This window comes from Streptomyces sp. NPDC001270, assembly GCF_042896695.1.
In the GTDB taxonomy this organism is placed as follows: Bacteria; Actinomycetota; Actinomycetes; order Streptomycetales; family Streptomycetaceae; genus Streptomyces.
The window spans coordinates 108374-164871 of sequence record NZ_JBIAXM010000008.1 but is presented as its reverse complement, the minus strand read 5'-3'; the positions used below and the strand labels follow the sequence as shown (position 1 = coordinate 164871).

Genomic DNA, 56498 nt, shown 5'->3' with positions numbered 1-56498 from the left:
AGCCGGGGCGGCCGACGTGCCCGCTCCGGCTGATGCGACGGTGCCGGCCCGGCCCGCGGCCGGTGCGCCCGAGACCTTGTCGCCCTCCCGGGCCGGCGACTTCATGCAGTGCCCGCTGCTGTACCGGTTCCGGGTGATCGACCGGCTGCCGGAGAAGCCGAGCGAGGCGGCGACCCGGGGCACCTTGGTGCACGCGGTGCTGGAGCGGCTCTTCGACGCGCCCGCCGTGGAGCGGACGGCGCCCCGCGCCAAGTCGCTGATCCCCGGCCAGTGGGACCGGCTGCGGGAGACGAGGCCCGAGGTCGTGGAGTTGTTCGCGGACGATCCGGAGGGCGAGCGGCTCGCGCGCTGGCTCGGTGAGGCGGAGCGGCTGGTGGAGCGCTGGTTCACGCTGGAGGATCCGACCCGGTTGGAACCCGCCGAGCGGGAACTGTTCGTCGAGACCGAGCTGGAGTCGGGGCTGCGGCTGCGCGGGATCATCGACCGGGTCGACGTGGCGCCGACGGGTGAGGTGCGGATCGTCGACTACAAGACGGGCAAGGCGCCGAGACCGGAGTACGCCGAGGGCGCGCTGTTCCAGATGAAGTTCTACGCCCTGGTCGTCTGGCGGCTGAAGCAGGTGGTGCCGCGTCGGCTCCAGCTGGTCTATCTGGGCAGTGGCGACGTGCTGACGTACGACCCCGTGCCCGCCGACCTCGAACGGGTCGAGCGCAAGCTGCTGGCCCTGTGGGACGCGATCGGGCGGGCCACGGAGACCGGTGACTGGCGGCCGCGTCCGACCCGGCTGTGCGGCTGGTGCGACCACCAGGCGCACTGTCCGGAGTTCGGCGGCACTCCCCCGCCCTATCCGCTGCCGGTGAGGGCGGCCGAGTCCGGGGAGGTCCCGCAGGGCAGAATGGGGCCGGACTAGCGAAGGAGACTTACGTGGCCATCCGCGTCCTATTGGTCGACGACCAGCCGCTGCTGCGCACCGGATTCCGGATGATCCTGGAGGCGGAGCAGGACATCGCGGTCGTGGGTGAGGCCGGAGACGGCCTCCAGGCCCTCGACCAGGTGCGTGCCCTGCAGCCCGACGTGGTGCTGATGGACATTCGCATGCCGCGGATGGACGGGGTGGAGGCGACCCGGCAGATCTCCGGTCCGGGTCGTGACGGCCCGGCGAAGGTGCTCGTGCTGACCACGTTCGACCTGGACGAGTACGTGGTGGAGGCGTTGCGGGCCGGGGCGAGCGGTTTCCTGCTGAAGGACGCGCCCGCCAATGAGCTGGTGCAGGCGATCCGGGTGGTGGCGGCCGGTGAGGCCATGCTGGCGCCGAGCATCACGCGTCGGCTGCTGGACAAGTACGCGACGCATCTGCCGTCGGGCGAGGAGCCGGTGCCGGACACGCTGCACACGCTCACCGAGCGGGAGGTCGAGGTGCTGAAGCTGGTGGCGCGCGGCCTGTCGAACGCCGAGATCGCCGCCGACCTGTTCGTCAGCGAGACCACCGTGAAGACGCATGTCGGGCACGTGCTGACCAAGCTGGGCCTGCGGGACCGGGTGCAGGCGGCGGTGTACGCGTACGAGAGCGGGTTGGTGCGTCCCGGCGCCCAGTGACAGCCGACGGCCGCCGCGGGCCGGACGTCCGCGGCCGGGCCGGCCGCGGACAGACCCGAGGGCGCCCCCTTCTCGTCGAGGGGGCGCCCTCCTGTCTGTTCCCGGGCCGCGGTTCTCGCGGCTGCGGACCGCCGGGTGCGGGGTCAGCCGCTGACGCCGCGGCCCAGCTCCCACAGTTGCAGCGAGGAAGCGGAGTTGATGGCGTAGGCGGCGCCCGTGATGTTGTCGCGTGCGGCGACGTACTCCTTGCCCTGCCACAGCGGGAGGAGGGGGACTTCGTCGGCGACGATGTCCTGGATGCGGGTCAGGGTCTGGGCGGCACCGAGCCGGTCGGCCTCGCGGCGGGACTCCGGGATCAGGGTGCCGATGATCTCCTGGTTCGCGTACGGCGAGTTGAGGAAGTTGTTCTTGTCGAGGAAGGGCGCCAGGTAGCTGTCGGGGTCGGGGAAGTCGGGGAACCAGCCCATGCCGTAGACGTCGTACTTGCCCTTGCGTTCGTCGCTCTGGTAGACGGACCAGGGCCAGCCCTTGACGTTGACGTCGAAGAGACCGCTGTCGTTGAGCTGCTTCTGCAGGACCTCGAACTCCTGCTTGGTGGCCGCGCCGTAGTGGTCGGTCGTGTAGTGCAGGGTCAGCTTCACGGGGGTGGTGATGCCGGCCTGGCTGAGCAGCGTCTTGGCCTTGTTGACGTCGGGCTCGCCGTACTTGTTGAAGAACGAGTTGGAGTGTCCGGTGATGCCGGCGGGGACCAGGGAGTAGAGCGGTTCGGCCTGGTCGCCGTAGACCTTGGCGACGAGTTCGCCGCGGTTGACGATCTCGGCCATCGCCTGGCGGACGGCCTTGTTCTTCACGGTCGGCGCGTCGGTGTTGAAGCCGAGGTAGCGGATTCCCAGACCGGCCATCTCGACGAGGCTGATGTGTTCGTCGGTGCCGGCGTCCAGCTTGCGGATCTGATCCGGCGTCATGGTGCGGGTCATGACGTCGACGTCGCCCTTCTGGAGGGCCTTGCCCATCGCGTCAGCGTCGGTGAAGGAACGCAGCTCGACCTTCTCGTTGTTGACCTTCAGGCTCCCCTTGTAGTCGGGGTTCTTGGTGAAGGTGGTCGAGACGATCTCGTTGTTCTTGACCTCGGCGGTCATCGTGTAGGGACCGGAGCCGTCGACCTTGAAGCCGTCGCGCAGCTTGTCCTTGGCGTAGTCCTTGGGATTGACGATGCCCGCGACCGGGGTGGACAGCTTGAACGGGAAGGTCGCGTCCGCGGTCTTGAGGTGGAAGATCACCTCGCGGTCGCCCTGGGTCTCGATGGTGTCGATGGTGGAGAGCAGGGAGAACACCCCGCTGTCCGCCTTGATGCGCAGGGCCCGCTCGAAGGAGTACTTGACGTCCTCGGCGGTGAGGGCGTCACCGCCTGCGAACTTCAGGCCGTCGCGGAGCTTGCAGACGTAGCGTTCGTTGCCGCTGTCGGTGAAGGAGCAGCTCTCGGCGGCCTCGGGGACCGGGTCGCCGTCGCCCTTGGGCTGCGTCATCAGGGTCTGTACGGTCTGCCGCAGCACGCTCCAGGCCCCGACGTCGTACGCGTAGGCGGGATCGAGTGGCGCGGGAACGTCCTTGGTGGCGGTGAACCGGTCCGTGGTGCCGACGACGATCGCGTCGCCGCCGCTTCCGCTGCCGGATCCACCGCACGCGGCGAGCGCCGGCGCGAGCAGGCCCGCTATGGCCGGCAGCACCAAAGTCTTGCGGTTCATGCTCGAACGTCTCCAAGGCTGTTCGGGTCCGTGTACCCGGCATGCAGGGGTGTCGCGGCGGATCACGGGGGTAAGGGTGATGTTCTCGCGATGAGGTTAGACCGGACCCGCACCGGGCTTCACCGTCGGGGAGTTGAGGCGTCATCACGGAGTGAAGCCGGGTGTGAACACGCTGAAACCCGTCAGCGGCAGGATTAGTGCAGCGTTTCATGAATCGGGACACATGGTCATGCCGCCGCCGCACCGCCGGGGGTGTACCGCACAGGTCTTGCCGGATGTCGACCCCCGCGAAAGTGGGGAAACTCACACTCTCAACTCGGTTGGGTGATCCTGGAATTCGGCCGTGCGGCCCGCTTCGGATCGCGGTGACGGTGTACGGCGGCGGGTCCGCGCCGGGCGGGTTCCGCGTGCCGGGTGGACGGTCAGCGCATTTCGGTCATCATCCCGCGTAGAAACGCCAGATCGACCTCTTCGAGCGAGTTGACGACGGTGCGCCGGGCGGCCGGGGTGATGGGCGCGACGGACGGTACGGCTACCACGCGGCAGCCGGCGGCCTCGGCAGACGCGACACCGGTCACGGTGTCCTCGACGACCGCGCATCTGGCCGGATCCACGCCCAGCCCGGAGGCGGCGAGCAGGTACGGCTCCGGGTCCGGTTTGGTGCGGGAGACCTCGTCGCCCGCGACGGACAGGCCGAAGTGCTGGGGGCCGAGGAAGGTCAGTACGCGGTCGATGATGCGCCGGTGGGAGGCGGAGACGAGGGCGGTGGGGATCTCCTGCTCGTACAGTTCGGCGAGCAGTCGGGCGGCGCCGGGCATGAGCGGCAGGGCGCGTCCGATGCGGTCCTCGAACCCCTCGTTGAGCAGCACCGACAGTTCGGCGAGGGTGATGTCGGCGCCGGTCGCCTCGATGAGGAAGCCGGCACTGCGGGTCATCGGGCCGCCGACCACGACATGGCGCCAGGATTCGTCGAGGATGTGGCCGAGCCCTTTGAAGACCTCGACCTCGACGTCCCACCAGAAGCCTTCGGTGTCCACCAGGGTGCCGTCCATGTCCAGGAGGACGGCCTGCAGGGCCGAGCCTTCCGCCGAACGGGTTCCGAGTGCGGGGACCGTAGCGGTCATCCGGCGTACCTCCTTGAGGGACGATCAGGCCGGTTCCCATGCGGGAACCGGCCTGCGGTGGACCGACCAGTGTACGTCTCCGGCCCGTGAACCGCCTCATGTACCGACCGCACCTGGGGGTACCGCGGGTAACACCCCGGGCGGGCGCAGGTACGACGCGGCCATGCCGCCCGTGCGGTACGGCGGCACAGCATCTGCACAGGTGGCGCACACAAGGTGCACAGTCCCCGTCGAGGCACCCGCAGAGGCCCGTGGGTGCCTCGCTCAGGCCCGACGGCGCCGGCGTGCGACTCGGCCAGTCCGGGCGGTCCGGCAGGGGCCGCACGGGCCGCACGAGGCCGCGCGACGCCCGCCGGCGAGCGCGTGGCCTCAGCTCGCGCGACCATAGAAGAGGAATGCGACCTTCGCCGCCAAAGGGGACGAAGGGAACAACGGGCCCCGGAGGCTCACCGGGCGTTGAAGTACTTGGCCTCCGGGTGGTGGATGACGATCGCGTCCGTGGACTGCTCGGGGTGGAGCTGGAACTCCTCCGAGAGGCGGACGCCGATGCGTTCCGGCCGCAGCAGTTCAGTGATCTTGGCCCGGTCCTCCAGGTCGGGGCAGGCGCCGTAGCCGAGGGAGAAGCGGGCGCCCCGGTACTTCAGGGCGAACATGTCCTCCATGGCGGCCGGGTCCTCGCCGGCGAAGCCCAGTTCGGAGCGGACCCGGGCGTGCCAGTACTCGGCCAGCGCCTCCGCCAGCTGCACGGACAGGCCGTGCAGTTCGAGGTAGTCCCGGTAGGCGTCGGCCGCGAAGAGGCGTGCCGTCTCCTCGCCGATCCGTGAGCCGACCGTGACGACCTGGAAGCCGACCACGTCGGTCTCCCCCGACTCCTCCGGGCGGAAGAAGTCGGCCAGGCACAGCCGGCGGCCGCGGCGCTGGCGGGGGAAGGTGAACCGGGTGCGCTCGTTGCCCTGTTCGTCCAGGATGATCAGGTCGTCGTCCTTGGAGACGCAGGGGAAGTAGCCGTGGACGACGGCTGCTTCGAGGAGGTTGTCCGTCTGGAGGCGGTCCAGCAGTCCGCGCAGCCGCGGCCGGCCCTCGGTCTCGACCAGTTCCTCGTAGGTGGGCCCGTCGCCGGTGCGGGCCTGCTTCAGCCCCCACTGCCCCTTGAACAGCGCGCCCTCGTCCAGCCAGCCCGCGTACTCCTTGAGCTGGATGCCCTTGATGACGCGGGTGTCCCAGAACGGCGGGGTGGGCACCGGGTTGTCGGTGGCGACGTCCGAACGGACATGGCCCTCCTCGGGCCGCTCCTCGGTCGCGACGGCCGCCGCCGCGCGCACCCGGCGCTGCTTCAGCTCCGGCAGTTTCGCGCCGGGCACACCCCGCTTGACGCCGATCAGGGCGTCCATCAGGCGCAGTCCCTCGAACGCGTCGCGGGCGTAGCGGACCTCGCCCCCGTACAGCTCGTACAGGTCCTGTTCGACGTAGGCCCGGGTCAGGGCCGCGCCGCCGAGGATCACCGGGTAGTCCGCCGCCAGGCCGCGCTGGTTCAGCTCCTCCAGGTTCTCCTTCATGATCACCGTGGATTTGACCAGCAGCCCGGACATGCCGATGACGTCCGCGCGGTGTTCCTCGGCCGCTTCCAGGATCGCGGAGACCGGCTGTTTGATGCCGAGGTTGACGACGTTGTAGCCGTTGTTGGACAGGATGATGTCGACGAGGTTCTTGCCGATGTCGTGCACGTCGCCGCGGACCGTGGCCAGCACGATGGTGCCCTTGCCCGCCCCGTGGCCGTCGTCGACCTTCTCCATGTGCGGTTCGAGGTGGGCCACCGCGGCCTTCATCACTTCCGCGGACTGGAGGACGAACGGCAGTTGCATCTGGCCGGAGCCGAACAGCTCGCCGACCACCTTCATGCCGTCGAGGAGGGTCTCGTTGACGATGTCCAGGGCGGGGCGGTCCTGGAGGGCGTCGTCCAGGTCCTGCTCCAGGCCGTTGCGTTCGCCGTCGATGATGCGGCGCTTGAGGCGTTCCTCCAGCGGCAGGGCGGCCAGTTCCTCCGCCTTGCCTGCCTTGAGGGACTTGGCGGTGGCGCCCTCGAACAGGGCCATCAGCTTCTGCAGCGGGTCGTAGCCCTCGGCGCGGCGGTCGTGGATGAGGTCGAGGGCCGTGGTGACCTGTTCCTCGTCGAAGCGGGCGATCGGCAGGATCTTCGAGGCGTGCACGATGGCCGAGTCCAGGCCGGCCTTCACGCACTCGTCGAGGAAGACCGAGTTGAGCAGGATGCGGGCGGCCGGGTTGAGGCCGAAGGAGATGTTCGACAGGCCCAGTGTGGTCTGCACGTCCGGGTGGCGGCGCTTGAGTTCGCGGATGGCCTCGATGGTGGCGATGCCGTCCCGCCGGGACTCCTCCTGACCGGTGCAGATGGTGAAGGTCAGGGTGTCGATGAGGATGTCGCTCTCGTGGATGCCCCAGTTCCCGGTCAGGTCGTCGATCAGCCGTTCGGCGATCTCGACCTTCTTCTCCGGGGTGCGGGCCTGGCCCTCCTCGTCGATGGTCAGCGCGATGAGTGCGGCGCCATGCTCCCGGGCCAGCTTCGTGACCTTCGCGAACCGGGACTCCGGTCCGTCGCCGTCCTCGTAGTTCACGGAGTTGATGACGGCCCGGCCGCCCAGCTTCTCCAGGCCGGCCCGGATGACGTCCACCTCGGTGGAGTCGAGCACGATCGGCAGGGTGGACGCGGTGGCGAAGCGGCCGGCCAGTTCGTCCATGTCGGCGACGCCGTCCCGGCCGACGTAGTCCACGCACAGGTCGAGCATGTGCGCGCCCTCGCGGATCTGATCGCGCGCCATCTCCACGCAGTCGTCCCAGCGGCCCGCCAGCATGGCCTCGCGGAACTTCTTGGAACCGTTGGCGTTGGTGCGCTCGCCGATGGCCAGGTACGCGGTGTCCTGACGGAAGGGGACGCTCTGGTAGAGGGAGGCGGCGCCGGGCTCGGGGCGCGGTTCGCGGGTCGCCGGCGCCATGTCCCGCACCCGCTCGACCACCTGGCGCAGGTGCTCCGGCGTCGTACCGCAGCAGCCGCCCACGAGCGAGAGGCCGTACTCGCGGACGAACGTCTCCTGCGCGTCGGCGAGTTCCGGGGCGCTGAGCGGGTAGTGGGCACCGTCCTTGCCGAGCACCGGCAGGCCCGCGTTCGGCATGCAGGACAGCGGGATGCGGGAGTGCCGGGCGAGGTAGCGCAGGTGCTCGCTCATCTCGGTGGGGCCGGTGGCGCAGTTGAGGCCGATCATGTCGATGCCGAGCGGCTCCAGCGCGGTGAGCGCGGCGCCGATCTCGGAGCCGAGCAGCATCGTGCCGGTGGTCTCCACCGTCACCGAGACGATCACCGGCACGTCCAGGCCGAGGGCCTCGATGGCGCTGCGGGCGCCGAGCACGGCGGCCTTGGTCTGCAGCAGGTCCTGGGTCGTCTCCACCAGCAGCGCGTCCGCGCCGCCCGTGACCAGGCCCTCGGCGTTGCGCTGGTAGGCGTCGCGGAGCGTGGTGTACGGGGCGTGTCCCAGGGTGGGCAGCTTGGTGCCGGGGCCCATCGAACCCAGCACCCAGCGCCGGCGGCCGTCCCGGGCGGTGTACTCGTCGGCCACCTCGCGGGCCACCCGGGCACCGGCCTCGGACAGCTCGTGGACGCGCTCGGGGATGTCGTACTCGCCGAGCGCCGAGTGGTTGGCGCCGAACGTGTTGGTCTCGACGCAGTCGACGCCCACCGCGAAGTAGGCGTCGTGGACCGAACGCACGATGTCGGGCCGGGTCAGGTTCAGGATCTCGTTGCAGCCTTCGAGATTCTGGAAGTCGTCGAGCGTGGGCTCCTGGGCCTGGAGCATCGTGCCCATCGCTCCGTCGGCGACCACCACCCGGGTGGCGAGCGCCTCGCGGAGCGCGGACACACGGGTCCGGCTGTCGGCGGAAGGGGTCGTTGGCGACGAGGCCATGTAGGGGCTCCCTGGAGTGCGACGGCTGTCGGCTATGCGGCTGCCCCGGCCCGGCCGGAGAAGGCGCACGGCGCCAGGGTAACCGGGAGTGGGCTCGGATGGGCAGGACGTCCACGGGACGGACACGTGTGGCGGCCCGGCCCGCACGGGTCGTCCGTGACGGCCGGACCATGTCCCGGGGCGTGCGTGGTGGCCCTGGCGCCCGTTTCGGCCGGGCCGCCCGCGGGGCCCGTGGGGTGGCGGGGGCGCGCGGGGTCACACAGGGCGGCCCGGCCACGGGCGGGTCACACGTGGGTCACGGCGGACGTGGACAGATGCTGACGGATGCAGACGGATGTAACAGATGGCGACCGGCCATTAGCGGGAGGTCGACATGGGCCGGTAGTGTTCGACATTGCCGAACGGTGGATACGCTTACCGCCGGGATCGCAAGTCGGAGGGACGGAGGCAGAACGGCGATGGCACGGAACATCCAGTCGCTCGAACGGGCGGCCGCGATGCTGCGGCTGCTCTCGGGCGGCGAGCGACGGCTGGGTCTGTCGGACATCGCCTCCTCGCTGGGCCTCGCGAAGGGCACCGCCCACGGCATCCTGCGCACCCTCCAGCAGGAGGGGTTCGTGGAGCAGGACGAGGCGTCGGGGCGGTACCAGCTCGGCGCCGAGCTGCTGCGCCTGGGCACCACGTACCTCGACGTGCACGAGTTGCGGGCGCGGGCCCTGGTATGGACGGACGACCTGGCCCGCTCCAGCGGCGAGAGCGCCTACCTGGGCGTCCTGCACCAGCAGGGCGTGCTGATCGTGCACCACGTCTTCCGTCCCGACGACAGCCGGCAGGTGCTGGAGATCGGGGCCATGCAGCCGCTGCACTCCACCGCCATGGGCAAGGTGCTGTCGGCGTACGACCCGGTGGCGCACAGCGAGGCGCTGGACGCCGACCGCAAGGCGTTCACGGACCGCACGGTGTGCGATCTGGGGGACTTCGAGCACATCCTCGACCTCACGCGCGCGCGTGGGTACGCGGCCGACGTGGAGGAGACCTGGGAGGGCGTCGCCTCCGTGGCCGCGCCCATCCACGACCGGCGGCGGCTGCCGGTGGGCGCGGTCGGTGTCACCGGCGCGGTGGAGCGGCTGTGCCGAGACGGCGAGCTGCGTCCCGACCTGATCGCGGCGGTGCGTGACTGCGCCCGCGCGGTGTCGCGCGATCTGGGCGCCGGGCGGTTCTGACGCGATCTCGGCGCCGGGGCTCCGGCGCGATATCCGGACGCCGGACTGTTCGTAGATGCGTCCTGGCGCCCTGGTCCTGGCGCAGGACTGCTGGCACGCGATCTGAGCGCCGGACTGTTCTCACGCGATCCGGACACAGGGCGCGCCTCGCGCGCGATCCGGGCGCAAGGCGGTTCCGGCGCCAGGCGGTTGCGAGCCGGGGCGTCGGGCGGCCGGCCGGTGCTCGGCCACGTCCACGTCCGAGCAGCACCGCGCCACGTCCGGACAGCACCACGCCACGTCGGGGCGCCACCACGTCCGAGCAGCCCCCGCACCACGTCAGGACAGCCCCGTACCACACCGGGGCAGCCCCGCACCACACCCGGGCAGCCCCCGCCACGTCCGGACAGCGCAGCGCTCTCCCGCCCCACGCGCCGCGTCGCCGAGTCCCCGGCCCGAACCGAAGATCGGCAGCTCGCGGGGATCGGCGCCCCCGGACATCCCGGCCCGCGGCGATCGATAACGATCGGTGGTTTCGGCCACGAACCCCTTGACGCCCGCATGACGCCGGAGCGAGACTCCCGTCCATCGGTCGGCATTGTCGAACAGCTACCGGCAATACACGCTAGAGTGTGGCAACGCCAAGGGCCGGCAACGCCCTCACCCCGAGGGCACCAGAACCCCCGGTGGGACCCGGGGTTCGGCTTCCCTGGACGAAGGACAAAGGAGTCGCGGGTGTCCAGCTCCGACATCTTCATCGGCGAGACCATCGGTACCGCCATACTCATCCTGCTCGGCGGCGGCGTATGCGCCGCCGTCACGCTGAAGGCATCCAAGGCCCGCAACGCCGGCTGGCTCGCCATCTCCTTCGGGTGGGGCTTCGCGGTGCTCACGGCGGTCTACACCTCGGCGCCGCTGTCCGGCGCCCAACTCAACCCGGCCGTGTCGCTCGCTCTCGCGATCACGAACGACGACTTCGCCGACCTCCCCACGTACCTGGGCGGTCAGCTGCTCGGCGCCATGATCGGTGCCGCACTGGTCTGGGTGGCCTACTACGGCCAGTTCCACGCCCATCTGACCGACCGGGAGATCGTCGGCGGTCCCGGCGCCCAGGACACGGCCAGCGCGCCGGTCAAGTCAGTCGAGGCCGAGGAGCCCGCGGCCGGTCCGGTCCTGGGCATCTTCTCCACCGGTCCGGAGATCCGGAACGTGGTGCAGAACCTGGCCACGGAGATCATCGGCACGCTGGTGCTGGTCCTCGCCATCCTCACCCAGGGCCTGAACGACAAGGGCAACGGCCTCGGCACCGTCGGCGCCCTGATCACCGCGCTGGTGGTCGTCTCCATCGGTCTGTCCCTGGGCGGCCCGACCGGTTACGCCATCAACCCGGCCCGTGACCTCGGCCCGCGCATCGTGCACGCCCTCCTGCCCCTTCCCAACAAGGGCGGCTCCGACTGGGGCTACGCCTGGATCCCGGTGGCCGGTCCGCTGATCGGCGGCGCCATCGCTGCAGGCATATACAACGTCGCATTTGCTTAGAGGCACCGCGCTTCCCAGCAACCCCACGCCTCACAGCACGCGCCGTCCGCAGGCCCCCTCACCCACGGAACCTCCAGGAGCACACAGTGACCGACGCCCACACAGCCGGCCCCTTCATCGCCGCGATCGACCAGGGCACGACCTCCAGCCGCTGCATCGTCTTCGACCGGGACGGCCGTATCGTCTCGGTCGACCAGAAGGAGCACGAGCAGATCTTCCCGAAGCCGGGCTGGGTCGAGCACGACGCCAACGAGATCTGGACCAACGTCCAGGAGGTCGTCGCCGGAGCCATCGAGAAGGCCGGCATCACCCGCGACGACATCAAGGCCATCGGCATCACCAACCAGCGTGAGACCACCGTGCTGTGGGACAAGAACACCGGTGAGCCCGTCCACAACGCCATCGTCTGGCAGGACACCCGCACCGACGCCCTGTGCAAGGAACTGGGCCGCAACGTCGGCCAGGACCGTTTCCGCCGCGAGACCGGTCTGCCGCTCGCCTCCTACTTCGCCGGCCCCAAGGCCCGCTGGCTGCTCGACAACGTGGAGGGGCTGAAGGAGCGCGCCGCGGCGGGCGACATCCTCTTCGGCACCATGGACACCTGGGTCATCTGGAACCTGACCGGCGGTGTCGACGGCGGCAGGCACGTCACCGACGTCACCAACGCCTCCCGCACGCTGCTGATGAACCTGCACACGATGCAGTGGGACGAGAAGATCGCCGAGTCCATCGGCGTGCCGAAGCAGATCCTCCCCGAGATCCGCTCCTCCGCCGAGATCTACGGCGAGGTCACCGGCGGCCGGCTCGGCGAGCTGCTGGGCGGCATCCCGGTCGCCTCCGCGCTCGGCGACCAGCAGGCGGCGCTGTTCGGCCAGACCTGTTTCTCCGAGGGCGAGACCAAGTCCACCTACGGCACCGGCACCTTCATGGTGATGAACACCGGCGACAAGATCATCAACTCGTACGCCGGTCTGCTCACCACGGTCGGCTACAAGATCGGCGAGCAGCCGACGGTGTACGCCCTCGAGGGCTCGATCGCCGTCACCGGGTCGCTGGTGCAGTGGATGCGCGACCAGATGGGCCTGATCTCCACCGCCGCCGAGATCGAGACGCTGGCGCTCTCGGTCGAGGACAACGGCGGCGCCTACTTCGTACCGGCGTTCTCCGGTCTGTTCGCGCCGCACTGGCGCTCCGACGCGCGCGGCGTGATCGCCGGTCTGACCCGGTACGTCACCAAGGCGCACCTGGCCCGTGCCGTCCTGGAGGCCACCGCCTGGCAGACCCGGGAGATCGCGGACGCCATGACGAAGGACTCCGGGGTCGAGCTGTCCACCCTGAAGGTCGACGGCGGCATGACCGCGAACAACCTGCTCATGCAGACCCTCGCCGATGTGCTGGACGCGCCGGTGGTGCGCCCGATGGTCGCCGAGACGACCTGCCTGGGCGCCGCCTACGCCGCCGGTCTCGCCGTCGGCTTCTGGACCAACACCGAGGACCTGCGCGCCAACTGGCGCCGGGCCGCCGAGTGGACCCCCCGCATGGACGCGGAGACCCGCGACCGTGAATACAAGAACTGGCTCAAGGCCGTCGAGCGGACCATGGGCTGGATCGAGCACGAGGAGTAAGCACCCGACATGACCAGTCAGCCCGCCCTGCAGTCCGTGCCTGCCCTGGGAACGCGCCCGGCCTCGGGCGCCAGTCCCAGTCGCGCCGAGACCCGGGAACAGCTCGCCAAGGCGTCCTACGACCTTCTCGTGATCGGCGGCGGCATCCTGGGCATCTCCACCGCCTGGCACGCCGCGCAGTCCGGCCTGCGGGTGGCCCTGGTCGACGCCGGCGACTTCGCCGGTGCCACCTCGTCCGCCTCCTCCAAGCTGCTCCACGGCGGTCTGCGCTACCTGCAGACCGGCGCGGTGAAGCTGGTGGCGGAGAACCACTTCGAACGCCGTGCGGTCTCCCGCCAGGTGGCCCCTCATCTGGCGAACCCGCTGACCTTCTACCTCCCCGTGTACAAGGGCGGCCCGCACGGTGCCGCGAAGCTCGGGGCGGGTGTCTTCGCGTACTCGGCGCTGTCGGCGTTCGGGGACGGCGTGGGCCATCTGCTCTCCCCGGCGAAGGCCGCGCAGGACGTGCCGGAGCTGCGGACCGAGAACCTGCGGGCCGTGGCCGTGTACGGCGACGACCAGATGAACGACGCGCGCATGGCGCTGATGACGGTCCGCGCGGCCGTCGAGGCGGGTGCCGTGGTCCTCAACCACGCCGAGGTCACCGGGCTGCGCTTCACCAGGGGCCGGGTCACCGGCGCCGAGCTGACGGACCGGCTGTCCGGCGACGAATTCGGTGTGAGCGCCCGGCTGGTGCTGAACGCGACCGGCCCGTGGGTCGACCACCTGCGCGCGATGGAGGACCCGCACGCCGCGCCGTCGATCCGGCTGTCGAAGGGCGTGCACCTGGTGCTGCGGCGCACCGCGCCCTGGAAGGCCGCGCTCGCCACGCCGATCGACAAGTACCGCATCACCTTCGCCCTCCCCTGGGAGGACATGCTGCTGCTCGGCACGACCGACGAGGCGTACGAGGGCGATCCTGCGGACGTCGCGGTCACCGAGAAGGACACCGCCCAGATACTCGGGGAGGCCGCGATCTCCGTCCGTGACCAGCAGCTCGACCGGGATCTGATCACCTATGCCTTCGCCGGTCTGCGGGTGCTGCCGGGCGGTCCCGGCGACACCGCGAAGGCCAAGCGGGAGACGGTGGTGACCGAGGGCAAGGGCGGCATGCTGTCCGTCGCGGGTGGCAAGTGGACCACCTTCCGGCACATCGGCCGTACGGTCATGAAGAAGCTGGAGGCGCTGCCGGGCCATCCGCTGGGCGAGGACGTCGAGCCGGTCTCGGCGCTGCCGCGGAAGCTGCCGCTGCCCGGCGTCGCCAATCCCCGTGCGGTGGCGTACCGGCTGCTGGTCGACCGTCCGGCGCCGGGCTCGCGGATGGCCGCCGACACCGCGCGGCACCTGGCCACCCACTACGGTTCGCTGGCCTTCGACATCGCCCGTCTGGCCAACGACGACCCGGAGCTGGCCGAGCGCGTCCACCCCGACGCGCCGGAGATCTGGGCGCAGGTGGTGTGGGCCCGGGACCACGAGTGGGCCGAGACACCGGACGACGTGCTGCGCCGCCGTACGACGCTGACGATCCGCGGACTGGCCACCGACGAGGTGCGGGCCAAGGTCGGTGACCTGCTCGGCAAGAAGCCGGTGTAGGCGCGGTTCCGGCTGTCACGGCGGCGGCTCCGCTCCGGTGGAGCCGCCGCCGTTCGGGTGCCCCCATAATGTGGCTGAGACATCGGATGTCTGAGCGTTCAGGGAGGCCCGTCATGGCAGTCACCGATGAGGCGATCGAGAAGATCAAGGACATGATCGTCTCCGGTGCGCTGCGCCCCGGCGACCGGCTGCCGAAGGAGAGCGAACTCGCCGCCGAGCTGGGGCTGTCCCGCAACTCGCTGCGGGAGGCGGTGCGCGCGTTGTCGCTGATCCGGATCCTGGACGTGCGTCAGGGCGACGGCACCTACGTGACCAGTCTCGACCCCCAGTTGCTGCTGGAGGCGATGAGCTTCGTCGTGGACTTCCACCGCGACGACACGGTCCTGGAGTTCCTGGCGGTGCGCCGGATCCTGGAGCCGGCCGCGACGGCGATGGCCGCGTCGCGGATCAGCGAACAGCAACTGGACGCGTTGTCGGCCCAGTTGGACGCGCTGGGTGCCGCGCCCTCGGTGGAGGAACTGGTCGCCGGTGACCTGGAGTTCCACCGCGGGATCGTGCAGGGCTCCGGGAACTCGGTGCTGTGCTCGCTGCTCGACGGCCTGTCCGGGCCGACCACCCGGGCCCGGATCTGGCGGGGCCTCACCCAGGAGGACGCGGTGGGCCGCACCCTGCGCGAGCACCGTGCGATCCTGGCCGCGCTGCGCGACCGGGACGCGGAGGCGGCGCGGTCCTGGGCGACCGTGCACATCGCGAGCGTGGAGCAGTGGCTGCGGTCCTCTCTGTGACCCCGCGGGGGTGCCGCGGGCCGTCCGGTCGCCGCCGGGGCGTCGGCCGCCGGGGCGTATGACCGCTCGCGCGGTTCCCCGCGCCCCCGGGTCTGTCCGCCGGTCCCTCCGCTCGCTCGTGCGGCGGGGGCGGCCGGGTCTGCCGCCACCCGATGACGGCGGGGTGTTCCGGGGCGGCGAACCGGGCAGTGATCCGTTCACTCCCCCGTGCAAGGGGGCTGCGGGCGTCCTTGCCGGACGCCGTAAGGTTGGGACGTACGCGAGGGCACGTCGGAAGGAGGCGCTGGGTGATCGAGCTGGAGGGAGTTCCCGAGCTGATCGACCCAGTCATGGTGGCCGCGTTCGAAGGCTGGAACGATGCCGGCGACGCCGCCTCCACCGCGGTCGCTCACCTGGAGCGGGAGTGGAAGGGCGAGGTGTTCGCGGCGCTGGACGCCGAGGACTACTACGACTTCCAGGTGAACCGGCCCACGGTGTTCATGGAGGACGGCGTACGGAAGATCACGTGGCCGACGACCAGACTGTCGGTGGTCCGGGTGGGCGGCGACAAGCCGCGTGACCTGGTGCTGATCCGCGGTATCGAGCCGTCGATGCGCTGGCGCTCGTTCTGCAACGAGCTGCTGGGGTTCGCGCACGAACTGGGCGTGGAGATGGTGGTCATCCTGGGCGCGCTGCTCGGCGACACGCCGCACACGCGTCCGGTCCCGGTCAGCGGGGGCACGTCCGACCCGGATCTGGCCGGCCGCATGGATCTGGAGGAGACCAAGTACGAGGGTCCGACGGGCATCGTGGGCGTGCTCCAGGAGGCGTGCACGCACGCGGGTGTCCCGGCGGTCAGCCTGTGGGCGGCCGTGCCGCACTACGTGTCGCAGCCGCCCAACCCGAAGGCGACGCTGGCCCTGCTCAACCGCCTGGAGGACCTGCTCGACCTGCGCATTCCGCTGGGCGAGCTGCCGGAGGACGCACGTGCCTGGCAGGTGGGCGTGGACCAGCTGGCGGCCGAGGACAGTGAGGTCGCCGAGTACGTCCAGACGCTGGAGGAGGCGCGGGACACCGCCGAGCTGCCGGAGGCGTCGGGCGAGGCCATCGCCCGGGAGTTCGAGCGCTATCTGCGGCGCCGGGACGTCAACCCGCCCAGCGGGCACGCCACGGCGGACGGCGGGGAGGGCCCGCCGTCGCCTCCGTACCGGCGGCAGGACAATCCGCCGGGCCGGTCCCGGCCGCCCCGGCCGCCGAAGCCGGACGGCTCCGGGAGCCCGGACAACGACGACGAGGACACCTCGGAGGACTGAGCGGGGGCGGTGCGCGGCAGGCGTACCGCCCCCGCCGCGTCAGGCGTCGACGGCGGTCACGGAGTACGGCGTGTCCGGTGCCGGCGGCGTGGTGAACCGGGCGTTGGGCAGGTAGAGCCTGCCCCCGTGGGCGGCGACGGTGGTCGGTACGTCGAAGCCGGGTGCGGTGATGCGCCACCGGAAGGCGCCGCTGCGGCCGTCGGGTGCCAGCCGGAAGACGTCGATCGCGTTCTGCCGGTTCTGTACGACGTACAGGGTGCGGCCGGTGACCAGCAGGCCGTCGCCGTTGGTGAGCGGTGCCGCGTCCCCGAGGTCGACGGTCCCGGTGCGGCCGGTGGCCGTGTCGATCCGGTGCAGCAGGCCGACGCCGCTCTGCACCACGAGCAGCGCGGAGCCGTCCGGGGTGCGGGCGATGCCGTTGGCGTTGACGGCGCCGCCGGGCGTCTGGGCCCAGTCGCCGGCGAGCGGCAGCCGGACGACGCCGTCGGGCCCCGGCAGGGCGCCGTTCGGGCCCAGCGGCAGGGCGTACAGGACGGGCTGGTAGGAGTCGGTGAACCAGGCGGCCCGCTCGGTCAGCACCACGTCGTTGGCGAAGCTCGGGGTGGTGGCGGCGAGGGGGTACGAGGCGAGGGTGGCGCCGCTGCGCACGTCCACCACCCGGGCGCCGGCCTGCCGTCCCGCGATGAACAGCCGTCCGCGGCCGTCGAGTTCGAGGCCGACGGCGGGGGTGCCGGGCCCGGTGGCGATGATCCGGCCCGCGCCCGTGCGCAGGTCGGCGCGGTAGACGGAGCCGTCGGCGAGGGAGCCCAGGTAGGCGTAGGGGCCCGCGCCGATGGCGATGCCCTCCGGCTGCCAGCCGTTCGGCAGCGGGATCGTGGTGGGCCACGGGGCGGCGTCGGCGGGCGCCGCGAGGGCCGCCGCGGCGGCCGTGGCCGCGGCGACGGTGAGCAGCCGGCGGCGGGTCGGGTGTGGTGCGAAGGGGCGGTGTAAGGGTGGCACGGGGTCACCTTCCGCGAGAGGACCGGCAGTTGGCCGGTCCACGGTCAACTGTCGCGTCCACCTCATCACAGCTTCCGCCGCCGTCACAGCCCCGCCGTCACAGCCCCGCCGTCACAGCCCACGGCCGGTGATCGGCAAGGGGTCCACGGCTTCGGGCGGACGGCGGCACAGCCTGACGCGCCCTCACGACGCCGGGCACGGGCGTGCCCCACGCCGAGCCCGGCCGCCCGGCGTGCTCACGGCGCCGCGTGCGCTCGCCACGAGCCGCCGTGCCCGGCGCACCGGCGGTGCCGCACCGAGCGGGCCGGCAGCACGACGCCCGCCGCACCCGACGTCCTCACGCGGCCCGGCGGGCCCGGCGTGGCAGCACCACGCGGGCCGCGCCGGACCTGCTCACACCACCGCGCCCACCACGCCGTGCGTCCTCACAGCGCCACGCCCAGGAGGGCGTCCACGGCGCGTGAGGCGACGCCGGGGGCGCCCGGGTCCGTACCGCCGTGTTCCTGCTGGGCGGCGGCCCAGCGGTCGACGGCGGCCAGCGCGGCCGGGGCGTCGAGGTCGTCCGCGAGCGCGTCGCGGATCTCCTCGACGAGTGCCTCGGCGGCCGGCCCGTCCGGCCGGGACACGGCGGCGCGCCAGCGGCCGAGCCGGGCCACCGCGTCGGCCAGCACCTGGTCGGTCCACTCCCAGTCGGAGCGGTAGTGGTGGGCGAGGAGGGCGAGCCGGATCGCGGCGGGATCGACTCCGTCTCGGCGCAGTCGGGAGACGAAGACGAGGTTGCCCTTGGACTTCGACATCTTCTCGCCGTCGAGGGCGACCATGCCGGCGTGGACGTACGCCTTGGCCATGGGGAACTCGCCGGTCAGCACCTGGGCGTGCGAGGCGCCCATCTCGTGGTGCGGGAAGGCGAGGTCGGAGCCGCCGCCCTGGACGTCGAAGCCCATGCCGAGGTGGTCCAGGGCGATGGCGACGCACTCGATGTGCCAGCCGGGGCGTCCGTGGCCCAGCGAGCCGCCGTCCCAGCTGGGCTCGCCGTCGCGGGCGGCCAGCCACAGCATCGGGTCGAGTGGGTTCTTCTTGCCTGGGCGGTCCGGGTCGCCGCCGCGTTCGGCGGACAGCAGCCGCATGGCGGCGGCGTCGAGGCGGGAGACGCTGCCGAAGTGCGGGTCGGACTCCACGGAGAAGTAGATGTCGCCTTCGAGGTCGTAGGCGGCGCCCAGGTCCCGCAGGCGTTCGACGAGCGGCACGATGCCGGGTATGGCCTCGACGGCGCCGATGTAGTGCTTCGGGGGCAGCATCCGCAGGGCGGTCATGTCCTCGCGGAACAGGGTCGTCTCCTGCTCGGCGAGGGCGACCCAGTCGACACCGTCCCGCTGTGCGCGCTCCAGCAGCGGGTCGTCGACGTCGGTGACGTTCTGGACGTAGTGCACCTGCCGCTTCGTGTCGAGCCACACGCGTTGGACGAGGTCGAACGCGTTGTAGGTCGCCGCGTGCCCCATGTGGGTCGCGTCGTACGGGGTGATCCCGCAGACGTAGATACGGGCGACGGGACCGGGGACCAGGGTGACCGGACCGCCGGTCGCGGTGTCGTGGAGCCTCAGGTCGCGGCCCTGACCGGGCAGGGCGGGGACTTCGGAAGCGGGCCAGGCATGCATGTACATGAGACTAACCGGCGGCAGGTTCGGTGTACGAACCGGACCAGGCCGGATGGCCGGAAAGGCGATCTTGCGTCTGGTCGGCCGATGTGCTTCACCGTCGGCGACGTGTCGGCGCGGCGGGCCGCTACACGGGCGGCCAGGGGATGGCCGGCCACTCGCCGCTCGGCTCCGGGTGCTTTCCGGAGACCAGCAGCGCGTCGACACGCGCGCGTGTGGCCGCCAGTTCCGCCGTGGTGATCAGCCGGGTCAGCCGGCCGCCGAGCGCGCCGTCGTCGTCCAGGGCGTCCCGCAGACCCCCGAGGACCTCGACGGCCTCGGCGGTGAGCGGTTCGCCCGCCCACCCCCACAGGAGCGTCCGCAGCTTGTTCTCGGCGTTGAAGGTGACCCCGTGGTCGATGCCGTAGAGCCGGCCGTCGGTGGTCGGCAGCAGATGGCCGCCCTTGCGGTCGGCGTTGTTGATCACCGCGTCGAGGACGGCGAGGCGGCGCAGCCGTTCGTCGTCGGCGTGCACGAGCAGCGCCGTGCGGTCCTCGTCGACCTGGGCGAAGCCGATCGCCTTCCAGCCCGCCTCCGGCTCCTCGGTGTCCACCAGGGCGAGCAGTTCGGCGTCGGGGGTCGCCTCGATCCACAGCTGGCACATGCCCTCGCCGTAGGGCCCGTTCCGCAGGACGGTGGGCGGCACGAGGCCCCAGCCGGTCGCCTCGGAAACCTCGTAGGCGGCCACCTCGCGCGCGGCGAGGGTGCCGTCGGGGAAGTCCCACAGGGGGCGCTCACCGGCGACCGGCTTGTAGATGCAGGCGGCCTCCTGGCCGTCGTACGTGATCGTGCAGAACAGCGCGGCGTTGGACGCCTCGCGGATGCGGCCGCGCACCTTCAGCTCGCCGTCGGCGAGCAGTTCGGCGGAGCCGGCGGCGGGGGGCGTCACGCTCCGCGGCGGTATCCGTTCTGGCGCGGACATACGTGTCCTTCCGGATCGAGCGGCAGGCTGCACAGCGGGCACGGCGGCCTTCCGGCGTTGACGACGTCGAGGGCGCGTTTGGCAAAGGCCCTGGCCTGCGCGCCGGTGAGCCGGACCCGCAGCATCGGGGGTCCGTTCTCCTCGTCCTGGAGGAGTCGTTCCTCGGCCTCCGCGAGGTCCTCGTCGGAGTCGGCGTCCAGTTCGACCAGCGCCTGGGCCTCGACGATCATGCGCTGTTCGTCGCCGTCCCAGGCCAGGGCCATGGTGCCGACGCGGAACTCCTCCTCGACGGGGGTGTCCAGCGGGGCGGTGTCCGAGACCTCGGTGGGGGCCACCGCGGGTACCGGGGCGCTGCCGCCGCTACGGCGTACGACCTCGTCGAGCAGCTCGTCCATGCGCTCCGCGAGCGCGGCGACCTGGGTCTTCTCCAGGGCCACGCTGGTCACCCGGGGGCCGGCGGAAGCCTGGAGGAAGAACGTACGGCGCCCGGGCAGTCCGACCGTACCGGCCACGAAGCGGTCCGGGGGGTCGTAGAGGAACACCTGACGGGACACGTCCTGTCTCCATTGAATTCGAGTATGCGTGAAGGTCCATGTGCGCACGCGATGATGTCAACCGCTTCACCCTACTGCGCCCGACGATCACGGTGCGCCCGCACCGCCACCGACCGGAGCGTCTTCCCCCGGGGGTTCCTCGCGGGGTACAAGGGAGGCGAAATCCCCGGTTTCGCCCAGGCGAACGAGAAAGGGCCTGAGCTGTGTGTAGCGGATCACGGTGACGGAGCAGGGGTCGACGGAGATCCGCTGGAAGAGGTCGAGGTGCAGGCCGAGCGCGTCCGCGACGAGCGACTTGATGACGTCGCCGTGCGAGCACATCAGGTAGACGGCGTTCTCGCCGTGGTCGCGCTCCACGCGCGCGTTCCATTCGCGTACGGCTTCGGCGGCGCGGGTCTGCATGGCCCGCATGGACTCCCCGCCGGGGAAGGCGGCGGCCGACGGGTGTGCCTGGACGACGCGCATCAGCGGCTCGTCGTGCAGTTCGGCGAGTTTGCGGCCGGTCCAGTCGCCGTAGTGGCACTCCCCGATCCGCTCGTCGGTGTGCGCGCTCAGGCCGGGCCGGGCGTCCAGCAGCGGCTGGAGCGTCTCCTGGCAGCGTTGCAGGGGGCTGGTGACCACCTCGGCGAGGGGCAGCGCTGCGAGGCGGCCGGGCAGCGCGGCGGCCTGCGCGGCGCCGCGCTCGTCCAGGGCGACACCCGGCGTCCAGCCGGCGAGCACGCCCGCGGTGTTGGCGGTGGAACGTCCGTGCCTTACGAGGATCAGCGTGGGCATGCGGCCCAGGGTAGGCGCCCGCCCGGTGTGCCGGGGCACCGGTGCCGCGAAGTGCGCCGGGGCGGGCACGACGGGAGAATTCCTGCGTGATCGTCGACTGCGCCATCTACCGCGACGGGCACCGCACGGAGAGCCCGCAGGACTTCTCCGATGCCCTGGCCGAGGCCCGCGCGCGGGGTGACAGTTTCCTGTGGATCGGGCTGTACGAGCCGACGGAGCGGGAGTTCGACCTGGTCACGGAGGAGTTCGGGCTGCACCCGCTGGCCGTCGAGGACGCCTTGAAGGCGCATCAGCGGCCCAAGCTCGACGTGTACGAGGACTCGCTGTTCGTGGTCCTCAAGCCGGTGACGTACGAGCCGGAGCACGACACCGTCACCGCCGGGGAGCTGATGGTCTTCCTCGGCGACTCGTTCGTGGTGACCGTACGGCACGGTGCGGCCTCGCCGCTGGCCGGCATCCGGCGTCTGCTGGAGCAGCGGCACGACATGCTGCGGCACGGCCCCACGGGGGTGCTGTACGCGATCACCGACGCGGTCGTCGACCACTATCTGGAGGTGGCGGCCGAGCTGACCGGCGACCTGGAGGAACTGGAGGGGGAGGTGTTCTCGCCGACCGGCGGCTCGGGGTACACGGCGTCGCGGATCTACGGCTTCAAGCGGCAGGTCATGGAGTTCCGCCGGGCCACCGTCCCGCTGTCGATGCCGCTGACCCGGCTCGCGGGGCTGGGTCCGTTCATCGAGTCGGTGCCGTTCGTGCGGGAGCAGTCGCGCCCGTTCTTCCGGGACGTCAACGATCACCTCATGCGCGTGAACGAGTCCGTGGAGGGCCTGGACCGGCTGGTGTCGGACATCCTGTCGGCGCATCTGGCGCAGATGAGCGTCCGGCAGAACGACGACATGCGGAAGATCTCCGCGTGGGCGGCGATGGCCGCGATCCCCACGATGATCGCGGGGATCTACGGCATGAACTTCCAGCACATGCCGGAGCTGCACTGGCTGTGGTCGTATCCCGCGGTGATCGCGGTGATGGGGTTCCTCGAAGTGGTGCTGTACCGGACGTTCAAGCGGCGCGGATGGATGTGACCCGGCACCGCCGCGGGCCGTGCCGTCAGGCGAATTCGGGCGCGGTGCCGGCCGGGCCGCCCAGGGCGTCGCGGCGCTCGGGCATCCGCAGGGACACCATGCGGCGCCAGCCCGCCGCCCGCTCGTAGCCGTAGACGGCGTGGATGCCGGCCGCGAGCAGCGCGGACCTGGTCGTCGACCAGCCGAGGATGCGTCCCATGTGGGCCATGACGGCGAGGCTGACGTCCCGGTAGATCCGGATCTCGGCCAGCGCGCACGTGCGCAGGGCGTGCCGGATGGCGGGGCCGTGGCCGGCCCGGGTGAGGCGCAGCAGTTCCTCGTGGCAGTAGGCGAGGTGGTTGTCCTCGTCGTTCGAGATCATCCTGACCGCGCGGCCGACGTCCGGGTGGTCGCCGAAGTAGGTGCGCAGCATCCTCATCTGCTCGGCGGCGCGCTGCTCGGTGACCCGGCTGTGGGCGAGGTAGACGACGATGTCCTGGACCGTGAGCGGCTGCTCGGCCTTCAGTTTCTCGTGGGCGAGTCCGATGCCGTGGCGTTCCAGGAGCATGGTGTAGTCGGTCTCGGGCGGGACCGGGACGGGCCGCAGCCCGCGTTTGTTCATCAGTGCGGTGAAGATGCGCCCGTGTTTGTCCTCGTCGGAGCCGTGCCGGGTGATCTTGGGGGCGAGTGCGCGTTCGCTCTGCGGTACGAGTGCGGCGATCCGCGCGTTCTCCCAGCCGCCCTGTGCCTCGCCGCTGGCCGCGATGGAGCAGAACAGCCGGAAGGACTCGTCGTCGTCGAGGATCTCCTGGAACAGGGTCTTCGCCGAAAGCATCGTGGGCACCTCTCTGCAGGATGCGCGGGTTCCGCGGCAGGCTCCGCCGGGATTCCGTGGTATTCCGCAAAGAACGAGTCAAATGCCGTACAGCGGGCGCTGCAACAGGTGTAGCGGCCAACTGCGCCGAACGGATGAGCGGCGGGTCCCGGCGGGGGCGCGTAACCGCGCGGGCCCGGTCGCGTTGTTACGCGTGACGGCCGTGGCGGGGAGACCCCGAGCCCCCACCACGGCCGCGGACGATTCCCCCGGGGACGGCTCCCTAGCCGAGACCGGCCCGCTCCAGGGCCTCCGTGCCGGCCCGCAGGGAGGCGAGCCGCTCGTCGAGCGTGAAGCCCGCCGGGGTGAGGGTGAGGGTGGTGACACCGGCCGCGGCATAGGCCCGCATGCGGTCGGCGATGCGGTCGACGGAGCCGAGCAGGGTGGTGCGGTCGATCAGGTCCTGCGGAACGGCGGCCGCGGCGCCCTGCTTGTCGCCGGAGAGGTACTTGTCCTGGATCTCGGCGGCTTCCTTCTCGTAGCCCATGCGCTGGGCGAGCTGGTTGTAGAAGTTCTGCGTGCGGCTGCCCATGCCGCCGACGTACAGGGCCGTGAAGGGGCGGAAGACGTCGGCGAGCCGGGGCACGTCCTGGTCGTCGCCGACGGCGATCGGCAGGGTCGGGCAGACGTCGAACCCGTCGAGCCCCTTGCCCGCCTTCCCGCGCCCGGCGCGCAGGTGGGCGACGGCCGTCTCCTCCAGGTGGTCGGCCGAGGGGAAGATGAGCAGCGCCCCGTCGGCGATCTCCCCGGTCTGCTCCAGGTTCTTCGGCCCGATGGCGGCGATGTAGAGCGGGATGTGCTCGCGCTGCGGGTGCACGGTCAGCTTGATCGGCTTGCCGGGGCCGCCGGGCAGCGGCAGCGTCCAGTGCTCGCCCTCGTACGACAGGCGCTCGCGCGACATGGCCCTGCGTACGATCTCGACGTACTCGCGGGTCCGGGCGAGGGGCTTGTCGAACTTGACCCCGTACCAGCCCTCGGAGACCTGCGGGCCGGAGACGCCGAGCCCGAGCCGGAAACGGCCGCCGGAGAGCGAGTCGAGGGTCGCGGCGGTCATCGCGGTCATCGTCGGCTGGCGGGCCGGGATCTGGAAGATGGCCGAGCCGACGTCGATCCGGTCGGTCTTCGCGGCGACCCAGGCCAGCACGGTGGCCGCGTCCGATCCGTACGCCTCGGCGGCCCAGCACACGGCGTAGCCCAGCCGGTCGGCCTCCTGCGCCACGGCCAGATTGTCCGCGTCCATCCCGGCACCCCAGTACCCGAGGTTGATCCCGAGCTGCATGGCCGATTCCCCTTACCCGTGAGTAACGTCCCTGTTCCGCAGACCCTAGCGCGCCCCGGGCGTGAAAGGCAGGGCAGGCCGCGCGGAGAGATCGATGTCCCACCGGAGCGGAGGGGGACACTCGTCGGTGCCGGGGCGGGCGCCTCGTCGGCGAGCGGGCCGGAGCGCCGGCGCGACGCGGCGCCCCCACCAGGGGCCGGACCTGCCGCGCGACCCGGTCGACGGACCGGGCGGGACGGGGGTCGCGGATGGTCGGGCGGCGGGCGAAATCGGTTGTCCACAGGCGCCCACGGGGCCAGTTCGGGCCAGTAGGGTCGGCGGACATGGAGCAGAGGCATCTCGGCCGTACCGGCCTGCGTGTGTCCCGGATCGGACTCGGCACCCTCACCTGGGGCCGGGACACCGACGAGCATGACGCCGCGGACATGCTGAAGGCGTTCTGGGAGGCGGGCGGGACCCTCATCGACACCGCGGACGTGTACGGCGGGGGCGAGGCGGAGTATCTGCTAGGCCAGCTCATAGAAGGGCTCGTGCCACGTCGGGACCTGATCATCTCGACGAAGGCGGGGAGCGTACCGGACCCGGACCGCCGCTTCGACGGCTCGCGCGGCCACCTGCTCGACGCCCTCGACGCCTCCCTCGCCCGTCTCGGCACGGACTACGTCGACATCTGGCACATCCACGCCTTCGACCCGGACACCCCGCTGGAGGAGACCCTGCAGGCCCTCGACCTGGCTGTCAGCAGCGGCCGGGTGCGCTATGCGGGCGTCTCCAACTTCTGCGGCTGGCAGCTCGCCAAGGCCGCCACCTGGCAGCTGTCGGCACCGAGCAGCCGCACCCGGCTGGCGAGCACGCAGATGGAGTACTCGCTGCTCCAGCGCGGCGTCGAGCGCGAGGTGCTGCCCGCCGCCCTGGACCTGGGCGTCGGGCTGCTGCCGTCCTCGCCGCTCGGCCGCGGCGTCCTGACCGGCAAGTACCGCAACGCGACTCCCCCGGACTCGCGCGGCGCCTCCGAGCACCTGGCGCCGTTCGTCGCGCCGTACCTCGACGACACCGCGAGCCGGATCGTGGACGCCGTGGCGACGGCCGCTGACGGACTCGCGGTGACCCCGCTCCAGGTCGCCCTCGCCTGGGTCCGGGACCGTCCCGGCGTGGCCGCCCCCATCATCGGCGCGCGCAACGCGCAGCAGCTCACGGCGGCTTTGTCAGTGGAGGCCCTTAGTCTTCCTGACGAGATCTGCCGGGCACTCGACGATGTGTCGGCACCTCTGCACCGCTATCCCGATCACGACTGGAGCACGCTGTGAGCACGGACCCGGAGACCACGGAGGAAGCCCGGCCGGGACCGGGGACCTCGGACGCCGCGCCGGACACGGACGGGACGCACGGCGCGGGACCGGACGCGGACGGGACGGGGAACGCGGGGCCCTCGGACGGGACGGGGAGCACGGACGCGGGCGTCGCGTCGGCCGGGGCCGCGGCCGGGAGCGAGGAGCAGGCCGCCGAGGACGCGCCCCAGCGGTCCGAGGCGGCGGCGGAACTCGCCGCCCAGCAGGTCGAGCGGGAGCGGATCGAGCGGCGCAAGGCGGAGAAGAAGGGGCCGATCGAAAGCGGCGGCGGACTCAGCGGCTCCGCGGCCGAGCTGCTCGCGGCCGTACGGGCGGTGGAGGGCGGGGCGCGGCCCGTGCGCGCGGTCCCCGACGAACCGGCGCCCGCTCCGGGACGGCCGGCCGTCCCGGAGCCCGCCGCACGGCCGCAGCCCTCCCCCGCCCCGGCCGCGGCACCGGCCGCCGCGGCGCCGGCGGCGGTCGACGCGGTGCGCGGGGTGCTGGCCGGTGGCGGCGCCCCCGAAAGCCTCGCGTCCCAGGCCGCCGCGACGCTCGGCGAGGACGCGGACGCACGGCTGCGGGCCGATCCCTGGCTGCTGCTGCGGGTCACCGGGGTACGGCCGGAGCAGGCCGACGGGTTCGCGCGGGCGCTGCTCGGGGCCGAGTGCGGTCCCGACGACGAACGGCGGAGCCGGGCGCTGACCGTCTGGCTGCTGGAGCAGGCGGCCCTGTCCGGGCACACCGCGCTGGAACTGTCCGCGCTGACCGCCGCGCTGGCCCAGCGGGGTGTGCCGGATCCTGACGCGGCCGTGCAGGACGCGCTCGACCAGGGCGAGGTCCTTGTCTTCCAGGACGCCCTGGACGAGCCGGGAGCCGCGGCCCCGCCACGGCCGGCGGCACAGCCGGAGGCGGACCCCGAGGACACCGAGGACCCTGAGGACACCGAGGACGTGGACGAGGACGGTGTACAGGAGCGGCCCGTGCGTGTCCTGGCCGGCCTGGAACGGTATGCGCTCGCCGAGGAGAGCCTCGCCGACGGCCTGGCCCGTCTGGTCAACTCCGTACCGAAGCAGGACGGCCCCGCCGAGTCCTGGGAGCGGGCGGCCGGCGCCGTCCGGGGTTCGGCGGGCGAGCTGATCGGGGCGGTCGCCGCACACGGTCTCGTGCTGCACACCGGCGGCCACGCCTCCCTCGTCGACCCGGCGCGCCTGCTGCACGCCGCGTCCGCGCTGGGCCTGCGGGCCTGGGCCGCCGCGCACACGGACGGTGGCCGCGAGGAGTGCGCGGCGCTGGTCGCGGGCTTCGGCCGGCCGGACGGGCCGGCGGAGGCGGCGGGCTGCGGGGTCGCGACCGTGGCGGGGCTGCTGGCGGACGCCGAGGGACCGGGGCGGGACGCGGACGGCGCCCTGGACCTCGACCTGCTGGTCGTGCTCGACGCGCCCCGGCTCGACGTCGAGACCGCCGCCCTGCTGGTGGAGTCGATGCCGGACGGGGCCCGGCTGGTGCTGGCCGGGGATCCCGGCGTGCTGTGGTCGGCCGGGCCCGGGCGGGTCTTCGCCGACCTGCTCACGGCCCGGGCGTGCCCGCAGGTCGCCTCCCGGGTGCCCGACCCCGGGCCGCTCGGCGAACTCGTGTCCGGTATCGGCGTCGGTGAGCTGAGCCAGGTGGAGGCGCCCGGCAAGGAGATCGTGATCGTGCCGGTGCGGGACGCGGGCGAGGCCGTGCACCGGACGGTGCAGTTGGTCGCGGACTCGGTGCCGCGGGCCATCGGCGTCCCGGCCGAGCAGACGGTGGTGATCACGCCGGTCCACGGCGGGGCGGCCGGTACCCGGGCGCTCAACACGGCGCTCAAGGAACGGCTCAACCCGGGCCCCGGCCGCTTCGGCGGCTTCGACCCCGGCGACCGGGTCGCCTACTCCCCCACTCCCGGTCGTACGCTCCCCGGCGAGGTGGTGCGGGCCGACGCCGAGGGACTGCATCTGTCCTGCTCGGGGGCGCCGGTCGTGGTGGCGCGGGAGCAGGTGGAGCGGTCCGTGCGGCACGGGTGGGCGCTGACCGCGCACCAGGCCGCGGGCGGCCGGTGGCCCGCGGTGGTCGTGGTGCTGCCCGGTGATGCCGCGCAGGCGCTCAGCAGGCCGTGGGTGTACACGGCGTTCGGCCGGGCCGAACGCCATCTGTCCGTGGTGCACGGGGTCGAGCAGGCGCTGCCGAGAGCGGTCGCCGAGATCCAGGCCAAGCCCCGGACGACCCGCCTGCCGGCCCTGCTGCGCGCCCAGCTCCCGGCGGAGGGCTGACAGCCGCCCCGGCGTGCGGCGCCCGGCATCGCGGGGCGCGGCGGCGGACACCCCGGTGCCGCACGGGTCTCACGCCCGTGCGGCACCGGGGTGGGCCGGGATCAGCGATCCGCGTCCAGGGGTTCCAGGTCCTCGTCCTCGTCACCGTCCAGGTCGAGTTCGCCTTCAAGGTCGTCGTCGGCCTCGCGTTCGTCGCCGGCTTCGTCGTCATCGTCATCGTCGAAGACGGCGCTGACGTCGAAGCGGCAGACCACCCGCTGCGGATCGATCTGTTCGAACGGTGCCTCCAGCCAGTCACCGGGTTCGGCGGGCTCGTCCGCCGCGGTCACCCACAGCGTCGAATCGCCCTCCTCCAGGCCGAACTCCTTGTGCCGGGAGGCGATCTCGTCCGGTTCGAACTCCCCGAAGAGGACTCCGAGCGCCCCGTGCACCGTGCCGGCGGCGTCCGCGCCCGCGCCGTCCTCGTACTCCGCCGCCTCGACCCGCTGGGCCTGCGCCAGCAGCCGCTGCGGCTCCGCCACGGAGTAGTCGCGGCGGATCAGCACGCTCAGGGCGTTCGGCTCCTCGGGCCCCGCGTACGGCGGCAGCGAGTCTTCCGTGCCGGGGATCTCGAAGGGCGTGACCTCGTCGTAGCGGTCGTAGAGCAGCTCGTCGTAGGTCTCGGCGGCCGCCGCGAGCTGGTTGAACGCCTCGTAGACGACCGGATCGTCCTCACCCGACCTGCGTTCGACCGCCGCCAGGTGGCGGTCGAGCGCGGTCTTGACCGCCTCGGCGGCGGCGCGTACCTCGGCAGCGGTGGGCTGCACAGCATCAGACATAGTGCAGACGCTATCCGTACCCGGGCCCAGCCCGCACAATAGATGCGATGCCGGAATACGAATTTGTCGACGTGTACGTCCCGCGCGGGGTGTCCCGCAAGGACGCCACACGTCTCCTGACGGACCATGCCGAGTACGGACACTGGGAGTTGGACCGACTGAGCCTGCTGCGCGACGGCAGCCGCAGGGTGCGGCTGCGCCGGCGGATCATCCGCCAGGTGCGTGCCACGTGGTGAGACAGGCAGCTGAGAGTTGAGACAGGCACATGAACGGAGCGGGCCCCCGGTGCGGGGCCCGCTCCGTTTCACCCCCTGCCCGCGTCTCAGGCCGAGGCCCGCGCCTTGCGGTACAGCACCGCGCCGGCCAGCAGCGCCCCCGCGCTCACCGGGAGCGCGAAGCCGACCGGCAGGTCACTCCCGGTGTTCGCGAGGTGCGCGAGGCTGCCTTGCGGGCGGAGCTGCGAGGTCCCGGTGATCGGCGTGCCGCCACCGGTGGCGGGCGGGGCGCTCGGCGTACTCGGGTGACCGGGTGTGCCAGGTGTCCCGGGGTGACCCGGAGTGCCAGGCGTGTCCGGACGGCCGGGTGTACCGGGCTTGCCGGGTGTCCCGGGGTGGCCCGGCTGACCCGGCTTTCCGGGCGGTGTCGTTTCGTGACCGCCCTCGGGAGGCGTTCCGTGACCGCCGCCCGGCGGCGTCGCGTGGCCGCCCCCCGTGCCACCACCGTTGGCGCAGTGGTTGCCCGTGGCCGCGTTGCCGACTCCGATGACGTCGACGCTGTTGCCGCACACATTGACCGGCACGTCGACCGGCACCTGCACCGTGTTGCCGGAGCCCACGCCCGGCGAGCCCTCGGTGTGTCCGCCCGCGTGCGCGCCTCCCGAGCCGCCGTGGCCGCCCGTCGCACCGCCGCCTCGGTCGGCGCAGGTGTTGCCCATCGCCGGGTTGAGGACCCCGACGACGTTCACGGTGTTGCCGCAGACGTTCACCGGCATGTGCACGGGCACCTGGACGGTGTTGCCGGACAGCACACCGGGTGAGTGCGCGGCGGCGCCGAGCGCTCCCGAGTCCGCGTGGGCGCTGCCGCTCGCGGCGGCGAGCGCACCGGTCGCCGCCGCCATGGTCAGCAGGCTCTTGCGTGTGCCCTGTCGCATGGTTGAAACCCCCCTGTGCTTCTGATCTGTATGGTCAGATCTCTTCGAATCTGTGCTGGGTCGAATTCCCCGCGGAGAAAACCGGTCGGCCCCGGAGCGCATGGCGCGCGCTCCGGGGCCGACGAAGGGACGCCCCTCAGGAAATCGACGTCACTTGTTGACGCAGGTGTTGCCGAAGGTGGGGTTCAGCAGTCCGATCACCGAGATGGTGTTGCCGCAGACGTTCACCGGGACGTGCACGGGCACCTGGATGACGTTGCCGGAGACGACACCCGGGGAGTGCACGGCGGCGCCCTGGGCACCGGAGTCGGCGACGGCCAGGCCCGCGCCGGCCAGAACGAGACCACCAGTGGCAGCCGCAGCGGCGACGACCTTCTTGAGCATTATTCCTCCTTGTTGGCAAAAGCGATCCCAGCTGCGGACCGCATCACGTGTAACGAGGAGGGAGTAATGGAGCTACGAGCTTATCGTCGCATTCACTCGTCCCAGTGGTTTCCGTACGGGTGACTGAATTCGGGACCGGCGCCCGGACCGTCGTTCAGGACGCGTCGATGAACCGGTCGAGCACCCGCACGCCGAACTGGAGCCCGTCCACCGGCACCCGCTCGTCGACGCCGTGGAACATGCCCGCGAAGTCCAGCTCCGGGGGCAGCTTGAGGGGCGCGAAGCCGAAGCCGCGGATGCCCAGGTCGTCGAAGGACTTGGCGTCCGTGCCGCCGGACAGCATGTAGGGGATCGCCTTGGCAGCCGGGTCCTCGGCGACCAGCGCAGACTGCATGGCCGCCACCAGGGGGCCGTCGAAGCCGGTCTCCAGGGCCTTGTCGGAGTGCACGTCCTCGCGCCGCACCTTCGGCCCGAGGATCCGGTCGAGGTCGCCGAGGAACTCCTCCTCGAACCCGGGCAGGAACCGCCCGTCGACGTGCGCGGTGGCCTCGCCCGGAATGACGTTGACCTTGTACCCGGCGTCCAGCTGGGTGGGGTTGGCGGTGTTGCTCAGGGTCGCGCCGATGAGTTTGGCGATGCCGCCGAGCTTGGCGAGCGTCGCCTCCATGTCCTCCGGGTCCAGCTCGGTGCCGAGCGCGTCGCCGAGTTCGTCGAGGAAGGCCCGGGTGGTCTTGGTGACCCGCACCGGAAACCGGTGCCGGCCCACCCGGGCGACCGCCTCGGACAGCTCGGTGATCGCGTTGTCCCGGTGGATCATCGAACCGTGCCCGGCGGTACCGGCCACGGTCAGCTTCATCCAGTGCATGCCCTTCTCGGCCGTCTGGATCAGATACAGGCGGCGCTGCTCGCTCACGGTGAACGAGAACCCGCCGACCTCGCTGATCGCCTCGGTGACGCCGTCGAACAGCGCGGGGTGGTTGTCGACCAGCCAGCGGGCGCCGTAGGTGCCGCCGGCCTCCTCGTCCGCGAGGAAGGCCAGCACGATGTCCCGCGGGGGCCGCCTGCCGCTGCGCAACCGGTCGCGCACGACGGCCAGCGTCATGGCGTCCATGTCCTTCATGTCCACGGCGCCGCGCCCCCAGACGCAGCCGTCCGTGACCTCCCCGGAGAACGGGTGGTGGGTCCAGTCGTCGGCGTTGGCCGGTACGACGTCGAGGTGGCCGTGGATCAGCAGGGCCGGCCGGGACGGGTCCTCGCCCTCGATGCGGGCCACGGTCGAGGCGCGCCCCGGGTGCGACTCGAAGATGCTCGGCTCCAGGCCGACCTCCGCGAGCTTCTCGGCGACGTACTCGGCGGCCTTGCGTTCACCCGGGCCCGAGTGGTCGCCGTAGTTGCTGGTGTCGATCTGGATCAGCTCGCGGCAGAGGTCCACGACCTCGTCCTCGCCGGTGACGCCCCTGGCCGTGTCCGTCTCGCTCACGCTGGTTCCTCCCGCGGTGTCGCTGCTGGTGGTTCCCCCTCATCCTCCCTCGCCCCCGCTCAGGCCCCAAGCCCGGATCCGCCCCGTCACAGGGCGTTCACGCGGCCCCGGCCCCGGGGACAGGGCGTGATCGGCCGATCCCGAAAGCCTGGTAGTGTTTCCCTCGTCGCCGCGGGGGAAACCCGTGCGACGGACACCTTGTCCGGGTGGCGGAATGGCAGACGCGCTAGCTTGAGGTGCTAGTGCCCTTTATCGGGCGTGGGGGTTCAAGTCCCCCCTCGGACACGTGAGATGAGCGAAGGCCGTGACCCTTGGGTCGCGGCCTTCGCTCGTCGCGTGTGGGCCATGTCTCGTTGGACGCCGGGACCGGCAGGTCATCGCGGTACGCCCGGTCCGGCGAGGCGCACGGACAGCCCACCCGAGTGGCCGGACAAGAGGGTGACACCTAGCGTCGTACTAGAATTTACCGCTTGTTCACGCGCTGGAGTCGGACAACCCCAGGCAGACCTGCGGGCCCGCCAGCGCCCCGGAGGGTTCCGGGACCTAGACGCGAGGACCCGATGGCAGCCATACACGAGGGCAGTGCTCTCGGTCTGCTCGACGAAGAGACCGACGACGCGTTCGCGGCGGAGATCCGTGCGCGGATGGCCGAGCGGGCGCGGTTCACCGCGGGCCGCGCGGCGCCGCCGCGCACGCTGGTCGACGTGTTCGACGCGTCGGTGCGCGCGCATCCGGACGAACTCGCCCTGGACGACGGCACCGAGCAGCTCACCTACCGTGCGCTGGCGGCGCGGGTCGAGCGACTGCGGCGGCGGCTAGCGGACGCCGGGGTCGGCCTCGGGGACCGGGTGGGCGTGCGGGTTCCATCGGGCACCAACGACCTGTACGTGGCCGTCCTCGCGGTCCTCGCGGCGGGCGCAGCGTATGTGCCCGTCGACGCCGAGGACCCGGACGAGCGGGCCGCGCTGGTGTTCGGCGAGGCGGAGGTGGGGGCCGTCGTCGGGGCCGGGCACCGGATCACCGCCCACGGCTCCCCCTCGGGTTCCGCCGCCGCACGCCCCGGTGCCGGGCAGGACGCCTGGATCATCTTCACCTCCGGCTCCACCGGCAGGCCCAAGGGCGTCGCCGTGACGCACCGCAGTGCCGCCGCGTTCGTGGACGCCGAGGCGGCCCTGTTCCTCACCGAGGAGCCCATCGGGCCCGGTGACCGGGTGATGGCCGGGCTGTCCGTGGCGTTCGACGCGTCCTGCGAGGAGATGTGGCTGGCCTGGCGGCACGGGGCCTGTCTGGTGCCCGTGCCCCGCTCGCAGGTCAGGAGCGGCGCGGACCTCGGGCCCTGGCTGGTGGAGCAGGAGATCACCGTGGTGTCCACGGTGCCGACGCTGGCCGCGCTGTGGGAGCCCGAGGCCCTGAGCGACGTACGGCTGCTGGTCTTCGGCGGCGAAGCCTGCCCGCCCGAGCTGGCGCAGCGGCTGGTGACGGAGGGCCGCGAGGTGTGGAACACCTACGGGCCTACCGAGGCGACCGTGGTGACCTGTGCGGCGCTGCTGACCGGCGTGGAGCCGGTGCGGATCGGGCTGCCCCTGGACGGCTGGGAACTGGCCGTCGTCGACGAGGCCGGCGAACCGGTGCCGATGGGTGGCAGCGGGCAGTTGGTGATCGGCGGGGTGGGTCTCGCGCGCTACCTCGATCCCGAGAAGGACGCGGAGAAGTACGCGCCGCTGGCGGCGCTGGGCTGGGAGCGGGCGTACCGCAGCGGTGACCTGGTGCGGGCCGACCCGGAGGGGCTGGTCTTCCTCGGGCGGGCCGACGAGCAGATCAAGCTCGGCGGGCGGCGGATCGAACTGGGCGAGGTGGACGCGGCGCTCCAGGCGCTCCCGGGTGTCGCGGGCGCCGCCGCCGCGGTGCGCACCGCCCGGGGCGGCAATCAGCTCCTCGTCGGCTACGTCGTCACCCAGGACGGCTGGGACCAGGCGGCCGCGGTCGAGAAGCTGCGGGCCGCACTGCCCGCCGCGCTGGTCCCGCTGCTCGCGCCGGTCGACGCGCTGCCGACCCGTACCTCCGGCAAGGTCGACCGGAACGCGCTGCCCTGGCCGCTGGAAGGGGTGACGGCCCCGGCGGCGGAGCTGCACGGCGTCGAGGCGTGGCTCGCCGAGCAGTGGACCGAGGTCCTGGGCATCCCGGTGACCGGTGCCGGTGACGACTTCTTCGCGATCGGCGGCAACAGCCTGGCCGCCGCCCAGCTCACCAGCCGGCTGCGCAGCCGCTACCCGGACGTCGCCGTCCTCGACGTCTACCAGCAGCCCGTGCTGCGCAAGCTGGCCCGGCGGCTGGAGGCGTCGGCACGGGAGGAGGCCCCGCGACGGACGGTGGCGCCGGTCCCGGTGCGCGCCCGGGCCCTCCAGACGGTGCTGCTCGTGCCGCTGTTCACGCTGCTCGGGCTGCGCTGGACGGTGGTGCTGGCCGCGGCCGGGAACCTGCTGCCCGGGTACGGGTTCCTGCCGACGGCACCCTGGTGGCTGCTGGCCACCGGTGCCGTGCTGCTGTTCAGCCCGCCGGGGCGGATCGCGCTCGCCGCCGGCGGGGCGCGGCTGCTGCTGCGGGGGCTGCGGCCCGGACGGTATCCGCGCGGCGGCGCCGTCCATCTGCGGTTGTGGACCGCGGAACGGCTGGCCGAGTTCAGCGGGGCGACCGGGCTGACCGGGGCGTGGCTGGAGCGGTACGCGCGGGCGCTGGGCGCCCGGATCGGCGCGGACGTGGACCTGCACTCGCTGCCGCCGGTCACCGGCATGCTCAGGCTGGGCCGCGGGGCGGCCGTGGAGTCCGAGGTCGACCTGTGCGGGTACTGGGTGGACGGGGACCGGCTGGAGGTCGGTGCGGTGCGGGTGGGCGCGCATGCCGTGGTCGGGACCCGGAGCGTGCTGTTCCCGGGTGCCCGGGTGGGCAAGCGGGCCGAGGTGGCGCCGGGCTCGGCCGTCACCGGGCAGGTGCCGACCGGGCAGCGGTGGGCCGGGGCGCCCGCGGTCAAGCTCGGCAAGGCCAAGCGGAACTGGCCCAAGGAGCGTCCGCAGCGCGGCACCTCCTGGCGGGTGATGTACGGCATCACCGGTGTCGGGCTGAGCGCGCTGCCGGTGACCGCGGGGGCGGCGGCGCTGCTCGTGGGCTCGCTGTTCGTGCGGCCCGGTGACGGTCTGGGCGAGGCCCTGCGCGGGGCCGCGCTGGGCCTGGTCCCGGCGACGCTCGCCTTCGGGCTCGCGTACGCCCTGCTGATCGTCGTCGCCGTGCGGCTGCTGAGCCTGGGGCTGCGCGCGGGCACGTATCCGACGCACAGCCGGACCGGCTGGCAGGCGTGGACGGTCACCCAGCTGATGGACCGGTCCCGGCAGACGCTGTTCCCGCTGTACGCCGGGCTGGTCACGCCGGCGTGGCTGCGGTTGCTGGGGATGCGGATCGGCCGGGGTGCCGAGGTGTCGACCGTGCTGGCGCTGCCCAGCCTGACCACGGTGGGCGACGGCGCGTTCCTGGCCGACGACACGCTGACCGCGCCGTACGAGCTGGGCGGCGGCTGGGTGCGGATCGGGCGTGCGCAGATCGGGCGGCGGGCGTTCCTCGGGAACTCGGGGATGACCGCGCCGGGGCGGCGCGTGCCGGACGGCGGGCTCGTCGGGGTGCTGTCGGCGACGCCCAAGAAGGCGAAGAAGGGCAGCTCGTACCTGGGGCTGCCGCCGGTGAAGCTGCCGCGGAGCGCGGAGGCCGGCGACCAGAGCCGTACCTACGACCCGCCGGCCCGGCTGCGCTGGGCGCGCGGTCTCGTGGAGCTGTGCCGGATCGTTCCGGTGCTGTGCTCGGCGGCGCTGGCCGTGCTGACCGCGGCGGCGCTGTGCGCGCTGGGCGGGTGGGCGCCGCTGCTGTCGGGGCTGGTACTGCTCGCGGCGGGGATCGCGGCGGGCGCCGGGGCGATCGTGGCGAAATGGGTGCTGGTGGGGCGGCACCGCCGCGGGGAGCACCCGCTGTGGTGCGGTTTCGTGTGGCGCAACGAGCTGGCCGACACCTTCGTCGAGGTGCTGGCCGTGCCATGGCTGGCCGGTTATGTGCCGGGGACGCCGCTGATGACAGTGTGGCTGCGCGGGCTGGGCGCGCGGGTCGGCCGGGGCGCCTGGGTGGAGAGCTACTGGCTGCCCGAGACGGACCTGGTGACGCTGGCGGACGCGGCCACCGTGAATCGGGGCTGTGTACTGCAGACACACCTCTTCCATGACCGGATCTTGCGGACGGATACTGTGGTCCTCCGTGAGGGCGCCACGCTGGGCCCTGGCGGGATCGTGCTGCCCGGCAGCACGGTCGGGGCCCGTACGACCCTGGGTCCCGCGTCGCTCGTCATGGCCGCGGAGTCCGTCCCGGACGACACCCGCTGGCTCGGAAACCCGATCGAGGCATGGCGTCCCTGAGCGCGGGCCACCCCGAGACGGTCGACGGTGTCCCGGCACTCAGTGGTGGCATGGCGCAGGGAGCGGACGCGGCGGTGGCAGTTCAGCGGATGGCAGGGCAGGACCCGTATTTTCCGGGCAACGGCGATCCCCGGTACCGGGTGCACCGCTACGAGCTGACGCTGGACTACCGGCCCGGCCCCAACCGGCTGTCGGGCACGGCCCGGATCAACGCCATCGCGGGGCTCTCCCCGCTGCCCGAGTTCCAGCTGAACCTGGCGGACTTCAAGATCGGCCGGATCCGGGTGGACGGGCGGCAGCCGCACTACACGCACCGCGGCGGCCGGCTGCGGGTCCGGCCCGCGAAGCCGCTGCGGGCCGGGGCCGCGTTCACGGTGGAGGTGCACTGGTCCGGCAACCCGCGGCCGGTCGCCAGCCCGTGGGGCGGGCTCGGCTGGGAGGAACTGGCCGACGGGGCGCTGGTGGCGAGCCAGCCGGTCGGCGCGCCGTCCTGGTACCCGTGCAACGACCGGCCCGCGGACAAGGCGTCGTACCTGATCTCGGTGACCACGCCGTCCGCGTACGCGGTGGTGGCGGGCGGGCGGCTGCTGACCCGGACCACCAAGGCGTCGACGACGACCTGGGTGTACGAGCAGTCGGCGCCGACCTCCAGTTATCTCGTCGGGCTGACGATCGGCAAGTACCAGACGGTGCTGCTGGGCGACCCGGGGCCGGGCGGTGTCCCGCAGCACGGTCACATCCCGGCGCGTCTGCTGCCCGAGTTCTCCCGGGACTTCGCGCGGCAGCCGGCGATGATGGAGCTGTTCCAGGAGCTGTTCGGGCCGTATCCGTTCGAGGAGTACGCGGTCGCGGTCACCGAGGAGGAGCTGGACGTGCCCGTCGAGGCACAGGGGTTGTCGCTGTTCGGTTCCAACCATGTGGACGGGGCGCGGGGTTCGGAGCGGCTGGTCGCCCACGAGCTGGCGCACCAGTGGTTCGGCAACAGCGTGTCTCTCGCGGACTGGCGGCACATCTGGCTGAACGAGGGGTTCGCCAAGTACGCGGAGTGGCTGTGGTCGGAGCGGTCCGGGGGGCCTTCCGCCGGGCAGTTGGCCACCGCGGCGCACCGGTCGCTGGCCTCGCTGCCGCAGGATCTGCGGCTGGCGGATCCGGGGCGCAAGGCGATGTTCGACGACCGGCTCTACGAGCGGGGTGGGCTGGTGCTGCACGCGGTGCGCTGTGCGCTGGGTGACGACGCGTTCTTCCCGATGCTGCGGAGTTGGGTGCGGCTGCACCGGGGCGGGACGGTGACGACGCGGGCGTTCGCCGAGCACGTCGGGCGGTTCGCGGCGGAGCCGGTGGACGGGTTGTTCGCCGCGTGGGTGCATGGGGCTGCGCTTCCGCCGTTGCCCTTGCCGGGGGCTCGGGCGGTCGGCTGACGTTTCGCTGCCGCTGCGCTGCGCTGCGCTGGGCGGGGTGGGGAGGAAGGGGCGCGGTGGTGATCGTCTGTGGGTGCGTCGTGGCTGGTCGCGCAGTTCCCCGCGCCTCTTCAAGGGGTTGCAGTCACCCGGAGACCAGGCACCCGGGCCGGTGAGCGTGTGCGGGTACGTCGTGGCCGGGCGCGCAGTTCCCCGCGCCCCTGCCGGGCACAATGGGCGGTATGACATCGGGTTCTTCCTGTCCGTGTGGGCTGTCCGGGGCGTATGCGGGGTGCTGTGGGCGGTACCACCGGGGGCCGGGGGCCGCGCCGACCGCTGAGGCGTTGATGCGGTCGCGGTACGCGGCCTTCGTGCGCGGGGACGCGGGGTATCTGCTGCGGACCTGGCACCCGCGGACCCGGCCCGGGCGGCTCGACCTCGACCCGGGGATGCGGTGGACCGGTCTTGAGGTGCTGGAGACGACCGGGGGTTCGGCCTTCCACAGCGCCGGGACGGTGACGTTCCGGGCGTCCTACCGGGGTGGCGCGCTGCACGAGCGCAGCAGGTTCGAGCGGGTGGACGGGGCGTGGGTGTACGTCGACGGGGAGATCGTCGGCTGAGCGGGCGCGGCGCCGGTCAGGGCGCGAGGATGTCCAGTTCCTGGAGCGCGCCCACGGTGATCTCGCGGGTCAGTTCTTCGGCGCGGGCCGCGTCGCCGCCGCGTACCGCCTCGGCCACCTGGACGTGCAGGGTGACGGCGGCCGGGTCCGGGTCCTCGAACATGACCTCGTGGTGGGTGCGGCCGGTGAGGACCTCGGCGACGACGTCGCCGAGCCGGGCGAACATCTCGTTGCCGGAGGCGGTCAGGACGATCCGGTGGAAGGCGACGTCGTGGACCAGGTAGGTCTCCAGCCGGTGGCCGCGTGAGTTGGCCACCATGCCGAGCGCGCACTCGGTGAGTTCGGCGCACTGCTCCGGCGTGGCGTGCCGGGCGGCGAGCCCCGCCGCGACCGGTTCGATCGCCGAGCGCAGCACGGTCAGCGAGCGCAACTGGTGCGGGCGGTCGGTGCCTTCCAGACGCCAGCGGATGACCTGCGGGTCGTAGACGTTCCACTCGGACTTCGGCAGCACGGTGACGCCGACCCGGCGGCGGGACTCGACCAGGTGCATGGATTCCAGGACGCGTACCGCCTCGCGCATCACCGAGCGCGAGACCTCGAAGTGCTGGGCCAGTTCGTCGGTGCGCAGCACACTGCCCGGGGGGTACTGCCCCGCGGTGATCGCGGGGCCGAGGGTGTCCAGTACATGGCCGTGCAGCCCCCGGCCCGGTGTGCTCATGCACTCAGCGTACAGAGTGGATCACCGAGCAAAAAGTCAGACTTATTGGGCCCGGACTCTTGAATTCGTCTTATCTAATGGGGTTCAGTGTGGCTGACGTCAGTTGTCGACGTCGCTTGTCGAGGAAGACAGCGAGGCTGTGATGCGCACCCCCCGCGTCGTCGTGGTGATGGGCGTCGCCGGCACGGGCAAGACCACGATCGGTCGCCTGCTTGCTGCCCGGCTCGGCGTTCCGTATGCCGAGGGCGACGACTTCCATCCGCCCGCCAGCATCGCCAAGATGTCGGCCGGTGTCCCGCTCGACGACGCCGACCGATGGCCGTGGCTCGACGCCATCGGCCGCTGGGCCCACGGGCGGGCCGGTCTGGGCGGGGTGGTGAGCAGCTCGGCGCTGAAGCGGTCGTACCGCGACCGGCTCAGAGCCGCGGCCCCCGGGATCGTGTTCGTGCACCTGACGGGTGACCGCGCGCTCGTCGAGGACCGCATGTCCCACCGGCAGGGTCACTTCATGCCGACCGCACTGCTCGACTCCCAGTTCGCGACGCTCCAGCCGCTGGAGCCGGACGAGACGGGGGTCGCCGTGGACGTCTCCGGCAGCCCGCAGCAGATCACCGAACGGGCCGTCGAGGCGCTGGCCGCACTTCCCGACAGCGCGCGGTAGCGCCCGCAGGGGCACTACCGCCGCTCAGCACGATCCTTCCTGTCCCCCGTCCCCGTCCACCTGGAAGGGAACCCCCCGTGACCAGACTCAGCGTCGAGATGCTGGCAGCGGACACCGTCCCGCCCATCACCTCGGCCGGGCACGCCCAGCTCGGCATAGCCGTCCTGGCGGGCATCGCCGTCATCGTCCTGCTCATCACCCAGTTCAAGCTCCACGCCTTCCTGGCGCTGACCATCGGCTCGCTCGTGCTGGGCGCGTGCGCCGGGGCACCGCTCGACAAGGCGATAACCAGCTTCACCACCGGCCTCGGCAGCACGGTCGCCGGCGTCGGCGTGCTGATCGCCCTCGGTTCGATCCTCGGCAAGCTGCTCGCCGACTCCGGCGGCGCCGACCGGATCGTCGACACCATCCTGGCCCGCGCGGGCGGCCGGACGATGCCGTGGGCGATGGTGCTGATCGCCTCCGTGATCGGCCTGCCGCTGTTCTTCGAGGTCGGCATCGTGCTGCTGATCCCGGTGGTCCTGATGGTCGCGAGGCGCGGCAACCACTCGCTGATGCGCATCGGCATCCCGGCGCTCGCGGGCCTGTCCGTGATGCACGGACTGGTGCCGCCGCACCCCGGCCCGCTGGTCGCGATCGACGCGGTCAAGGCCGATCTGGGGGTCACGCTGGCGCTCGGCGTGCTGGTCGCGATCCCCACCGTGATCATCGCCGGGCCGCTGTTCTCGAAGTTCGCCGCGCGCTGGGTGGACGTGCCGGCCCCCGAGGGGATGATCCCGCAGCGCCCCGCCACGGAGCCGGAGAAGCGGCCCGGCTTCGGCGTGACGCTCGCCACGATCCTGCTGCCGGTGGTCCTGATGCTGGCCAAGGCGCTGGTGGACATCGTGGTGGACGATCCGGCCCGCCTGGTGCAGCGCGTCTTCGACGTGCTGGGCTCGCCGCTGATCGCCCTGCTCCTGGCCGTACTCGTCGGCATCTTCACGCTGGGCCGGCCGGCCGGCTTCTCCAAGGACCGGATCGCCCGGACCGTCGAGACGAGCCTGATGCCGATCGCCGGCATCATGCTGATCGTCGGCGCGGGCGGCGGTTTCAAGCAGACGCTCGTCGACTCCGGTGTCGGCCAGATGATCCTGGACGTCTCCAAGGACTGGTCCGTCCCGGCGTTGCTGCTGGGCTGGCTGATCGCGGTGGCGATCCGGCTGGCGACCGGTTCGGCGACCGTGGCGACCGTCTCCGCGGCCGGTCTGGTCGCTCCGCTGGCCGCGGACATGTCGACCACGCACGCGGCCCTGCTGGTCCTCGCCATCGGCGCCGGCTCGCTCTTCCTGAGCCATGTCAACGATGCCGGGTTCTGGCTGGTGAAGGAGTACTTCGGGCTCGGTGTCGGCCAGACGTTCAAGACCTGGTCGGTGATGGAGTGCATCATCTCGGTGGTGGCCGGCGGCCTGGTCCTCCTGTTGTCCCTCGTGATCTAGGAGCGGTTACGACCATGACGGCTCACCCCCTCTTCGACGTCAGCGGCCGTACCGCCCTGGTCACCGGCTCCAGCCGGGGCATCGGACACGCGCTGGCCCGCGGCCTGGCCGAGGCCGGCTGCACGGTCGTGCTCAACGGACGCGACGGCGCCCGGCTGGCCGAGGCCGCCGCCGCCCTGCCCGCGGACCGGGTGCACACGGCGGTGTTCGACGTGACCGACGGGCCGGCCGTGGCCCGGGGCGTCGCGGACGTCGAGGAGCGGGTGGGCCCGCTCGACATCCTGGTGAACAACGCGGGCATGCAACTGCGCGCCCCCCTCCTCGAATTCACCGACGACGACTGGCACCAGGTCCTTCAGACCAATCTGACCAGCGCGTTCCTGGTCGGCCGGGAGGCCGCGCGGCGGATGACGGCGCGCGGCCACGGAAAGATCGTCAACATCTGCTCGGTGCAGAGCGAGGTGGTGCGCCCCGGCATCGCGCCGTACGCGGCGGCCAAGGGCGCGCTGAAGATGCTCACCAAGGGCATGTGCGCGGACTGGGGGCCGTACGGCGTCCAGGTGAACGGGCTCGGGCCCGGCTACGTCGAGACCGAGCTGACCCGGCCGCTCGTCGAGGACGAGGAGTTCACCGCCTGGGTGCGCCGCCGTACCCCGGCCGGACGCTGGGGCCGTACCGCCGACCTGGTGGGCGGGGTGCTGTTCCTCACCTCTCCGGCTGCGGACTTCGTCAGCGGGCAGGTGCTCTACGTGGACGGCGGCATGACCAGCGTGCTGTGAAGGAGGACAGGGGAATGATCGGTTGTGTGCTCCACGGACGCGGTGACCTGCGCGTCGAGGAGCTGCCGGTGCCGGAGCCCGGTCCCGGGCAGGCGCTGGTCGCCGTCCGCTACGGCGGGGTGTGCGGGTCCGATCTGCACTACTGGCGACACGGCGGCGTCGGTGACTTCCGGCTGCGGGAGCCGCTGGTGCCGGGGCACGAGGTGGTGGGCACGGTGGCCGGGTACGGGGCGGGCGCCTCGGGGCCGGCCCCCGGCACGGCCGTCGCCGTGCATCCGGCGACACCGTGCGGGGCGTGCCCGGAGTGCGCGGCCGGGCGGCGCACGGTGTGCCGGGACGTCCGCTACCTGGGCAGCGCGGCCCGCTTCCCGCACGTCCAGGGTGCCTTCGCGGGCGTGGTGGCCGTGCCGGCCCGGCAGTTGCGGGCCCTGCCCAGCGGTCTGGACGCGCGCCGGGCGGCGCTCGCCGAGCCGCTGTCGGTCGCGTCGCACGCGGTGCGGCGGGCCGGGCCGGTGACCGGGCGGCATGTACTGGTGACCGGTGCCGGGCCGATCGGGTGCCTGGTGGTCGCGGCGGCGCGGGCGGCGGGCGCGGCCCGGGTGACCGTGACCGACCTGCTGCCCGAGGCACTGCGGTACGCCGCCGTGGCGGGCGCGGACACGGTCGTACGGGCCGGTGATCCGGGCGACGCCGGGTGGCCGGACGAGGTCGACGTGGCCGTCGAGGCATCGGGGACGGCGGCCGGGCTCGATACCTGTCTGCGGCTCGTGCGACGCGCCGGGATCGTGGTGCAGCTGGGCATGCTGCCGCCCGGGCAGAGCCCGTTCGCGGGGAACCTGGTGGTGAGCCGGGAGATCGAGCTGCGCGGGTCGTTCCGGTTCGACGCCGAGTTCGACGCGGCGCTGGATCTGCTGGCGGCCGAGCCCGCGCTGGACGGGCTGATCAGCGCGGTCGTTCCGGTGGCCGACGCGGAACGGGCCTTCGCCCTGGCGGCGGATCGCGGTCGCTCGTGCAAGGTACTGCTGGACTTCGGCGGCTGACCGCGGCCGGCGGCTCGTGGCGGCGGGATCCGTCGGCAGCTCGCGACGCCGGCATTCGTCGGCGGCCCGCGACGCCGGCATCCGTCGGCGGCCCGCGACGCCGGCCTCCGCCCACGACTCCCGAAGCTGGGATCCGTCCGGCCGTCCGGCCGGGAGCGGACGCAAAGGCGCGGGTCAGGGCCGCCACAGCGGATGTTCCCGGTCCGCCCAGTCCCGGCTCACGGTGCCCGTGCGCAGACCGCGGCGGGCCTCCGGGTCGGCCAGCGCCATGCCGATGTGGCCGGCGAGGACGACGCCCATGGTGAGGGCGAGCCAGTCGTGCACGAAGGTCGCCGAGGTGCGCCACATCAGCGGGGCGAGGTGGGTGAACCACATCAGCAGGCCCGTGCCGAGCATCACCAGCGTGGCACCGGCGATCCAGGCGGCGTAGACCTTCTGGCCGGCGTTGAACTTGCCCGCCGGGCGCTCTGCGGGCCGCCGGTCGCGGCGCAGCGCGGCGCGGAGCCAGATCCCGTCGTGCGGGCCGAAGCGGTTGAGGAAGCGCAGGTCGGCGCGGAACGCCCGGGAGGCGAGGCCGAGCAGGGCGGGCACCGGCAGGGCCAGGCCCGCGCACTCGTGAACGCGGACGACGAGGGCGCGGCGGCCGACGAGCACGGCGAGCTGGGGGATGTAGAGGCAGGCCGCGGTCAGCACGCACAGGCCCATCAGCGCGGCGGTCGTGCGGTGCACCCAGCGTTCGGCGGGGGTGAAGCGACGCAGCCGGGCGCCGACGGAGGTGGTGGCGGTCTCAGCTCGTAGGCTCATCGGTCCGTCCGTTCGAGCGGCCGACCCAGGCGTCGACGTCGTATCCGAGCTGCTCCCAGTAGCCGGGCCGGACCCGGTCGGTGACGGTGATGCCGGAGAGCCACTTCGCCGACTTGTAGAAGTACATGGGAGCGACGTAGAGGCGGACCGGACCGCCGTGGTCGTGGCCGATGTCCTTGTCCTGCATGCGCAGCGCGACCAGTACGTCGGAGCGGCGGGCCTGGTCCAGGGTGAGGCTCTCGGTGTACGTGCCGTCGAAGCAGGTGAAGCGGATCGCGCGGGCCGTGCCGCGCACACCCGCCGCGTCCAGCAGCCGGGACAGCCGGACCCCCTCGAACGGGGTGCCGGGGACGCGCCAGCCGGTGACGCACTGGACGTCCTTGACCATCCGGGTCTGGGGCAGGGCACGCAGGTCGGCGAGGGTGTAGGTGCGGGGGCGGTCGACGAGTCCGCCGATCGTGAGCCGGTAGTCGGCGGGGCCCTGGTCGGGCACGGAGGCGGCGACCGAGTAGTAGCGGAAGCCGCCGCCGTTGGGCAGCAGGCCGGTCAGTCCCGTGGGGTCCTTGCCGGACACGGCGCCGAGGAGTGCGTCCGTGCCGCGCTGGAGGGCGGGCGCGGCGGCCACGCCGAGGGCGCCGAGGGCGAGGGTGCCGAGCAGGACCCGGCGGCCGACCGGGCGGCCGGCCGCCGCCGGCGCGCCCTCGGCCCGCGCGTCCCGGGCTCTCGCGTCCCCGGCATCCCCGCCCGGCGTGTCCTCAGATGGTTCGAAGTTCACGCATTCATTCGAGCACCGCCGGCGCGGCGGGGCCAGGGAACGGGGCGACGAGTCAGCGTTCCGTAATGACTTCTTACGTGCGCCGCGCCGGGAGGCCACTCACGTGCGCCCTGCCGGGAGCGGCGCTCACGTGCGCCGGGCACGGCCGTACGCGTACGGCTCCGGGAGCGCCTCGTCGGAGGCCGACCGGGCGGCGCCGAGCGCGCGCTCCCGGGCGGCGCGGAAGGCGGTGCACGGATCGCGGTCCGGGTAGCACCACGGCCGCGGGGTGAGGTGCCGGCCGATCCGCTGGAACAGTGCGGCGGCTTCCGCGGCGCGGCCGGCGCAGGACGTGGCGTGGGCGAGGAAGTTCAGGTCGACGTGGCGGCGCGGGTGCTCGTCCTGCTCCCACTCCAGCCACCAGTCGAAGGCGGCCCGCAGCACCTGCTCGGGCCGCGGTCCCGACCAGTGCCCGGAGGCGGCGGGGTCGGCGGGCAGCAGGCCCGCGGCGGCCAGCACCCGGTAGCGCTCGGCGTACGCGACGACGGGCAGGATGGCCAGCGGGGAGTCGGCGGGGGCGCGGGCGGCACTGCGTCCGGCGAAGGCGTACGCCTCGTGGCCCGGGTCGGCGTGCCCGGGGCGGTGCTCGGCGAGGCGGGCCGTCATCAGATGGTGCGCCTGGTGGTGCTCGGGGTGCCGGTGGCACACCTCGGCGAAGGCGTCTGCCGTCTCCTGGTCGGTGCCCAGGTGGCGGGCCAGGTGGAGCAGGCCGAGCCAGGGGGTCGGGTCGGCGGGCGCGAGGACGGCCGCGGCCCGGCAGGCGGCGCGGGCCCTGGCGGGCTCCGCCTTGCCGCGCAGGGTGCGCCGCACCAGGGCCAGGGCGAGCAGCACGGCGGCGTCGGCGGACGCCGGCTCGGCAGCCAGCCAGTCGCGGGCCCAGGCGGAGGTGTAGGACTCCCGGGCGAGGACGCAGATCCGGTGGCCGCGGCGGTCCCAGTCGTCGCCGGTGCGCTGGAGCAGCGCCCGGACGGTCTGCCGCCGGCCCTGGGCCAACGCGGTGCGCGCGGCTATCAGGCCGGCGTCGTCGAAGGCGTCGTCGAAGACCCCGGAGGGCCGCTCGCGGCGCGGATGGAGCACAGACGAGGGTAAGGGCACCGCGAGACTTCCTGGTTGTCGAACGCCATCGACTGATCACTCACAGCAAATCCCCAGCCAGTGGTTTACGTCAAGTTCACAGTTGCCGGTTTGGTGATCAACTACCCAGTGAATACCGGGAGTTGACCTTCACCGGGCGGCTCGGCGACGGGCCGGGCCCGGCGCGCGACGAGCCGTTGTTGTGGTATGCGCCATGGCGCTGCCCTTCCGGGCGGCGGACCATGGCGGTAAGGTCGCGCCTCGGTGGCCGACCGGGCGTCGTGGCTGATTCGACTGACTGGTTCCGGGCACTCCCAGGGGCACGGAGTGCTCCGGAGCGCTACAGTCGGCCACTACGCAGCCCGTGACCCGGCCGGATGATCGAGGTACGCAGCGTGTCGGTTCTGGTTCTGATTCTCGCCGTGAGCGCGGCCTGTTGCGTGGGCTTCGGGTTCGTGCTCCAGCAGAACGCCGCCAAGGACGCACCCCTCAGTGACTTCCTCTCGCCACGGATCCTCCTCGACCTGATGAGAGTGCCGCGCTGGCTCGGCGGCATCGCCCTGATGATGGCCGGAATGATCCTGGGCGCGGTCGCTCTGGGTGACGGTGAGATCTCCTTGGTGGAGCCGCTGCTCGCCACGAACCTGCTGTTCGCCCTCGCGCTCTCCCGGCACCAGACGAAGCAGTCCCTGGGCCGCCAGGGCTGGGCGGGTCTCGCCCTGCTCGCCGGCGGTGTGACCGCGTTCATCGTGGCGGGCCAGCCGCACAGCGGGCACGCGGTCACCGATCCGGTCCGCCACTGGCTGATCATCGGCGCGATGGTGGGGCTGGCCCTGCTGCTGACGACGTACGCCAAACGCTCCCGGCTGAGCAAGGGCCCGGCACTGCTGGCCCTCGCCGCGGGTGTCCTGTACGGGGTGCAGGACGCGCTGACCCGGATCAGCGGGCAGCGGTTCTCCGCGGGCGGCCTGACCGAGGTGTTCACCGGCTGGCAGCCCTACGGCGTGCTCGTGCTGGGCGTCACCGGGCTGATCCTGGTGCAGAGCGCGTTCGAGACCGCGCCGCTGCGCATGTCGCTGCCGGCGCTCACGGCCGCCCAGCCGCTGGCCGGGATCCTGTGCGGGGTGGGCTTCCTCGGCGACCGGCTGCGCACCGACACCGGGGCGCTGGCCTGGGAGGCGGTCGGGCTGGCCGCCGTGGTCGTGGGCATCGTGCTGCTCGGGCTGCACCCCGCGATGCCGCGCGGTACGGCGCAGCCGGAGCCGCGACGCGACCTCCAGCCGCACTGAGCCCCGGCCCGGCCCACGGCGGGACCCGTCGGCCCGGCCTCGGCCGGGTGGGCGGGCAGGAGAGGTGCCCTGCTTGGATGGGGCCATGAGCGCAGCTGACGAAATCCTCGACATCGTCGACGAGCACGACCGGGTCATCGGGCAGTCACCGCGGGGCGAGGCGTATGCGCGCGGGCTGCGCCACCGCTGCGCCTTCGTCCTGGCCCGCGACGCGGCCGGCCGGATCTTCGTGCACCGCCGCACGGCGACCAAGCTGGTCTTCCCCTCCCACTACGACATGTTCGTCGGCGGGGTGGTCGGCGCGGGCGAGTCCTACGACGACGCGGCCCTGCGCGAGGCGGAGGAGGAGTTGGGGGTGACGGGGCTGCCCCGGCCGGCGCGTCTGTTCACCTTCCTGTACGACGACGGCGCGGGGCACAGCTGGTGGTCCGCGGTCTACGAGGTCCGCTGCGACCTTCCGGTCCGGCCCCAGCAGGAGGAGATCGACTGGCACGACTTCCTGACCGAGGACGAGCTGGAGCGGCGGCTCGGGGAGTGGGAGTGGACACCGGACGGTCTGGCCGCGTACCGGCGGCTGCGGGAGCACCGGGGCGAGGGATGACCGCGAACGGCCCGGACGGCACGAGTTCCGCAGACGCAGACGGCGCAGACGGCGCAGACGGTGTGAACGGAGCAGGCGGCGCGGCCGACTCGGGCAGCCCGCCCGGTAGGGTCCTCGGCGTGAGCGAATCCCTGCGCGAATCCCTGCGCAATGTCCGGTTCTGGTTCGCCCCCGACCGGATCCGGGCCGAAGGAGCCACGCCCGACTACCGGTTCTCGCTGGCGAACGAGCGCACCTTCCTGGCCTGGGTGCGCACCGCGCTCGCGCTGATCGGCGGGGGTTTCGCGGTGGACCAGTTCCTGCCGCACCTGCGCTGGGCCTGGCGGGCGGGTCTTGCGCTCGCCCTGCTCGCGGCCGGTGTGCTGTGCGCGGTGCGCGCGGTCAACCACTGGGTGCGCTGCGAGCGGGCCATGCGGCGGGGCGAGGACCTGCCCGCGTCCCGGTTCCCGGCGCTGCTGAGCCTCGTGGTCGCGGTGGTGGCGTTCGCCATGGTGGTCGTCGTGGTCCTCGGGCGGGGCGGATGACCGCCGACCGGGATCCGGGGCTGCAGCCGGAGCGGACCCGGCTGGCCTGGCTGCGTACGACGCTGTCGTACACCGTGGCCACCGTGCTCGCCGCGCGTACCGCCCTGCGCGGCGGGGCGACCCCCGCCGGGATCGTCGTGTGCGTGCTGTGCTGCGGGTTCTGGCTGGGGTTCCTGCGGGTCGCCCACCACCGCGTACGGGTGCTCGCCGCGGCCGACCGGCCCGCGGCGCTCGCCCCGCGGCACGCCGCGGCGGCGGTGCTGTGCGCGGCGGCGACGGCTGCGTGCGCGGTGGCGATAGTCCTCTAGCGGCCTTCCTCCGGCGTGGCGGTGGACCTTCAGGTTTGGTTCATGCTCCCGGTACGGCGGGGTACTCGGGCGCCACGCGCAGCCAGGATGTCGGGATATGTCCCTTATGCGTGGCAGCCTGTCCGTCGTCAGCACCCCGCACCCCGAAGGTGAGCACCATGACCGCCGTTCATCAGGAACACGCCTCCCACGACACGCACAGCCACGGGCCCGACTGCGGGCACACCCAGGTACCGCACGGCGACCACGTCGACTACGCACACGACGGTCATCTGCACCGCGAGCACGCCGGACACTGGGACGAGTGCGAGCCCGCCGGGCACACCGCCCACGAGGGCCACGACCACCAGCACGGCGAGGGCTGCGGGCACGCGCGCGTGCAGCACGGCGACCACGTCGACTACCTGCACGACGGCCACCGGCACGCCGCGCACGCCGGACACTGGGACGACCACTGACCCGGACCCGGACCCGTCCGACGGCCCCCGGCGCGGCGCGCGGGGGCCGTCCGCCCATCGTGGCCCCGGTCACGTTCGCCCCGCGCACTGGACGACATACCGACCGGTCGGCATCATGAGTCGCGTCCTGTTCACCTGTCCGTAGGAGCGACGCATGAGTCCCGACCACCCGCCCGGACTCGATCTCGACCGGCTGCGCGGCCTGCTCGACCGCGAGCGCCCCGGGCTGGTCGACGGCCCCCTGACCGGCCGGCTGATCGAAGGGGGGCGGTCGAATCTCACGTACGCCGTCACGGACGGCACGGGGACCTGGGTGGTGCGGCGGCCACCGCTCGGTCACGTCCTGGCCACCGCGCACGACATGACGCGCGAGCACCGCGTGATCGACGCGCTGCACCCCACGCGCGTGCCGGTGCCGCGCGCGCTGCTGCTGTGCGAGGACCCCGAGGTTCTCGGCGCGCCCTTCTACGTCATGGAGTTCGTCGAGGGCACCCCGTACCGCACCGCCGGGCAACTGGCCCCGCTGGGCCCGGAGCGCACCCGGAGCACGGTGCTCTCCCTGGTCGATACCCTCGTCGAGCTGCACGCCGTGGACCCTGCCGAGGTCGGCCTCGCGGACTTCGGCCGCCCCGAGGGCTTCCTGGACCGGCAGCTGCGCCGCTGGGGCAAGCAACTGGACGCCTCCCGCACCCGGGACCTGGCCGGCGTCGACGAACTGCACGCGGCCCTCGGGCGTTCGCTGCCCGTCTCCCCCGCGGCGACCGTCGTGCACGGCGACTACCGGCTCGACAACGTCCTGATCGGCGCCGACGACCGGATCACGGCGGTCCTCGACTGGGAGATGTCCACGCTCGGCGACCCGCTGACCGATCTGGGCCTGCTGGTGATGTACAGCCTGCCGCTGGGCCTGCCCGGCTCCCCCGTCACCACCACCGCCGAGGCCGCCGGGCACCCCGCGCCGGCCGAGCTGATCGAGCGGTACGCCGCCCGCTCGGGACGCGACGTGTCGGCCGTCTCCTGGTACACGGCGTTCGCCTGGTTCAAGCTCGCCGTGATCCTGGAGGGCATCCACTACCGGTACACGCTGGGCCGGACGGTCGGGCCCGGCTTCGACCGCATCGGGGACCTCGTTCCCGTCTTCATCGACCACGGGCTGACCACCCTCCAGGAAGGCTGACGGCCATGGACTTCGCGTACGACGAGCGCACCGAGGAGCTGCGCGCCCGGCTGCTGGCCTTCATGGACGAGCACGTCCGTCCGGCCGAGGCGGTCGCCCGGGAGCAGCGGGCGGCGCTGGCCTCCCCCTGGGACACGCCGGCCGTGGTCGGTGACCTGAAGGCCGAGGCGCGCCGGCAGGGGCTGTGGAACCTGTTCCTGCCGGACTCCGGGTACGGGGCCGGGCTGACCAATCTTCAGTACGCCCCGCTGGCCGAGATCACCGGCCGCTCCCCGCAGCTCGCGCCCACCGCGCTGAACTGCGCGGCCCCGGACACCGGCAACATGGAGGTGCTGGCGCAGTTCGGCGACGAGCGGCAGCGCAAGCAGTGGCTTGAGCCGCTGCTGGCCGGCGAGATCCGCTCGGCCTTCGCGATGACCGAGCCGGAGGTGGCCTCGTCCGACGCCGCCAACATCACCACCCTCATCGAGCGGGACGGCGAGGACTATGTCGTCACCGGCCGCAAGTGGTACATCTCCGGAGCGATGAACCCGGACTGCCGGATCTTCATCGTGATGGGCAAGACCGACCCCGACGGGGCCGATCCGCGCCGCCGGCAGTCCATGGTCCTCGTCCCCCGGGACACACCGGGGGTCACGGTGCGGCGGGCGATGCAGGTCTTCGGATACGAGGACCACGCCCACGGCGGGCACGCCGAGGTGGTCTTCGACCACGCGCGCGTGCCGGTGTCGAACCTGATCGGCGAGGAGGGCGGCGGCTTCGCCATCGCCCAGGCCCGGCTCGGGCCCGGCCGCATCCACCACTGCATGCGGCTGATCGGCATGGCGGAGCGGGCGATCGAGCTGATGTGCCGGCGGGCCGTGTCCCGTACGGCCTTCGGCAAGGCACTGGCCCAGCAGGGCGTGGTGCACACCTGGATCGCGGACGCCCGGGTGACGGTGGAGCAGTTGCGGCTCCTGGTGCTGAAGACGGCGTGGCTGATGGACACCGTCGGCAACAAGGGCGCGCACACCGAGATCCAGGCCATCAAGATCGCGACGCCCCGGGCGGTGGTCGACATCATCGACCGGGCCATCCAGTTGCACGGCGCCGGCGGTTTCAGCCAGGACTTCCCGCTGGCCGAGCTGTACGCCGCCGCGCGCACGCTGATGATCGCGGACGGCCCGGACGAGGTGCACCAGCGGTCGCTGGCGCGCCGGGAGCTGAAGAAGTACCTGCCGTAGCCGCGCGCCACGGGGCCGGACCCGGTGCGAGCGGGGCCTCTCCCGTGATCGTTCCTGTCGTACGCGGGGCCGGTGCCGCGGCGTCCCGCGGCACCCGCGCCAGTTCGTCGGCAGCGTCGGCGGCGTCGGCGTCGGCGCCGGCGCCGCACCGGTTCAGGGGCGCAGCGCCCGCAGCAGCAGATCTGCCAGGTGGTCGGCGAGCTGCTGGGGGGTGAGCGGGCCGTCGGGCCGGTACCACGTCGAGAGGTGGTGGACCGAGCCGAAGTGGTAGTCCACCACCAGGTCGGCCGGGGTCGCCGTGGTGAAGACGCCGGTCCGCTGCCCCTCCTCGACGAGCGCGCGGAAGCGTTCGTGATAGCGCCGCCGCTCGGCCCGTACCTGCTTGTTCTTCTCGGGGCTGAGGTGGTGCATGGACCGGAAGAAGATCATCGCGTCGTCGAGGTTCTCGATCGTGGTGACGACGACGTCGGCCGCCGCTGCGCGCAGCCGCTCCTCGACCGGTTCGTCGGCGCCCGCGAAGGTGTCGAGCCGGTCCTGCTGCACGCGCAGCACCCGGGCGTAGACCTCGTGCAGCAGGTCGTCCTTGGAGCCGAAGTAGTGGTAGAGCGCGCCCTTGGTGACGCCTGCCGCCTCGACGATCTCCTGTACGGAGGTGCGGTCGTACCCCTGCTCGGCGAACAGCCGAGTGGCGGCGGCGAGGAGCCGCCGCGGGACGGGAGCCCCGTCGCCGTCCGTCGTCCTGGGCACTGCCGCCACCTGCCTTTCCGTGGTGCTTCACTGGCTCTCGCGCGGCCGGGAACGCAGTTCCCGGCGGAGGATTTTCCCACTCGCCGTCTTCGGCAGGTCGGACAGGATCTCCACCTGGCGCGGGTACTTGTACGCCGCCAGTCTCTCCTTGCAGTACGCCGCCAGTGCGGCCGGGTCCGCCGCGGCGCCCGGGCGGAGGCTGATGTACGCCTTGACCGTCTCGCCCCGGTAGCCGTCGGGCACCCCGACGACGGCTGCCTCGCGCACCGCCGGGTGGGTGTAGAGCACGTCCTCGACCTCGCGGGGCCACACCTTGAAGCCGGAGGCGTTGATCATGTCCTTCTTGCGGTCGACGACGTACAGCCAGCCCTGCCGGTCCATGAACCCGATGTCGCCGGTGCGCAGCTCGCCGTCGGGGAAGGTCTCGGCGGTGGCCTCGGGCCGCCGCCAGTAGCCGGGCACCACCTGCGGGCCGCGTACGACGATCTCGCCCGAGTGGCCGAAGGGGACCTCCGCGCCCTCGTCGTCGACGATCCGGACGACGGTGTCGGCGCCGGGCACGCCGACGGCCAGCGTCCCCGATCCGGGGTCGACCGGGGCCTCCAGGTGGGGCGGCACGGTGGCGCAGGGCGCCGTGCACTCGGTCAGTCCGTAGCCGTTGCGGAGGTAGGGGCCGAAGTCCGCGCGGAACTTCTCGACCAGGGCGGGCGGCAGCGGCGCGCCGCCGGAGGAGATCTGCACGAAGGACGCGAAGTGGTCCGGAGCGGCGTCGGGGTGGGCGGCGAGCGCCATGAAGGCGGTGGCCGGGCCGACCGTGTAGTGCGGGCGGTGCTCGGCGAACGCCTCCAGGACGACGCCCGGCTCGAAGCGGTACGTCAGCACCAGCGTGCCCGCGCTGTCCAGGCAGGAGCCGAACTGGCAGACCATGCCGGTGATGTGGAACAGCGGGGCGAGGGCGTGGTACACCGGCGCCGCGGGCAGGCCGAGGCCGGTCCGCTGGCGCTCGGTGTTGTACATGATGTTGCCGTGCGTGTTGGTGGCGCCCTTGGGGGTGCCGCTGGTCCCCGAGGTATAGCTGATCAGCGCTACGTCGGTGGGGCGCGGGGCACGGCCGGCCGGGGCGGCGGCGGGGCGGCGGGCCACGGCCACGAGGTCGTCGGCGTCCGCGGCCCCGGGCAGCCGCTCGAAGTTCAGCACGCGCGGGTCGTGCCGGGTCTGGAAGTCCAGCTCGCCGGTGGTGAGCACGATCCGTACGGACGAGTCGGCGGCCGTGGTCCGCAGATATCCCGCCCAGGCCCGCTCGGCGCAGATCAGCGCGGTCGCCCCGGAGTCCCGCAGGATGTGGGCGACCTCCGCCGACTTGTACATCGGGTTGACGGGGACGACGATCGCGCCCGCCTTCCAGGCGCCGAGCACGGCGAGCACGAAGTGCGGGGAGTTCTGGAGCAGGACGGCCACCCGCGCGCCGGGCGCGAGGCCGCGGCCGGCGAGGTGGGCGGCGACGGCGTCGCTCAGCTCGTCGGTCTCGCGGTAGCTGAGGCGGGCGTCGAAGTAGCGCAGGAAGGTGCGGTCCGGGACCTCGGCGACCACCCGGCGCAGGGCGTGCACGAGCGAGTCGTCGGGGTCGATCGGGGCGCGCTGGGCGGTGCTGAGGAGGGCCAGCCAGGGCCGGGCGGCGTATCCGGAGCCGGTCATCGGTTCGCCTCCCAGGTCCGCTGGAGGTGGTTCATGCCGGCCAGCCAGCGGTCCGGTTCCGTGGCCCGGTGCCGGTAGAAGCCGGCGACCTCCGAGTGCGGCAGGATCAGGAAGCGGTCCTCCTCGATGCCCTTGAACAGCGCGTCCGCTACGTCCTGCGGTTCGATCGCGGTCGGCCGGAGCACCAGGTCGCCCGCGCTGCCGGCGGCGGTCAGCATGCCGGTGCGCACGCCCTGCGGGCAGATCGCGTGGACCTTGAGGCCGCGGTGCCGGTAGGTCAGCGACAGCCACTCGGCGAAGGCGTACGCGCCGTGCTTGGTGACGCTGTAGGGGGCGGCGCCGATCATGGTGAGCAGTCCGGCCGCGGAGACGGTGGAGACGAAGCGGCCGGCGCCGCGCGCCAGCCAGTCGGGCAGCAGCGCGTGGGCCGCGCGTACGTGCGCCATGACGTTGACGTCCCAGGCCCGGGCCCAGACCTCCTCGGGGGCCGCCTCCGAGCCGGCCGAGCCGAGTCCCGCGTTGGCGCAGTAGACGTCGACCCTCCCGTCGAGGGCGTCGCGGGCGGCGGCGACGGTGGCGGCCGCGTCGCCCGGGACGGCGATGCCGCCGATCTCGTCCGCCACCTCTTCGGCGCGCTCCGCGTCCAGGTCGTTGACGACGACCCGGGCGCCCTCGGCGGCGAAGCGGCGGGCGAGTGCCGCGCCGATCCCGGCGCCCGCTCCGGTGACCACGACTGACGCGTCCTGCACGGCTCCCACCATCGGTCTCCTTCGACACGAACCGGCTCCTGGGGTGCCACACTAACCGGTCGGTATGTTTGCGGGAAGGGTCGACCGCGACACCTTGAGGGGCGCGGGGCCGTGTCCGGGGAAGGTTCCGCCGGGGGTCCGGACGGGTCGTCCGGGCCGCCCGCCCGCATCTGTCGGACCACACCAGGACGCGCATATCGTGCACATGCCCAAGTCGCCCATGTCCCCTCGACGGCGGAGGTCGCCCATGCACCTGTCCAGACGGAGTCTCCTCGCGGCGGCGACCACGGCGGCGGCCGGACCCGTCACTCCCGCCGCGACCTCCGCGACCACCACGCCTGCCGCGAACACCACGGACACCACGACCGCCGCCGAACCCCACGGCCGGCTGCGCACCGGTTTCGAACGCCTCGCCGACGACGGCTACGCCCTCCTCGGCGGCCGGCGTGTCGGCATCGTCACCAACCCGACCGGCATCACCCGGGACGCCCGGCACATCGTCGACGTCCTGCACGCCGACCCCCGCGTGTCGCTCACCGCCGTCTTCGGACCCGAGCACGGCTTCCGCGGCACCGCGCAGGCCGGCGGCTCCGAGGGGCGCCAGGACGACCCCGCGACCGGCCTGCCGGTCTACGACACCTACCAGAAGAGCGGCCGGCCGCTCGCCGACGTCTTCACCGCCTCCGGCGTGGACACCGTCGTCTTCGACATCCAGGACGTGGGCGCCCGCTTCTACACGTACATCTGGACCCTGTACGACTGCATGGAGGCGGCGGCGCTCGCGGGCAAGCGGTTCGTGGTGCTGGACCGGCCGAATCCGGTGACCGGGCGGTCAGCGCAGGGGCCGGTGCTGCACCGGGAGTTCGCCACGTTCGTCGGGCGGCAGCCGATCGCCCAGGCGCACGGGATGACGGTCGCGGAGCTGGCGCGGCTGTTCAACGCGGAGTTCCTGGACCACCAGGTGCCGCTGGAGACCGTCCTGATGACCGGCTGGCGGCGCACGGACTTCTACGACGCGGCCGGTCTGCCCTGGGTGCCGCCGAGCCCGAACATGCCGACGCCCGACACGGCGCTGGTGTACTCGGGGACCTGCCTCTTCGAGGGGACGAACCTGTCGGAGGGGCGCGGCACGACCCGGCCCTTCGAACTGCTCGGCGCGGAGGGCATCGACGCGCGGTGGGCCGCCGCGGCCGACGCGCTGGGGCTGCCGGGCGTGCGGTTCCGCGAGGCGTACTTCGCGCCCACCTTCTCCAAGTTCCAGGGCACGACCGTCGGGGGTGTGCAGATCCACGTCCACGACCGGGCCGCGTACGACCCGGTGCGGACCGGGATCGCGCTGCTGGTGACCGCCAAGCAGGTCTGGAGCGGCTTCGCCTGGCGCTCCGACAACTGGATCGACAAGCTCACCGGGTCCGCCCTGGTGCGCACGATGATCGACGCGGGCGCGGGCCCGGACGAGGTGGCCGGCGCCTGGCAGGACGAACTGGCGGCGTTCCGCACGGTGCGCGGACGGTATCTCCACTACCGGTAGCCGGGCGGCTACCGGTGACCGGGCGGCTACCGGTGACCGGACGGCTACCGGTGACCGGACGGCTACCGGTGACCGGGCGGCCGGTGCGCACGCCGGACGCGTGCGCACCGGGCCGTCCGCGTCCGGCGGGACCGGCGGGGGGGGGGGGGCGGCGGGGCCCCCCCCGCGGGGTCGGCCGGACGAGAAAACGGAGGGGTTTTAGTCAACCCCCCCCGGGAGGTGGGGGGGGTGTGGCGGCGGATGG

The 56498-nt window shown here is 72.6% G+C and carries 48 protein-coding genes and 1 tRNA gene; 28 read left to right on the top strand and 21 right to left on the bottom strand.

The annotated features are described in order from the left end of the window. Window positions 1–16: 16 nt before the first annotated feature. Together ACFY2B_RS15810 and ACFY2B_RS15805 are read left to right on the top strand one after the other, a co-directional pair. A complete protein-coding gene (locus ACFY2B_RS15810; protein WP_390763694.1) occupies window positions 17–910 on the top strand; it encodes a RecB family exonuclease in 894 nt (297 codons plus the stop codon). A 14-nt stretch (window positions 911–924) separates the two neighbouring features. Beyond that, the gene (locus ACFY2B_RS15805; protein ID WP_121888237.1) at window positions 925–1596 is read left to right on the top strand and encodes a response regulator transcription factor; all 672 of its coding nucleotides are present in this window, start codon (window positions 925–927) and stop codon (window positions 1594–1596) included. Between the two features lie 143 nt (window positions 1597–1739). Here ACFY2B_RS15805 and ACFY2B_RS15800 read toward each other — a convergent pair whose 3' ends face one another. The 3 genes from ACFY2B_RS15800 to metH form a co-directional block, all read right to left on the bottom strand. Beyond that, entirely contained in the window at window positions 1740–3341 is a 1602-nt protein-coding gene (locus tag ACFY2B_RS15800; RefSeq protein WP_390763693.1) for an ABC transporter substrate-binding protein, read from the bottom strand. Between the two features lie 422 nt (window positions 3342–3763). Beyond that, complete coding sequence (locus ACFY2B_RS15795) at window positions 3764–4465, bottom strand: HAD family hydrolase (RefSeq protein WP_390763692.1); 702 nt, start codon at window positions 4463–4465, stop codon at window positions 3764–3766. Window positions 4466–4911: 446 nt separating this feature from the next. Continuing rightward, window positions 4912–8436: a methionine synthase gene (metH, locus tag ACFY2B_RS15790; RefSeq protein WP_390763691.1), complete on the bottom strand. Its 3525-nt coding sequence runs from the start codon at window positions 8434–8436 to the stop codon at window positions 4912–4914. Window positions 8437–8894: 458 nt separating this feature from the next. Here metH and ACFY2B_RS15785 point away from each other — a divergent pair, with 458 nt between their 5' ends. The 6 genes from ACFY2B_RS15785 to ACFY2B_RS15760 all read left to right on the top strand — a co-directional run bounded on the left by ACFY2B_RS15785 (window position 8895) and on the right by ACFY2B_RS15760 (window position 16511). Beyond that, window positions 8895–9659: an IclR family transcriptional regulator gene (locus tag ACFY2B_RS15785; RefSeq protein WP_390763690.1), complete on the top strand. Its 765-nt coding sequence runs from the start codon at window positions 8895–8897 to the stop codon at window positions 9657–9659. A gap of 714 nt (window positions 9660–10373) precedes the next feature. Further along, the gene (locus tag ACFY2B_RS15780) at window positions 10374–11177 is read left to right on the top strand and encodes an MIP/aquaporin family protein (RefSeq protein WP_390763689.1); all 804 of its coding nucleotides are present in this window, start codon (window positions 10374–10376) and stop codon (window positions 11175–11177) included. An 86-nt stretch (window positions 11178–11263) separates the two neighbouring features. Continuing rightward, window positions 11264–12802, top strand: a complete 1539-nt coding sequence (gene glpK / locus ACFY2B_RS15775) for a glycerol kinase GlpK (RefSeq protein ID WP_390763688.1) — start codon at window positions 11264–11266, stop codon at window positions 12800–12802. A 9-nt stretch (window positions 12803–12811) separates the two neighbouring features. Further along, window positions 12812–14434 (top strand): FAD-dependent oxidoreductase, encoded by a 1623-nt coding sequence (locus tag ACFY2B_RS15770; RefSeq protein WP_390763687.1) that lies wholly within the window; start codon window positions 12812–12814, stop codon window positions 14432–14434. 113 nt (window positions 14435–14547) lie between these two features. Beyond that, complete coding sequence (locus tag ACFY2B_RS15765) at window positions 14548–15219, top strand: FadR/GntR family transcriptional regulator (protein ID WP_376525300.1); 672 nt, start codon at window positions 14548–14550, stop codon at window positions 15217–15219. A 287-nt stretch (window positions 15220–15506) separates the two neighbouring features. Continuing rightward, the gene (locus tag ACFY2B_RS15760; RefSeq protein ID WP_390763686.1) at window positions 15507–16511 is read left to right on the top strand and encodes a PAC2 family protein; all 1005 of its coding nucleotides are present in this window, start codon (window positions 15507–15509) and stop codon (window positions 16509–16511) included. 39 nt (window positions 16512–16550) lie between these two features. On the opposite strand, the gene ACFY2B_RS15755 is transcribed toward ACFY2B_RS15760, so the two are convergent. The 5 genes from ACFY2B_RS15755 to ACFY2B_RS15735 form a co-directional block, all read right to left on the bottom strand. Continuing rightward, window positions 16551–17510: an SMP-30/gluconolactonase/LRE family protein gene (locus ACFY2B_RS15755; protein ID WP_390763685.1), complete on the bottom strand. Its 960-nt coding sequence runs from the start codon at window positions 17508–17510 to the stop codon at window positions 16551–16553. Between the two features lie 425 nt (window positions 17511–17935). Further along, on the bottom strand, window positions 17936–19165 hold the full coding sequence (gene mshC / locus ACFY2B_RS15750; RefSeq protein ID WP_390763684.1) for a cysteine--1-D-myo-inosityl 2-amino-2-deoxy-alpha-D-glucopyranoside ligase: 1230 nt from the start codon (window positions 19163–19165) through the stop codon (window positions 17936–17938). 127 nt (window positions 19166–19292) lie between these two features. Then, window positions 19293–20126 carry an SCO1664 family protein gene (locus ACFY2B_RS15745; RefSeq protein ID WP_390763683.1) on the bottom strand — a complete coding sequence of 278 codons (834 nt, stop codon included), beginning with the start codon at window positions 20124–20126 and terminating at the stop codon, window positions 19293–19295. Further along, complete coding sequence (locus ACFY2B_RS15740) at window positions 20090–20680, bottom strand: DUF3090 domain-containing protein (protein ID WP_376525310.1); 591 nt, start codon at window positions 20678–20680, stop codon at window positions 20090–20092. The genes ACFY2B_RS15745 and ACFY2B_RS15740 overlap by 37 nt, the downstream gene beginning before the upstream one ends. Window positions 20681–20767: 87 nt before the next feature. Continuing rightward, window positions 20768–21454, bottom strand: a complete 687-nt coding sequence (locus ACFY2B_RS15735) for a histidine phosphatase family protein (protein WP_390763682.1) — start codon at window positions 21452–21454, stop codon at window positions 20768–20770. An 86-nt stretch (window positions 21455–21540) separates the two neighbouring features. Here ACFY2B_RS15735 and corA point away from each other — a divergent pair, with 86 nt between their 5' ends. Beyond that, window positions 21541–22536 (top strand): magnesium/cobalt transporter CorA, encoded by a 996-nt coding sequence (gene corA, locus ACFY2B_RS15730; protein WP_390763681.1) that lies wholly within the window; start codon window positions 21541–21543, stop codon window positions 22534–22536. Window positions 22537–22561: 25 nt separating this feature from the next. Here corA and ACFY2B_RS15725 read toward each other — a convergent pair whose 3' ends face one another. Together ACFY2B_RS15725 and ACFY2B_RS15720 are read right to left on the bottom strand one after the other, a co-directional pair. After that, complete coding sequence (locus ACFY2B_RS15725) at window positions 22562–23350, bottom strand: ferritin-like domain-containing protein (RefSeq protein WP_390763680.1); 789 nt, start codon at window positions 23348–23350, stop codon at window positions 22562–22564. Window positions 23351–23612: 262 nt separating this feature from the next. Next, on the bottom strand, window positions 23613–24668 hold the full coding sequence (locus tag ACFY2B_RS15720) for an LLM class F420-dependent oxidoreductase (RefSeq protein ID WP_390763679.1): 1056 nt from the start codon (window positions 24666–24668) through the stop codon (window positions 23613–23615). Between the two features lie 323 nt (window positions 24669–24991). On the opposite strand from ACFY2B_RS15720, the gene ACFY2B_RS15715 reads away from it, so the two are divergent. Then, window positions 24992–25975 carry an aldo/keto reductase gene (locus tag ACFY2B_RS15715; protein WP_390763678.1) on the top strand — a complete coding sequence of 328 codons (984 nt, stop codon included), beginning with the start codon at window positions 24992–24994 and terminating at the stop codon, window positions 25973–25975. Next, window positions 25972–28290, top strand: a complete 2319-nt coding sequence (locus ACFY2B_RS15710; protein WP_390763677.1) for a helix-hairpin-helix domain-containing protein — start codon at window positions 25972–25974, stop codon at window positions 28288–28290. Before ACFY2B_RS15715 ends, ACFY2B_RS15710 begins: the two co-directional genes overlap by 4 nt. Before the next feature lie 101 nt (window positions 28291–28391). On the opposite strand, the gene ACFY2B_RS15705 is transcribed toward ACFY2B_RS15710, so the two are convergent. Next, window positions 28392–29108: a hypothetical protein gene (locus ACFY2B_RS15705; RefSeq protein ID WP_390763676.1), complete on the bottom strand. Its 717-nt coding sequence runs from the start codon at window positions 29106–29108 to the stop codon at window positions 28392–28394. Between the two features lie 47 nt (window positions 29109–29155). Between ACFY2B_RS15705 and ACFY2B_RS15700 the strand changes: the two genes are divergently transcribed. Continuing rightward, window positions 29156–29344 (top strand): DUF5703 family protein, encoded by a 189-nt coding sequence (locus ACFY2B_RS15700; protein ID WP_005485166.1) that lies wholly within the window; start codon window positions 29156–29158, stop codon window positions 29342–29344. A gap of 86 nt (window positions 29345–29430) precedes the next feature. On the opposite strand, the gene ACFY2B_RS15695 is transcribed toward ACFY2B_RS15700, so the two are convergent. The 3 genes from ACFY2B_RS15695 to ACFY2B_RS15685 form a co-directional block, all read right to left on the bottom strand. Next, window positions 29431–30258, bottom strand: coding sequence for a chaplin family protein (locus tag ACFY2B_RS15695; RefSeq protein WP_390763675.1), 828 nt, complete (start codon window positions 30256–30258; stop codon window positions 29431–29433). A 150-nt stretch (window positions 30259–30408) separates the two neighbouring features. After that, a complete protein-coding gene (gene chpH, locus ACFY2B_RS15690) occupies window positions 30409–30642 on the bottom strand; it encodes a chaplin ChpH (protein WP_376525327.1) in 234 nt (77 codons plus the stop codon). Window positions 30643–30796: 154 nt separating this feature from the next. Beyond that, on the bottom strand, window positions 30797–32122 hold the full coding sequence (locus ACFY2B_RS15685) for a M20/M25/M40 family metallo-hydrolase (protein ID WP_390763674.1): 1326 nt from the start codon (window positions 32120–32122) through the stop codon (window positions 30797–30799). 200 nt (window positions 32123–32322) lie between these two features. Between ACFY2B_RS15685 and ACFY2B_RS15680 the strand changes: the two genes are divergently transcribed. From ACFY2B_RS15680 to ACFY2B_RS15665, 4 genes are all read left to right on the top strand, one after another. Next, a tRNA-Leu gene (locus ACFY2B_RS15680) sits at window positions 32323–32407 on the top strand. A gap of 275 nt (window positions 32408–32682) precedes the next feature. Further along, the gene (locus ACFY2B_RS15675) at window positions 32683–36570 is read left to right on the top strand and encodes a Pls/PosA family non-ribosomal peptide synthetase (RefSeq protein WP_390763673.1); all 3888 of its coding nucleotides are present in this window, start codon (window positions 32683–32685) and stop codon (window positions 36568–36570) included. A gap of 74 nt (window positions 36571–36644) precedes the next feature. Next, window positions 36645–37988: a M1 family metallopeptidase gene (locus ACFY2B_RS15670; RefSeq protein ID WP_390763827.1), complete on the top strand. Its 1344-nt coding sequence runs from the start codon at window positions 36645–36647 to the stop codon at window positions 37986–37988. 221 nt (window positions 37989–38209) lie between these two features. After that, on the top strand, window positions 38210–38587 hold the full coding sequence (locus ACFY2B_RS15665) for a YchJ family protein (protein WP_390763672.1): 378 nt from the start codon (window positions 38210–38212) through the stop codon (window positions 38585–38587). A gap of 16 nt (window positions 38588–38603) precedes the next feature. Here ACFY2B_RS15665 and ACFY2B_RS15660 read toward each other — a convergent pair whose 3' ends face one another. Further along, window positions 38604–39305 carry a FadR/GntR family transcriptional regulator gene (locus ACFY2B_RS15660; protein WP_390763671.1) on the bottom strand — a complete coding sequence of 234 codons (702 nt, stop codon included), beginning with the start codon at window positions 39303–39305 and terminating at the stop codon, window positions 38604–38606. 142 nt (window positions 39306–39447) lie between these two features. Here ACFY2B_RS15660 and ACFY2B_RS15655 point away from each other — a divergent pair, with 142 nt between their 5' ends. From ACFY2B_RS15655 to ACFY2B_RS15640, 4 genes are all read left to right on the top strand, one after another. Further along, the gene (locus ACFY2B_RS15655; protein ID WP_390763670.1) at window positions 39448–39966 is read left to right on the top strand and encodes a gluconokinase; all 519 of its coding nucleotides are present in this window, start codon (window positions 39448–39450) and stop codon (window positions 39964–39966) included. 77 nt (window positions 39967–40043) lie between these two features. Further along, window positions 40044–41441: a GntP family permease gene (locus ACFY2B_RS15650; RefSeq protein WP_390763669.1), complete on the top strand. Its 1398-nt coding sequence runs from the start codon at window positions 40044–40046 to the stop codon at window positions 41439–41441. A 14-nt stretch (window positions 41442–41455) separates the two neighbouring features. Continuing rightward, window positions 41456–42220, top strand: a complete 765-nt coding sequence (locus ACFY2B_RS15645) for an SDR family oxidoreductase (RefSeq protein ID WP_390763668.1) — start codon at window positions 41456–41458, stop codon at window positions 42218–42220. Between the two features lie 14 nt (window positions 42221–42234). After that, window positions 42235–43260 carry an L-idonate 5-dehydrogenase gene (locus tag ACFY2B_RS15640; RefSeq protein WP_390763667.1) on the top strand — a complete coding sequence of 342 codons (1026 nt, stop codon included), beginning with the start codon at window positions 42235–42237 and terminating at the stop codon, window positions 43258–43260. A 174-nt stretch (window positions 43261–43434) separates the two neighbouring features. Here ACFY2B_RS15640 and ACFY2B_RS15635 read toward each other — a convergent pair whose 3' ends face one another. The 3 genes from ACFY2B_RS15635 to ACFY2B_RS15625 all read right to left on the bottom strand — a co-directional run bounded on the left by ACFY2B_RS15635 (window position 43435) and on the right by ACFY2B_RS15625 (window position 45973). Then, a complete protein-coding gene (locus tag ACFY2B_RS15635; protein ID WP_390763666.1) occupies window positions 43435–44064 on the bottom strand; it encodes a cytochrome b/b6 domain-containing protein in 630 nt (209 codons plus the stop codon). Continuing rightward, window positions 44048–44839, bottom strand: coding sequence for a molybdopterin-dependent oxidoreductase (locus ACFY2B_RS15630; RefSeq protein WP_390763665.1), 792 nt, complete (start codon window positions 44837–44839; stop codon window positions 44048–44050). The genes ACFY2B_RS15635 and ACFY2B_RS15630 overlap by 17 nt, the downstream gene beginning before the upstream one ends. Window positions 44840–44965: 126 nt before the next feature. Then, on the bottom strand, window positions 44966–45973 hold the full coding sequence (locus tag ACFY2B_RS15625; RefSeq protein ID WP_390763664.1) for a hypothetical protein: 1008 nt from the start codon (window positions 45971–45973) through the stop codon (window positions 44966–44968). A 374-nt stretch (window positions 45974–46347) separates the two neighbouring features. On the opposite strand from ACFY2B_RS15625, the gene ACFY2B_RS15620 reads away from it, so the two are divergent. The 7 genes from ACFY2B_RS15620 (at window position 46348) to ACFY2B_RS15590 (ending at window position 51532) form a co-directional block, all read left to right on the top strand. Continuing rightward, a complete protein-coding gene (locus ACFY2B_RS15620; protein ID WP_390763663.1) occupies window positions 46348–47241 on the top strand; it encodes a DMT family transporter in 894 nt (297 codons plus the stop codon). Between the two features lie 85 nt (window positions 47242–47326). Beyond that, window positions 47327–47842 carry an NUDIX hydrolase gene (locus ACFY2B_RS15615; RefSeq protein WP_390763662.1) on the top strand — a complete coding sequence of 172 codons (516 nt, stop codon included), beginning with the start codon at window positions 47327–47329 and terminating at the stop codon, window positions 47840–47842. A gap of 131 nt (window positions 47843–47973) precedes the next feature. Continuing rightward, a complete protein-coding gene (locus ACFY2B_RS15610) occupies window positions 47974–48366 on the top strand; it encodes a YidH family protein (protein ID WP_390763826.1) in 393 nt (130 codons plus the stop codon). Then, window positions 48363–48674, top strand: a complete 312-nt coding sequence (locus ACFY2B_RS15605) for a DUF202 domain-containing protein (RefSeq protein WP_390763661.1) — start codon at window positions 48363–48365, stop codon at window positions 48672–48674. The genes ACFY2B_RS15610 and ACFY2B_RS15605 overlap by 4 nt, the downstream gene beginning before the upstream one ends. A 158-nt stretch (window positions 48675–48832) precedes the next feature. Beyond that, the gene (locus tag ACFY2B_RS15600; protein WP_390763660.1) at window positions 48833–49132 is read left to right on the top strand and encodes a hypothetical protein; all 300 of its coding nucleotides are present in this window, start codon (window positions 48833–48835) and stop codon (window positions 49130–49132) included. 154 nt (window positions 49133–49286) lie between these two features. Continuing rightward, a complete protein-coding gene (locus ACFY2B_RS15595; protein WP_390763659.1) occupies window positions 49287–50309 on the top strand; it encodes a phosphotransferase family protein in 1023 nt (340 codons plus the stop codon). 5 nt (window positions 50310–50314) lie between these two features. Further along, on the top strand, window positions 50315–51532 hold the full coding sequence (locus ACFY2B_RS15590; RefSeq protein WP_390763658.1) for an acyl-CoA dehydrogenase family protein: 1218 nt from the start codon (window positions 50315–50317) through the stop codon (window positions 51530–51532). Between the two features lie 153 nt (window positions 51533–51685). On the opposite strand, the gene ACFY2B_RS15585 is transcribed toward ACFY2B_RS15590, so the two are convergent. From ACFY2B_RS15585 to ACFY2B_RS15575, 3 genes are read right to left on the bottom strand one after another with little or no spacing between them, the layout of a single operon-like run. Then, entirely contained in the window at window positions 51686–52279 is a 594-nt protein-coding gene (locus tag ACFY2B_RS15585; RefSeq protein WP_390763657.1) for a TetR/AcrR family transcriptional regulator, read from the bottom strand. A gap of 27 nt (window positions 52280–52306) precedes the next feature. After that, window positions 52307–53974, bottom strand: coding sequence for a class I adenylate-forming enzyme family protein (locus ACFY2B_RS15580; protein ID WP_390763656.1), 1668 nt, complete (start codon window positions 53972–53974; stop codon window positions 52307–52309). After that, a complete protein-coding gene (locus tag ACFY2B_RS15575; RefSeq protein ID WP_390763655.1) occupies window positions 53971–54735 on the bottom strand; it encodes an SDR family oxidoreductase in 765 nt (254 codons plus the stop codon). The genes ACFY2B_RS15580 and ACFY2B_RS15575 overlap by 4 nt, the downstream gene beginning before the upstream one ends. Before the next feature lie 235 nt (window positions 54736–54970). Here ACFY2B_RS15575 and ACFY2B_RS15570 point away from each other — a divergent pair, with 235 nt between their 5' ends. Then, window positions 54971–56254 (top strand): exo-beta-N-acetylmuramidase NamZ domain-containing protein, encoded by a 1284-nt coding sequence (locus ACFY2B_RS15570; RefSeq protein ID WP_390763654.1) that lies wholly within the window; start codon window positions 54971–54973, stop codon window positions 56252–56254. Window positions 56255–56498 lie beyond the last annotated feature (244 nt).

Excerpts from the sequence above, each read along its gene's own strand:
- ACFY2B_RS15785 (WP_390763690.1), top strand. The coding sequence starts at position 8,895 with ATGGCACGGAACATCCAGTCGCTCGAACGGGCGGCCGCGATGCTGCGG.
- ACFY2B_RS15655 (WP_390763670.1), top strand. The coding sequence starts at position 39,448 with ATGCGCACCCCCCGCGTCGTCGTGGTGATGGGCGTCGCCGGCACGGGC.
- ACFY2B_RS15795 (WP_390763692.1), bottom strand. The coding sequence starts at position 4,465 with ATGACCGCTACGGTCCCCGCACTCGGAACCCGTTCGGCGGAAGGCTCG.
- ACFY2B_RS15770 (WP_390763687.1), top strand. The coding sequence starts at position 12,812 with ATGACCAGTCAGCCCGCCCTGCAGTCCGTGCCTGCCCTGGGAACGCGC.
- ACFY2B_RS15715 (WP_390763678.1), top strand. The coding sequence starts at position 24,992 with ATGGAGCAGAGGCATCTCGGCCGTACCGGCCTGCGTGTGTCCCGGATC.
- ACFY2B_RS15745 (WP_390763683.1), bottom strand. The coding sequence starts at position 20,126 with ATGTCCGCGCCAGAACGGATACCGCCGCGGAGCGTGACGCCCCCCGCC.
- ACFY2B_RS15675 (WP_390763673.1), top strand. The coding sequence starts at position 32,683 with ATGGCAGCCATACACGAGGGCAGTGCTCTCGGTCTGCTCGACGAAGAG.
- mshC (WP_390763684.1), bottom strand. The coding sequence starts at position 19,165 with ATGCATGCCTGGCCCGCTTCCGAAGTCCCCGCCCTGCCCGGTCAGGGC.
- ACFY2B_RS15580 (WP_390763656.1), bottom strand. The coding sequence starts at position 53,974 with ATGACCGGCTCCGGATACGCCGCCCGGCCCTGGCTGGCCCTCCTCAGC.
- ACFY2B_RS15725 (WP_390763680.1), bottom strand. The coding sequence starts at position 23,350 with ATGCTTTCGGCGAAGACCCTGTTCCAGGAGATCCTCGACGACGACGAG.
- ACFY2B_RS15700 (WP_005485166.1), top strand. The coding sequence starts at position 29,156 with ATGCCGGAATACGAATTTGTCGACGTGTACGTCCCGCGCGGGGTGTCC.
- ACFY2B_RS15705 (WP_390763676.1), bottom strand. The coding sequence starts at position 29,108 with ATGTCTGATGCTGTGCAGCCCACCGCTGCCGAGGTACGCGCCGCCGCC.
- ACFY2B_RS15735 (WP_390763682.1), bottom strand. The coding sequence starts at position 21,454 with ATGCCCACGCTGATCCTCGTAAGGCACGGACGTTCCACCGCCAACACC.
- ACFY2B_RS15665 (WP_390763672.1), top strand. The coding sequence starts at position 38,210 with ATGACATCGGGTTCTTCCTGTCCGTGTGGGCTGTCCGGGGCGTATGCG.
- ACFY2B_RS15570 (WP_390763654.1), top strand. The coding sequence starts at position 54,971 with ATGCACCTGTCCAGACGGAGTCTCCTCGCGGCGGCGACCACGGCGGCG.
- ACFY2B_RS15575 (WP_390763655.1), bottom strand. The coding sequence starts at position 54,735 with ATGGTGGGAGCCGTGCAGGACGCGTCAGTCGTGGTCACCGGAGCGGGC.
- metH (WP_390763691.1), bottom strand. The coding sequence starts at position 8,436 with ATGGCCTCGTCGCCAACGACCCCTTCCGCCGACAGCCGGACCCGTGTG.
- ACFY2B_RS15595 (WP_390763659.1), top strand. The coding sequence starts at position 49,287 with ATGAGTCCCGACCACCCGCCCGGACTCGATCTCGACCGGCTGCGCGGC.
- ACFY2B_RS15660 (WP_390763671.1), bottom strand. The coding sequence starts at position 39,305 with ATGAGCACACCGGGCCGGGGGCTGCACGGCCATGTACTGGACACCCTC.
- chpH (WP_376525327.1), bottom strand. The coding sequence starts at position 30,642 with ATGCTCAAGAAGGTCGTCGCCGCTGCGGCTGCCACTGGTGGTCTCGTT.
- ACFY2B_RS15605 (WP_390763661.1), top strand. The coding sequence starts at position 48,363 with ATGACCGCCGACCGGGATCCGGGGCTGCAGCCGGAGCGGACCCGGCTG.
- ACFY2B_RS15695 (WP_390763675.1), bottom strand. The coding sequence starts at position 30,258 with ATGCGACAGGGCACACGCAAGAGCCTGCTGACCATGGCGGCGGCGACC.
- ACFY2B_RS15615 (WP_390763662.1), top strand. The coding sequence starts at position 47,327 with ATGAGCGCAGCTGACGAAATCCTCGACATCGTCGACGAGCACGACCGG.
- ACFY2B_RS15800 (WP_390763693.1), bottom strand. The coding sequence starts at position 3,341 with ATGAACCGCAAGACTTTGGTGCTGCCGGCCATAGCGGGCCTGCTCGCG.
- ACFY2B_RS15590 (WP_390763658.1), top strand. The coding sequence starts at position 50,315 with ATGGACTTCGCGTACGACGAGCGCACCGAGGAGCTGCGCGCCCGGCTG.
- ACFY2B_RS15645 (WP_390763668.1), top strand. The coding sequence starts at position 41,456 with ATGACGGCTCACCCCCTCTTCGACGTCAGCGGCCGTACCGCCCTGGTC.
- ACFY2B_RS15640 (WP_390763667.1), top strand. The coding sequence starts at position 42,235 with ATGATCGGTTGTGTGCTCCACGGACGCGGTGACCTGCGCGTCGAGGAG.
- ACFY2B_RS15765 (WP_376525300.1), top strand. The coding sequence starts at position 14,548 with ATGGCAGTCACCGATGAGGCGATCGAGAAGATCAAGGACATGATCGTC.
- ACFY2B_RS15635 (WP_390763666.1), bottom strand. The coding sequence starts at position 44,064 with ATGAGCCTACGAGCTGAGACCGCCACCACCTCCGTCGGCGCCCGGCTG.
- ACFY2B_RS15600 (WP_390763660.1), top strand. The coding sequence starts at position 48,833 with ATGACCGCCGTTCATCAGGAACACGCCTCCCACGACACGCACAGCCAC.
- ACFY2B_RS15720 (WP_390763679.1), bottom strand. The coding sequence starts at position 24,668 with ATGCAGCTCGGGATCAACCTCGGGTACTGGGGTGCCGGGATGGACGCG.